We start from the raw sequence: 48,465 nt of genomic DNA on the forward strand, positions 1-48,465 counted from the left end.
CCTGACCGCCCGGAGCCGGGCACGGTCGCCCCCAGCCCACCAGCGGAACCACGAAGCCGGGCACGATCGCCCCAGCCCACAAGCGGAACCCCGAAGCCGGTCACCCTCGCCCCCAGCCCCCGACAAGCGAGAGCCAAACCAAGAGCCCGAGGCACCAGGACGAGGGGCTACGTGGCCTGGATCGTCCCGGTGAGGAGCAGGCACAGAACGAGGGTGCCGAGCGCCACCCGGTACAGCACGAAGAGGTACAGGGTGTGGTGGGCGACGTAGCGCAGCAGCCAGGCGATGGCCGCGTAGCCGATGGCGAAGGCGATCACCGTGGCGACCACCATCTGGGCCACGCTGGGTGCCGCGGTGCCCGGTTCGGCGGGCTCGAAGACGTCGCCGAGGCTGAACACGCCGGACAGCACCACGGCGGGGATGGCGAGGAGGAACGAGTACCGGGCCGCCGTCTCCCGGGTGAGGTTGAGCAGCAGGCCGAAGGTGAGCGTGCCGCCGGACCGGGAAACTCCTGGGATGAGCGCCATCGCCTGGGCGAAGCCCATGACGATGCCATCGCGCATCCTGAAGTTCTCCAGCGTGCGGGTCTGCCGCCCCCAGTACTCGGCGAAGGCCAGCACCAGCGCGAAGAAGATCAGCGTGAAGGAGATCAGGTACAGGTTCCGGGCCGTGTCGCGGATCGCGTCCTTGAACAGCAGGCCGAAGACGCCGATCGGGATGGTGCCGACGATGACGTACCAGCCCATCCGGTAGTCAAGGCTGGACCGGACCGAGCGGTCCCAGATGCCGACCACCCAGGTACGGACGATGCGCCAGATGTCCTTGAAGAAGTAGATGAGCACCGCCGCCTCGGTGCCCAACTGGGTCACCGCGGTGAACGACGCGCCGGCGTCCCGGCCGAAGAAGATCGCGGAGGTGATCCGCAGGTGCCCGGAGGACGAGACGGGCAGGAATTCCGTGAGCCCCTGGACGATGCCCAGGACGATGGCCTCGACCCAGGTCACTCGCCGACTCCGGACAGCTCGAGAGCCTCGGCGACGGTGCGCAGGGTCTGCACGCCACTCTCCCGGTCAGCGACGAAGAGGGTCACCGACAGGGTGGTGACGCCGGCCTCCGCGTACTCCTGCATCCGCTCGGCGATGCGCTCCTTCGGACCGAGCAGCGAGGTGCGGTCGATGAACTCGGTCGGCACCGCGGCGGCCGCGTCGCGCTGCCGCTTGGCGAGGTAGAGGTCCTGCACCTCGCGGGCCGCGTCGCCGTAGCCCATCCGGATGGCGAGCTGGTTGTAGAAGTTCTGCTCCCGGCTGCCCATGCCGCCGACGTAGAGGGCGGCGTACCAGCGGACCAGCTCGGCGCAGGAGGCGACGTCGTCGCCGACCACCACCGGGACGGACGGCACCACATCGAAGCCGGTCAGCTCCTCGCCGATCCTGGCCCGGCCGGCACGGACCGCGGCGAGCTGCTCCTCGGCGAACTCGGGCGCGTAGAAGATGGCGAGCCAGCCGTCCGCGATCTCGCCGGCCAGCTCCAGGTTCTTCGGGCCGACGGCGGCCAGGTAGATCGGTATGTGCTCGCGGGGTGGGTGGAAACCCAACCGGAGTGCCTTGCCCGGGCCGTCCGGCAGCGGCAGCGTGTAGTGCTCGCCGTCGTATGCGACCTCCTTGCGGGCGATCGCCAGCTTGACGATGTCCACGTACTCCCGGGTGCGGGCCAGGGGCTTGGCGAAGCGGACGCCGTGCCAGCCCTCGGAGACCTGCGGGCCGGAGACGCCCAGGCCGAGCCGGAACCGGCCGCCGGAGAGCGTGTCGATGGTGGCGGCGGTCATCGCGGTCATCGCCGGGGTACGGGCGGGGATCTGCATCACCGCGCTGCCCACGTCGATCCGCTCGGTCTGGCCGGCGATCCACGCCAGCATGCTCGGCGAGTCGGAGCCGTAGGCCTCCGCCGCCCACACCACCGAGTAGCCGAGCCGGTCGGCCTCCTGAGCCAGGGCCAGATGATCGGCCGGCGTGCTCCACGCCGTCTGGTATCCGAGGCTGAGCCCGAGTCGCACTGGTCCTCCCACCGTCCGCACCACAGGTCGCATCAGGTTACGCAATGCCGGTGACCGAGCCGGTCACCGGCTCACCCCCGACCGCGTCACAGCTCGCCGGGCTGGGTGGAGCAGGAACTTGACTCCGGGCGAGGATATCCGTGACGCGAGGTTCGAAATAAGGTTCACCCATGCAACAGCGACCGCTCGGCCGAAGCGGGCTGGCGGTTTCGCGGCTCGCGCTCGGCACCATGACCTGGGGACGGGACACCGACGCCGACGACGCGGCCGCCCAGCTGAAGAGCTACCTCGACGCGGGCGGCAACCTCGTGGACACCGCCGACGTGTACGCCGACGGCGACGCCGAGTCGGTGATCGGCTCGCTGCTCGGTGGCCTGGTCGCCCGGGACGAGCTGCTCATCGCCACCAAGGCGGGGCTGCGGCCGGGCAGCGGCCGCCGGCGGGACAACTCCCGCGGGCACCTGCTGCGGACCCTGGAGGCGTCGCTGCGCCGGCTCGGCACCGACCACGTCGACCTGTGGCAGGTGCACGGATACGACCCGGACACCCCGCTGGAGGAGACCCTCGCCGCCCTGGACCATGCCATGTCCAGCGGCAAGGCCCGGTACGTGGGGGTGTCGAACTTCTCCGGCTGGCAGACCGCCCGGGCCGCCGCCTGGCAGGCCGCCTGGCCGGGGCGCGCCCCGGTGGTCGCCGCGCAGGTGGAGTACTCGCTGCTGGAGCGGGGCGTGGAACGCGAGGTGCTGCCCGCCTGCGCGGCGCTGGGGCTGGGCGTGCTGCCCTGGTCGCCGCTGGGCCGCGGGGTGCTCACGGGCAAGTACCGGCACGGCCGTCCGGCCGACTCCCGGGCCGCGTCGCCGCACTTCGAGCGCTTCGTCGCCACCTACCTGGAGCCGCGCTGCTCCAGCATCGTGGAGGCGGTCGCCACCGCGGCCGGGGGGCTGGGCGTGTCGCCGCTGGAGGTGGCGCTGGCCTGGATCCGGGACCGGCCGGGGGTCACCGCGCCGATCCTCGGCGCCCGCACCGTGGGGCAGCTCCTCGGCGCGCTGCAGGTGGAGCGGATGACCCTGCCGGAGGAGATCGTCACCGCGCTCGACGACGTCTCGGCGGTGCCGGTGGGCTACCCGGAACGGGACGGCTGAGGCCCGTCGCGCGGATAACCGGACGGATGGACGGCGATCCGGGTCACCGTCCGGGGGTGGCGGTGTACCACCGGGCTGGGCAGCATAGAGGGCATGGACTACGAATACGCGCCGCTGCGGTTACCTGCGAATGTCGACCGGTTGACCGCCGCGGCGCAGCTGGCGATCCAGGCGGAGTTCTCCGGATGGGAGCTGGCCCGGGTGCGGCTGTACCGGGACGGGACGCGGCAGGTGATGCTGCGCCGCCGCCGGGTCAACCAGCCGCAGCCGGGCCTGTCGTACTGAGGACGGCCGGATCGGGCCGACGCGGTACGCCCCCGGGGCCCGGACCGGACGGCCGGGCCCCGGGGCGGCGTGGCCTAGTGGGCGTGGTCGTGTTCCTCGTCGAGCTCGAGGAACGGGTGCTCGTCGAGGCGGCCCACGAGACGGTCGTCGGCGGCCGGCTGGAACGGGCCGAGCGCGTCGTCGTCGTCGAACGACTCCAGGTCGACCGGGCTGCTGACCTCGCTGACCATGACCAGGCCGTCGAGCGGCTCCAGCTCGGGGACGTCCAGCGCGCTGAGCGAGCCGTCACCGCTCTGCAGCAGCTCCAGCACGGCCTCGCCGACCCCCTCGACCGGGGCCGGCTCGTCCTCCTCGGGGGTGCCCTCGCGGCGGGCCGCCTCGGCCGCCCGGATCAGGGCGGACACGCTCGGCACCCGGTAGTCCCGGCGCTGCCGGACCGAGATGACGCGCGGGTGCGGGTCGGTGGCCTCGACCCCCTCGACGCCGCCGAAGCGCTCGTCGGCCTCGTTCGGGTCGATCGACTCCACGTCCCACGGGGTCACCTCGCCGAACGCGTCGAGCAACTGCTCGTCGTAGGCGAACGAGGCATTGTTCAAGGCGACGTACGCCTGCCAGACGTTGTCGTCGTCGATCCGGCCGTGGGCGGCGCGGACGGCGGCCAGGTGGGCACGCGCCGCGTCGATCACCCGCTCCAGGGCGGCGTCCAGCTCACCGTGCTGGTCGGTCATGTGTGGCAGTCCCTTCGGATGGGGGGAGATTCCGCGCCGACGGTGACGTGACGGACACGGCTAGCAGCTGCGGAGAAACCGGTCGAGAACCCGCACGCCGAACTGTAGCCCGTCCACCGGAACCCGCTCGTCGATGCCATGGAACAGCCCGGAGAAATTGAGGTCGGCGGGCAGCCGCAGCGGCGCGAAGCCGAAGCAGCGGATGCCGAGCTGCGAGAACGCCTTGGCGTCGGTGCCCCCGGAGAGCATGTACGGCACCGGGCGGGCGCCCGGGTCCTCGGCGCGCAGCGCGGCGGACATGGCGTCGACCAGGTCGCCGTCGAAGGTGGTCTCCAGGGCCGGCTGGCGCTGGATGTACTCGATGGCGATGTCCGGGCCGATCAGCTCGCGCAGCTGCCGCTCCAGCAGCTCCGACTGGCCGGGCAGGCTGCGGCAGTCGATGGTGGCGGTGGCCCGGCCGGGGATGACGTTGTCCTTGTAGCCGGCGGCCAGCCGGGTCGGGTTGGCCGTGTTGCGGATGGTGGCGCCGATGAGGTTGGCGATCGGGCCGAGCTTGGCGATCGCGGTCTCCGGGTCCTCCGGGTCGATCTCGATGCCGAGCACGTCGGAGACCTCTTCGAGGAACGCCCGCACGGTGTCGGTGACGACCACAGGGAAGCGGTGCCGGCCGACCCGGGCGACCGCCTCGGCGAGCGCGGTGACCGCGTTGTCGTCGTGCACCATCGAGCCGTGGCCGGGGCGGCCCTTGACGTGCAGGCGCAGCCAGTCGATGCCCTTCTCGGCGGTCTCGATGAGGTAGAGCCGGCGCTGCTCGTCGACCGAGTAGGAGAAGCCGCCGACCTCGCCGATCGCCTCCGTGCAGCCGTCGAAGAGGTGGCGGTGCCGCTGGGCGAGGAAGTGGGCGCCGTAGTCGCTGCCGGCCTCCTCGTCGGCGGTGAAGGCGAGCACGATGTCCCGCGACGGGCGCACCCCGGCGCGCTGCCAGCCGCGGACCACGGCGAGCACCATGGCGTCGAAGTCCTTCATGTCGATCGCGCCGCGGCCCCACAGGTAGCCGTCGCGGAGCTCGCCGGAGAACGGATGCACCGACCACTCGTCGGGGTCGGCGGGCACCACGTCGAGGTGGCCGTGCACCAGCAGCGCGTCCCGGCCCGGGTCGGTGCCGGCAATCCGGGCGACCAGGTTGGCCCGGCCCGGCGCGGACTCGTGGAGCTCCGCGTCGACGCCGACCTCGGCGAGCTTCTCGGCGACGTACTCCGCGGCGCGGCGTTCCCCGACGCTGGTGTCGTTGTCGCCGGTGTTGGTGGTGTCGATGCGCAGCAGGTCGCGGCAGAGGTCCACGACCTCGTCGGAGGGGTCGGGTCGGGCGGAGGCGGGGTCGCTCGTCATCGCTTCTTCATACCAGCCGGTCCCGACGCCCGGTCCGCCCCGCCCGGCGGGCGGTTTCACGGATCGCGGGTACGGGTACCGCCGGTGGCGTTCCCGCACCGCTGACCCGGGCCGGCGGCGCCGCCGATCCCCCGCCGGCCATCAGTCGAGGAGGGCATCATGACCGTCCCCCTGCCGCCGCTGCCGCCAGCCGCGGACGACGTGTACCGGCCGGGTGGCCGGAACCTGATCGACCTCGTGGCTCGGGAGCACGCCGCGCTGCTCGGCCTGGCCGGGCAGGTCACCGACCCGGACCTGCCGGCCGAGCGTCGGCGCGAGGTGCTCGACGTGCTCACCGCTGTGGTGTCCCGGCACCTGTCCGCCGAGGAGCAGTACCTCTTCCCCGCCGCCCGGGCCGCGGTGCCGGCCGGCGCCGAACTGGTGGACCGGGAGATCGAGGCGGACGCCGGGCTGCTCACCGCCCTGCGGGAACTGTCCGGGCCGGACGACCCGGCGCTGGCCGAGGTGGCCGACCGGGTACGCCGGCACGTCGACCGGGTCGCCGCGCTGGTGGCGCCGCTGCGCGAGGTGGCCACCGACGCCGAGCTGATCCGGCTGGGCAACCGGTGGGAGATCGCCGAGGAGGCGGCGCCGACCCGGCCGCACCCGGGCACCCCGGCCACCCCGCCGTGGAACAAGCTCGTCGAGCCTGCGGTGGGGGTGGTGGACAAGGTCCGCGACGCGGTGACCGGCCGGCGTACCCAGCTGTCCGATCTAAAGCGGCCGGGGAAGCGCTGAGCCGACGCCGGCCGCCGCGTCGACGGACGGCCGACTGATCGGCGTACACCGATGGCGGACGGGCCCTTCCGCATCCCCGTTCGTGGTCCTACCGTCACCGTATGAATCTGGAGCTGCGACATCTGCGGGTGGTCTGCGCGATCGCGGAGACGGGAAGCGTCACCAAGGCCGCCTCGATGCTCGGCCTGGCCCAGCCGGCGCTGACCGCCCAGCTCCAGCGCATCGAGCGGGCCCTCGGCGGTCCGCTGTTCGACCGGGACCGCCGCGGCGCCCGCCCCACCGCACTGGGCGAACTGGTGCTGGACCGGGCCCGGATGCTGCTGCCGGCGATGAAGGGCCTGCAGGACGAGGCGGCCCGGCTGGCCGGGTCGGCCGACCCGCTGACCCGGTACCGGTTCGGCGGGGTGAACAGCCCGATCCTCGGCCGGCTGGTGCACCGGCTCGCCGCCGAGCGGCCCGACGTGCAGATCAGCACGTACGCGTCCTGGTCGGTGGACGAACTGGCCCAACTGGTCGCCGGCGGCCGGCTCGACTTCGCGCTGACCGGGGTGTGCGGGGATGCCGCCCCGTCCGCGGAGTTCGGGCTGAGCTGGCGGGAGGTCGCCGTCGACCCGATCTTCGTGCTGCTGCCGCAGACCCACCGGATGGCCGGCCGGGACGAGGTGCGCCTGGTCGACCTGCGGCACGAGCAGTGGGTCGCGGCGCCCGGGGAGGGCTGCTTCGGCGACTGCTTCGCCGCCGCCTGCGCCCGAGCCGGCTTCACCCCCCGCAAGCTGTACGAGGCGGACGTGCGCGGCTGCCTGGACCTGGTCGACGCCGGCGAGGCGGTGGGCCTCTGCCAGGCCACCTTCCGGCCCGTCGCCGGCCTGGTGACCCGCCGGCTGGCTGGTACGCCGCTGCGCTGGCGGCTGCTGCTGGGCTGGCACCCGGACGCGCCGACCGCCCGCGTCGCCGAGACGGTGCTCGAGACGGCCGTGGCGGCGTACACCGACGCGCTGGCCCCGCACCCGGACTACCTGGCCTGGTTGCTGGGTCGTCCCGACTTCGGCGCGCAGGTGGCGGCGGCCGGCGGGGTGCGAACCGCCTGAGCGCGGGTATCAGGGCGACATGACTGATCTGTACCCCGCCGCCGACCAGCGGGAGCTGCTGCGCCAGGCGGCCGCCGCGCACACCGCCGCCTCCACCGACCTGGAGGCGTTCCTGCGCCGGTTGCCGGAGGTGCCCGAACCGGCGGACATCACCGAGTACGCCAACCTGCTCAGCCGGGAGGAACGGGCCCGCGCGGAGCGGCAGGCCGCCGCCGACATGGCCGGCCTGGAGCTACCCAGCATGGAAACGTCCGACTAACGCACGGCACGGCACCCGGGACTCCCCCGGGTGCCGTCGGCCGGTCCGGTCAGCGTTCGACCAGGACGTCGTGCCCGAGGTCGAGCAGCGAGTACCGCCACTCGTTGTCGACGTTGCCGCCGCTCGGCCGGGCGTCGATGAGGTCCTGGATGCGGTCGACCGCCTCCTGCATCACCTCGATGTCCTCCCGGGTGAGATCCACCTTGCGCTTGCTCAGCACCCGCAGGATGTGCCGGCCCGGCTCGGGCAGGTCCATGTTCGGGGCGGGGCCGAACGACTCCTCCCCCGAGCCCCGGGTCAGCAGCCACTGGCGCAACTGCTCGGAGGGGACGTTCACCAGGGCGTGGAAGTCGTCCCAGAGCACGTCGACCTCGGGATCCACGCGCTGTTCGCGTACCATCACGCCTCCTCTTCCGGTGGCGGCCCGGACGGCGTCCGGTCGCCCTCGTCGGTCTGCTTCTTCACACCCTCCGGCGGCACCTTGACCCGCGACGGGTTCGCCGTCGGCGGGCTCACGATCGGTTCGCGCCGCTCGGTTTCCTCCCGGCTTTCCTCCGGCTCGGTCATGTCGTCCCGTTTCCGGTTCATCGTGGGTGCGAGGTGCTGGCGGCGACGTAGTCGCGGTCCCCGCTGCCGATCTCGATGGACAGCTGCCCGTCCCGCGCGTCGACGATGGCCTTCTGGCCGGGCGAGACCTGGTGCTCCAGCAGCATCCGGGAGAGCCGGTTGTCTACCTCCCGCTGGATCACCCGGCGCAGCGGGCGGGCCCCGAACTCCGGCTGGTAGCCGTGCTCGGCCAGCCAGTCGATGCCGGCCGGGGTGAACTCGACCTGGATGTCCTGGGCGTGCAGCCGGCGCTTGGTCTCCTCCAGCATCAGCTCGGTGATCTGCCGCAGCTGCTCGGCCTCCAGCCGTTGGAAGATGATCACCTCGTCGATCCGGTTGAGGAACTCGGGTCGGAAGTTCTCCTGCAGCCGGCGCATCAGCCGCTCCCGCAGCTCGCTGGCCTCCTGCTCCCGGCCGGGCTCGCCGACGCCGAAGCCGACCGTGCGCTGGGTGCCGGTGATCATCTCCGACCCGAGGTTGCTGGTCATGATCAGGACGGTGTTCTTGAAGTTCACCGTGCGGCCCTGGCTGTCGGTCAGCCGGCCGTCGTCGAGCACCTGGAGCAGGATGTTGAACACGTCCGGGTGCGCCTTCTCGATCTCGTCGAGCAGCACCACCGCGTACGGGCGGCGGCGCACCGCCTCGGTGAGCTGGCCGGCCTCCTCGTAGCCGACGTAGCCGGGCGGGGCGCCGACCAGGCGGCTGACCGTGTGCCGCTCCTGGAACTCGCTCATGTCCACCCGGACCATCCGGTCCGCCTCGCCGAAGAGCGCCTCGGCCAGGGCCCGGGCGAGTTCGGTCTTGCCGACGCCGGTCGGGCCGAGGAAGAGGAAGCTGCCCATCGGCCGGTCCGGATCCGCCAGCCCGGTACGCGAGCGGCGCACCGCCTCGGCCACCGCGCTGACCGCGTCGTCCTGCCCGACGACCTTCTCGTGCAGGTACCCCTCGAGCCGCAGCAGCCGGTCGCGTTCCTCCTCGGTGAGCTGGTTGATCGGGATGCCGGTGGCTCGGGAGACCACCTCGGCGATCTCGGTCGGCCCGACCGTCGGCACGTTCGGGCTCTCGCCCTCCCCGCGCGCGCGGCGGACCTGGTCCTCCAGTTCGGACACCCGGTCGCGCAGGTCGGAGGCGCGCTCGTACTGCTCGTCGGCGACCGCCTGCTCCTTGTTGCGGCGCACCTCGTCGAGCTGCCGCTCCAGCTCGCGCACGTCCTCGGCGGGGGTGCGGGTACGCAGCCGCACCCGCGCGCCGGCCTGGTCGATCAGGTCGATCGCCTTGTCCGGCAGGTAGCGGTCGGTGATGTAGCGGTCGGAGAGCTCGGCGGCGGCGACCAGCGCCTCGTCGGTGAAGCGGACCTGGTGGTGCGCCTCGTAGCGGTCGCGCAGACCGCGCAGGATGGTGACGGTGTCCTCGACGCTCGGCTCGGGCACGAAGACCGGCTGGAACCGGCGGGCCAGCGCGGCGTCCTTCTCGATGCTGCGCCGGAACTCGTCCAGCGTGGTCGCGCCGATCACCCGCAGCTCGCCGCGGGCGAGGGCGGGCTTGAGCATGTTCGAGGCGTCCATGCCGCCCTCGCTGCCGGCGCCACCCGCGCCGACCAGGGTGTGGATCTCGTCCAGGAAGATGATCAACTCGTCCTTGTGGGCCCGGATCTCGTCGATCACCTTCTTCAGCCGTTCCTCGAAGTCGCCTCGGTAACGGGTGCCGGCCACCAGGCCGGCGAGGTCGAGCTGGATGACCCGCTTGCCGATCAGGGTCTGCGGCACGTCGCCGTCGCAGATCCGCTCGGCCAGCCCCTCCACGATCGCGGTCTTGCCGACGCCGGCCTCGCCGATCAGCACCGGGTTGTTCTTGGTTCGCCGGGAGAGGATCTCGACGGCCTGCTCGATCTCGTCGGCCCGGCCGATGACCGGGTCGATCTGGTCGTTGCGGGCCAGCTCGGTGAGGTCCTGCCCGTACTGGTCGAGGGTGGGGGTGCCGCGGTCCGGGCGGGGGGTGCCGCCCCGTTCCGCGCTGGCCGCCTGGAGCGACTCCGGCTGGATCCGGCCCGCGGCCAGCATCCGGCCGGCCGGGGACTCCGGGTTCAACGGCAGGGCCATCAGGATGTGTTCGGGGCCGATGTAGTTGGCACCCATCGCCCGGGAGAGCTGGTGGGCGTCGAGCAACGCCCGCTTGGCCGCCGGGGTGAGCGACAGGTTCGGCGGCACCTCGCCGCGCGGCGCCCCGTCACCGCGCCCGCCGAGTGCGTTGACCAGGGCGTCCGGGTCGGCGCCGGCGCGGCGTACCAGATCGCGCAGCGGCTCCCGCTGCAGCGCCGCCCAGAGCAGATGGTCGGTGTCCAGGTCGTTGCTGTGCTTCTGCGCCGCGCGCCGGGCCGCGTCGGCCAGCATTTCCCGCGCGTCGGCGGTCATTAGCCGGGTGATGTCGACCCGGTGCGCCGGCCGGCGTCCCCCCTCGCCGCGACCGAAGTACCGGGCCAGGAACTCGTCCCACGGGTCGGAGCCGAAGTCACCGGGTCCCATCATCTCTGTCCTCCGCTCCTCAGACGCGGCGCGCCCCGCCGGGCGACTGGCGCGGCACGGTCGGCGGTGGCTACCCGGCGGTCGGCGCGACAAACGCCTGCGGATGGCAGGCTGGGGGCATGGCGGACAGGGCGCTGCTGATCGTGGACGGCGCGAACGTGGTGGGCTCGCGGCCGGACGGCTGGTGGCGGGACCGGGCCGGGGCGGCGGCGCGGCTGCGCGACGCGCTCGCGCCGCTGGCCGACCGGGGCGTACCACCGGAGCTGCCGCCACCGGTGGACGTGGTGCTGGTGGTGGAGGGCGCGGCGCGGGACGTGCCGGCCGCGCCTGGGGTGGCCGTGGTCGCCGCACCCGGGTCCGGCGACGACACCATGGTCGAGCTGGTCGCCGCGGCGCCGGACCGACGCCGGGTTGTGGTCACCGCCGACCGGGAGCTGCGGGCCCGGGTGGGTGCGCTGGGCGCCGAGGTGCACGGGCCACGCTGGCTACCTCGGGACGTCCAGCGCCGCGGGCCCGTGCGATGACCGGGGTACGCCCGGCGGGGTGACTCGTGCACGGGACCAGTCGGTTCGCCGGCGGGACCGGGGCCGTCCGGGCGAAAAGGCTTCCGCGCACGTCAGGGGATTGATCGGACAGCCGGGCAGGAACACCGCGAGGGCGGATGTTCGCCCAGCCGGCGGGATGGGTTGTAATGGAGATCTCCCTTGCCCCCAGGAGGTCCCCCGTGGCGAGCGTCGCCGAGCTGAAGGCAGCCATCGATGTCGCCCTCCAGCAGATAGGTGACGGGCAGACAGCCGTGCAGGCGGCCGGCGAGAAGCTGGCCGAGGCGCAGCAGACCCTGGCCGGCGCCCTGGAGGGCAGCGGCCACGAGACAGTGGAGGCGGCCCAGGCGTCACTGACCCAGGCCAGCCAGGAGCTGGAGGAGTGCCTCGCCGCCACCCTCGTCGCGGTCGAGCAGGCGCAGCTCTACGTCGCCACCCTCTAGGGGCGGGACGTGTCCATCATCGAAGACGTCGGCGGGCAGGTGCGTGCCGCCGCCGAGGACCTGCCGCTGGCCCAGCTCGCCGTGGCGCTGGCGAAGTTCGGCCAGGCCACCGAGCGGCTGCGCTGGGTGCGGCAGGAATCGGCGAACCCGCTGGGGGTGCCGGAGCTGTCCGCCGCGACCGAGCACGCCGAGACCGCCGGGTATGCGCTGCGGGTGGCCCAGGAGCAGCTGTCCACGTACCTGGCCGCGATCGGGCTGGCCGCCGACGGCGCGCCCGCCCCGACCGGCGAGCAGCGCCGGCCGAAGCACGACGCGCCCCGGGGTGAGGCGCCGCCGGCGGCCCCGGACGCAGCGGCCGAGCAGGGCGAGCAGCCGGCGATGCGGCGCTGGTGGTCGCTGCGGGTGGCGGAGCTGACTGGCGGCGGGGAAGGCGCCTCGGACGAACCGGACGCACGGGTCGGCGACTCCCGCGAGCTGCTGCGCCGGGTGGTGACCGGGGTCCGCTCCGGCGACCGGGCCCGGCTGCACGCGGAGCTGCGCCGGGCACACGCCGACGTCGGGCTGGGGCTGGCCGCGATCGCCCCGCCACTGCTGCGCGACCTGGCCGGGGAGCTGCTCGGCCACCCGCCCCGCGCCGACGACCTGGCCCGGCTGCGCCGGGAGCTGGACGGGCGGGTCCGCGACCTGCTGCCCGGGCTGCCGCCGCCGGTGCTGGACACCCTGCTGACCCGGGTCTGCCGGATGCCCCCGCCCCGCCGATCCGGCGAGCAGGACCAACCGCACGCCGCGGATTCGGCGGTCACCGCCGGGGTGGTCACCGGGGTGCTGCTGGACCGGCTCGGCCGCGACCTGCCCAACGACGCCGACGAGCGGGAACCCGGACGGGGTACGCATGGCTGACGTCCGCGCCCAGGTGGTGTCGCGGGTCCGGGGGCTGCTCTCCGAGGCACTCGGGGCCACCCGGCACCGGCTGGCCGCCGCCGACGCCGACCTGGCCGCCCGCCGGGACCGGCTGGTCCGCATGCGGCGCGCCGCGGCGGACGTACCGGAGCGGGTGGGCGCCGCCCGCGACCGCCGGCTCGCCGAGATAGACGCCCGGCACACCGCGCGGATCGCCGAGCTGGCCCGGCGGGCCGCCGCCGCGGCCGAACGGGAGGCGCCGGGCGCGGCGTCCGCGGCGTGGGACCGGTGGCGACCCACCCCCACCGGCCGCGCGGAGATCCCCGGAGCGGTACGCGTCGGCGCGGTGCGCATCCCCGGCACGGAGCCGCTGCCGGCGCTGGTGCCGCTGCTGGACGCCGGTCACGTACACCTCGCCGGCAGCGACCGGGAGGGCACCGCCGCGGTGGTGCCAGCCCTGCTGCTGCGCTCGCTGGGCCGCGCCGACCCGGGCAGCGTCCGGCTCGTCGGGTACGACCCGGAGCACCTGGGCGGCGGGCTCGCCGGGTTCGCCCCACTCGGCACCGCCGGCCTGCTCACCTTCGTCGGCCCCGGCGGGCTGGGCCGGCTGCTGGACGACCTGGTGGAGCAGATCCGCCGGATCAACGAGACCGTGCTGGCCGGGGAGTACGCGTCGCTGCGCGAGCTGGCCGCGACCACCGGCCGCCGGCCGGAGCCGTGGCGGGTGGCGGTGCTGCTCGGCGGCGACGAGCTGTCCCGGCACGAGCGCGGCCAGCTCGACCGGGTGGTGCGGACCGGAGCGGCCTGCGGGGTGCACCTGGTGGTCCGCGGCATCGAGCTGCCCGACGACCCCACGGTCACCCGGGTCGTGGTGGAGCCGGACGAGGCCCGGATCGGCGGGCTGTCGGTGACGCTCGACCCCCCGCCCCCGCCCGGGCTGGTCACCGAGACGTGCCGGGAGACGGCCTCCCGGGTCAACGCCGGGCCGCCGCCGGCGCCCTTCACCGACCTGCTGCCCCCGCCCGAGGACTACTGGCGGGCGGACTCGGCGCACGGCCTGACCGCGCCGATCGGCGAGGGCCCGCACGGTCGGCCGGTGCAGCTCACCCTCGGCGACTACCCGCCGCACGCGCTGATCGGCGGCCCCTCCGGCACCGGGAAGACCAACCTGATCTTCGCCTGGATCGGCGCGCTCGCCGCCCGCTACTCCCCCGCCGAGCTGGAGTTCTATCTGCTCGACTTCAAGGAGGGGGTGTCCTTCGCGCGGTTCGCCCAGGGCCGGCGGGACCCGAGCTGGCTGCCGCACATGCGGCTGGTCGGGATCAACGTGAACACCGACCGGGAGTTCGGCCTGGCGCTGCTGCGCTTCCTCGCCGAGGAGCTGCGCCGCCGGGCGGACGCGGCGAAGAAACACGAGGTCACCAAGCTGGCCGAGCTGCGCGCCGTCGACCCGACCGGGCACTGGCCCCGGATCGTCGCCGTGGTGGACGAGTTCCAGGCGCTGCTGGCCGGCCGCGACGTGGTCGCGCGGGAAGCCGCCGACCTGCTGGAGGACCTGGCCCGGCGCGGGCGGTCGCAGGGCATCCACCTGGTGCTCGCCTCGCAGGACGTCCGGGGCATCGAGGCGCTGTGGGGGCGACCCGCCCTGGTCGCCCAGTTCACCCTGCGGATCGCGCTGCCGAAGGCGCTGCGCATCCTGGCCGAGCGCAACGACGCGGCGCAGTCGCTGCCCCGGCACCACGCGGTGGTGAACGCCGAGTCGGGGCTGGCCGAGGGGAACCAGGTGGCCCGTATCCCGTCGGCCGGCGACTGGGAGACGTGGAGCGAACTGCAGCACCGGCTGTGGCGGATGCGCCCGCAGGACGCCTCCCCGGCCCGGCTCTTCGACGGCGACGCGATCCCGAAGCTGGCCGAGGCGCCGGACTTCCGGGCGCTGACCGCCCCGGAGCAGGGGGTGCCGCGCAGCCCGGTCGCGCTGCTCGGGGAGATCATCGACGTGCAGGCCCGCTCGGCGGCGCTGCGGCTGCCCCGAGCGCCCGGGCGCAACCTGGCCGTGCTCGGCACCCGGGTGGACGAGGCGTGCGCGGTGCTGGACGCCGCCGCCCGCTCGCTGGCCCGGCAGCACCGCCCCGGCACGGCCCGATTCTCCATCGCCTGCCTCGACCCGGACGCCGACCCGGCCGCCCGCGCCCTCTACGAGGACCTCGCCGACGACGCCGCCTGGTACGACGAGGAGACCGTCCCCGAGCTGATGGCCGAGGTGGGCGACTCGCTCGGCGCCCCCGGCACCCCGAACAGCCCGCACTATCTGCTGCTCTACGCGGTCGACGCCGCCGCCGGACAGCTCGCCGGCAAGGCTGGCCGGCGGACCGGGCTGGAGCAGCTGCGCCGGATCCTGCACGACGGCCCGGAACGGCGTACGCACGTGCTGGCCTGGTGGCGCGGGGTGGCCCGGATGCGGGCCGACCTGGGCGGGCCGGCGGCGCGTACCGACCAGATTGGGGCCTGGGTGGCGCTCGACGTGCAGGGCGCGGAGCTGGGCTCTTCGCTCTACCCGGGCACCGGCGGGCCGGACTGGTACCCGCGCCCGTGGCGAGGGCTCTACTTCGACCGGGCGGCGCATCGCACCGGCCAGGTGATCATCCCTTATGGTCCACCCCGATGAACGAACCGGTCGCCAGTGAGACGTACGCCGCCCAGATCCGTCGGCTCGCCGAGCTGACCGCCCGGGTGGCCGCCCAGCGCGCCGAGGCGCACACCTGGTATGCGCAGCAGTGCGCCACCGCCGACCGGGCGGTGGCGGAGGCCACCGAGCAGGTCCGCCGGGCCGAGGCGGAGGTGGCGCAGGCGCGGGAGCTGGTGGAGCGGGTCGACGCCGAGGCCGCCCACCTGTGGGGGCAGCTGCGCGCCCGGATCGGCAGCGGCGGGCGGCGACTGGGCGAGCTGCCCGGGCCCGCCCGGGACGCGACCGGCGATCCGGTGCCGCTGCTGCACGGGGTACGCGAGGTGCTGGACCGGACCCGTCAGCCGGGCGAGCTGCCCGGCTCGGCCAACCCGCTGCTGGTGGGCTGCGGGGTCGGCGGCGCGCTGGTCGCGTACGCGCTGGGGATGGGCGCGCGGGCGCTGGGCGACGGCTCCCGCGGGGATCTGGCGGTCGGCCTGCCGGTGCTGGCACTGGTGGTCACGCTGCTGGGGCCGCTGGTGGGGCTGGCCCCGGCCCGGCTGCTGGCCGACCGCCGGCACGCCGTGCTGACCCCGCGTGCCATCACCCTGGTGGCCGCCACCGGCCTGGTCACCACCATCCTCCTGCTCGCCCTCGCCCCCCGCTGACCCCAGGCAGGCATGGCCGGGCATCGCCTCGACGATCATGAGGTTGGCGGCCAGCGGGACGGCGTGTCGCGCCGCTAACCTCATGATCAACGCGCAACCCGGGCGAGGCGCCCGAAGACCGGTCGGGTTAGGCGGGGGTCAGGACGGCTTCCTTGAGGAGGCGGCGGGTCAGGACGAGGCGGTCGGCGTCGTCGAGGCCGGGCAGGTCGCCGACCCGGGTGACCTCGCCGGTGAGCAGGGCGCGCAGCGCCGGCTCGCAGCTACCGGGCAGGGTGATGGCGCGGTCGAACAGGCGCAGCGCGATCCGGCCGTCCCCGCTCGGGTCGAGCCGCCAGCGCAGGCCATCCCGGACCGCGACGCGGCTGTCCGGGTCCAACGCGGTCAGCGCGGCGGCCTGGGCCAGGGGCCGGATCGGCGCCGGGCGGGCGGCCGGCCAGGCCCGGGCCCGCAGCCGGTCGGCCACCGCGGCCGGGTCGGCCCGCAGCAGCCAGTCGCGCAGCGCCTCCACGGTCTCGGTCAGCTCGGGCTCCAGCGCGTCCGGGTCGGCCACGTCGACGCCGAAGGGCAGCCCGGCGCGCAGCCGGGGATCGTCGGCGGCGAGCGCCAGCAGCTCCTCGACCAGGGCGTACCGGGTCAGCGCCCGGATGCCCACGGTCAGGTGCAGCGAGCTGCGCTCCTGCGCCTGGGCGCTGTGCAACCAGCCCCGGGGCAGGTAGAGCGCGTCGCCGGGGGCCAGCACCACGTCCAGGGCGGCCGGTCCCTCGGCGGTCGCGGCCACCTCGTCGGCCCGCCCGCCCCAGGGCTGCCGCTCGAGCGGGTCGGGCAGCACGGGCGGGTGGATCCGCCAGTGCTTGCGGCCGTCGACCTGCAGCACGAAGACGTCGTGCGTGTCGTAGTGGGTGGCGAAGCCCTGACTGCCGGCGGGGGTCAGGTAGGCGTTCACCTGCACCGGCTGGGCCAGCGCGGTGCCCAGCTCGCGGGTGAAGTCGCCCAGCGCCGGCCAGGTCCGGTGCAGGCCCTGAAGGACCAGGGTCGCGCCGTCGGCGTACAGCTGGAGGACCTGCTCGTCGAGGACCTGGTCGCCGATCTCGGCGCCCGCGCCGCCGCCGCCGGTGTAGCGCGCCGCCGGCACCAGCTCGCCGTCCTTGGCGATCCGCAGGAACGGGGTACGCAGGCCGCGCCGGCTGAGCAGTTCGTCGGCGTCGGCCGGGCTGAACAGGTCGGTGAAGCCGCGCGGGTTGGGCAGCTCGGCGGCCCGGGACAGCAGCGGGCTGCGTCCCCAGTGGTCGGCGGCGAACTTGGCCAGCTCGACCGTGATGCATCGGGCGAGGGACTCGGCGGCGGAAGGCGGAACCGCCGGGCGGCCGTCGCCGCCCGGCGACGGTTCCAGGTCGTGGCGCGGTGTCAGACGCGCCGAGCTGGATCTGTCGGACGCGTCGAGGTGCGTCATGGCGATCGGTCAGGCGCTGCCGTCGGCGCCACCGTCGCGCTGGCCGGGGGTCGCGCCACCGTCGGCTGGACCCTCCGCGCCGCCGTCCGCGCCGCCGTCCTGCTTGCCCGGGGTCGCCCCACCGTCGGCCGGACCCTCGGCGCCCTGGTCGGCGCCGCGGTCGGCCCCGCGCTCCGCGCCGCGGTCCGCACCGCCGTCCGCGCCACCGTCCCGCTGGCCCGGGGTCGCGCCACCGTCGGCCGGGCCCTCGGCCCCGCCGCCACCGGTGGTCTGCATGTCGTCGTCGTTGAGTGCCATGGGTGCTCCCTCGGGTGTGCCGCCCCGCCGTCGTTCGGGGGGTTCGTCGTGGAGCGGGTGGTACCCCACGCGCGATCTCCTCTAACCACACCGTAGACGCCGGGGCCCGGCGACACGGACGGTTCGCCGGGCCCCGCCGGGCGTCACCCGGGCCCGGAGGCCCACGCGCGGACGGCGGGCCGGCCCGGTCGGTGCCAGGATGGCGGAGGGAATGCCGAAGAGGAGGTGGCCGTGGCACAGCCGGAGCCGTTGACGCCGCTGGCCGAGGACTGGCAGCGGGCGCTCGCCGTGGTGGCCCACCCCGACGACCTGGAGTTCGGCGCGGCGGCCGCGGTGGCCCGCTGGACCGGGCAGGGCAAGCAGGTCGGCTACTGCCTGCTCACCAGCGGCGAGGCCGGCATCGACGGGATGCCCCCGGACCGCGCCCGGGTGCTCCGGGAAGAGGAGCAGCGCGCGTCGGCGGCGGTGGTCGGGGTGGAGACGGTGGAGTTCCTGGGCCTGCCGGACGGGCTGCTGGAATATGGCGTCCCGCTGCGTCGGGAGATCGCCGCGGTGGTCCGCCGGCACCGCCCCGACATCGTGATCACCAACAACTTCCGGGAGACCTGGGACGGGGCGTACGCGCTGAACCAGGCCGACCACATCGCCTGCGGCCGGGCGGTGCTGGACGGGGTCCGGGACGCCGGCAACCGGTGGATCTTCCCGGAGCAGCTGGTGGACGGCGTCGAGCCGTGGGCCCGCGTACGCGAGGTGTGGGCGGCGGCCTCGCCGCGGGCGCGGCACGGGGTGGACGTGACGGCCACCTTCGACCGGGGCGTGGCCTCGCTGCGGGCACACGGGGCCTACCTGAGCGGACTGGACGACGGTGGCTTCGACGCGGAGGAGTTCCTCGAGGGGTTGGCCCGCCCGGCCGGCACCCGCCTGGGCGTCCGATACGGCGCCGCCTTCGAGGTCTTCCGCCTCGACCTCGCCTAGGCCGCGGCGATGATCCTGGTCGGCACCTCCGGTTGGCAGTACCGGGACTGGCGGGAACGCTTCTACCCGGCGAAGCTGCCGCAGCGGCTGTGGCTGGAGCACTTCGCGGCGCGGTTCGCCACCGTGGAGGTCAACAACGCCTTCTACCGGCTGCCCGAGCGGGACACCTTCGTCGCCTGGCGGGACCGGACGCCGGACGACTTCTGTGTGTCGGTGAAGATGAGCCGCTACCTCACCCACATCAGGCGGCTGCGGGAGCCGGCCGAACCGGTGGCCCGCTTCCTCGGCCGGGCCACCGGGCTGGGTGACCGGCTCGGACCGGTGCTGGTGCAGCTCCCACCGAACCTGCGGGCCGACCCGGAGGCGCTGGACGCCACGCTGCGCCTCTTCCCGGCCGAGGTGCGGGTGGCGGTGGAGGTGCGGCACCCCTCCTGGTGGACGCACGACACGCGACAGGCGCTGGAGCGCCGCCGCGCCGCGCTGGTCTGGGCGGACCGGCTCGGTCGCCCGGTGACTCCGCTGTGGCGCACCGCCGACTTCGGCTACCTGCGGCTGCACGAGGGGCGGGCCCGGCCCTGGCCGCGTTACGGCCGGGACGCGCTCGCCTCCTGGGTACGCCGGTTGGCCGGGACGTTCGACGCCGCGGAACCGGCGTACGTCTACTTCAACAACGACCCTGGCGGTGCGGCGATCGTCGACGCGGTGGCCTTCGCCGGTCTGGTTGGGCGGGCCGGCCGGCCGGTGAGCCGCGTGCCGGCGCGGAGCGACCTCGCGGGCTGACGCGAACGGCCCGCTCCACCGGTGGTGGGGCGGGCCGGTCGGGGCCGTCGGTCAGGGAAAGTTCTGCACCAGGTCCTTGGGCATGTTGTCCTTCACGTCCTCCCACTGGCCCGGGGTGATGTGCCGGCTCAGTGCGTCGAGCACCACCTGGACCACGCGCTCGGTGCCGCCCTCGACGTCGTACGGGAATTGTTGCCGCACCTCGAACAGGAAGTCGTCCCGGTTCAGCTTCACCGGCACGTCCATCGGCTGCCAGCCGTCGAAGTAGATCCCCCGTACCAGCACCGGCAACTGCGCCGCGAACTCCACGCTCTCCTGCACCGGCATCCGGTCGCGCAGCAGGTGCAGCACGGTACGCAGCGCGCAGTAGGACTGGTTGCGTTGCGACTTCGGCCAGCCGTAGGCCTGCTCGATGTCCTTGAGGATCAGGTTGGTCTTCTGGATGGAGGACTCAATCGCGGTACTCAGCTGCTCAGCCATCTGCCCACCCCCGTAGGTCGGTTTCCCACCGTCGGTCGTCGGTGCGTCGCGGCGGCCCGCTGGGCCCCCGCCACTGCCGGGTCGGACTGAACCGACCGGGCCGCTCGCCGCGCCGGGGGCCGGCGGACTTCCCGACCACGTGCAGCACCCCGCCACGGCGTCGATCCGATACCACCCGCACCGTCATGGCCCACCTCCTGTCGGCCTCGCGGCCGCGTACGGACCGCACACACCGCCCAGACTGTCCGGGGAGAGGGTGAGCCGGCCTCACCCCGGTCGGGTGAAATCTGGGCCGTCAGTCGAGGCCGAGCAGGGCCTGCAACCGCTGGCCGTTGCGCTGGGCGTAGTCCCGGTAGCAGTTGTTCATGAGCACGTGGGTCCGCGCGGCCTCGCCGGCCAGCTCGCGCAGCCGGGGCGCCCAGTCGCGCAGCTCCCGGTCGGAGTAGTCGTAGCCGAACTTCTCGTGGATGTCCTTGCTGGTCCACCGCTCGCTGTGGCCGTGGAAGCGGACCACCGCGAGGTCCGCGGTGGCGGCCAGCACCGGCGGTATGGACGACCGGTGCCCCTGCGGCATGTCGACGCAGACGTACGGAAGCTGGTGCTTGCGCAGGAAGCCGAGGGTCTCCTCCCGGTTGTCACCGTCGAACCAGGAGGCGTGCCGGAACTCCACGGCCGGTCGTAGCGGGGCGCACCGCTTTGCCACCTCGAGGAGGTACTGCTTGTTGTCCCGCTTGATGGTGAACCAGGGCGGGAACTGGAACAGCACCACGCCGAGCCGGTCCGCCGCGACCAGCGGGTCGAGCGCGGACAGGAACCGGGTCCACACCTCCTCGTACGCCTGCGGCGGCAGGTTGTCCGGGTAGAGGTTCTTCTTCTCGGTGTCCGGGCGGAGGTCCTTGTAGAGCGCCGCGACCCGGGTCGGGTGCCCGGTGAGCAGGCTGAACGCCTTGATGTTGAAGGTGAAGCCGGGCGGGGTGCGGTCGACCCACAGCTGCGCTGTGCGCTCGGCGGGCGGCGAGTAGTAGGTGGCGTCCACCTCGACCAGCGGGAACTGCCGGGCGTAGTACGCCAGTCGCTTCTCCGGGGTGTCCGCGGTCTGTGGGTACCAGCCGGAGTCAAGCAGGGTCCGGTCGGTCCACGAGGCGGTGCCCACCTTGATCTCACCCATGGGGCGAGTCCACCGCGTCGGGGACCGACCGGCAACCCGGGTGGCGCTCAGGCCGCCCGCCGCTCCCGGGTCTGCTTGCAGGACACGCAGGAGGTGGCGGACGGGAAGATCTCCAGCCGCTCCACCGGGATCGGGGCCGAGCAGCCCTCGCAGAAGCCGTAGGTGCCCTCCTCGAGCCGGCTGAGGGCGTGCTCGAACTGGGCGCGCCGGTCCAGGATGCTGCGCAGCAGGGACTGTGCGGTGTCCCGCTCGGCGGTCTTGGTGCCGCTGTCGGCCTGGTCGTCGCCGGCCGTGTCGCCGACCTCGACCAGGCGCAGCACCTGGCTCTGCAGCACGGCCTGCTCGTACTCCGCAGTCAGCTCGTCGTACCGCGACTGCAGGGACTGCCGGATCTGGTCGACCTCCGCCTGCGAACGGCCCGTGGCTGTCGTGTCGTGGACGAGCATGGCTGCCTGCCTTTCCTCGGGGCCTCATACCGGTCCGGGGCGGCGAGCGCCCCGGACGGATCGATGGGTGCACGGGCGATCTCACCCGTGCTCTGTGAGCCGGGCGATTACCCGCCGCCTCCGAGGATCAAACCGGGGATTTCCGCAGTCTTCCATCGCATTCGTGCGCTGTTGCGCCGCCCGGTCCGTCCCTCGCCGTCCCGGATCCGGCGGGGCCGTCCCCATGCGGCGCGGCTGCCCGGCTCGGCACCGCCGGTCAGCCGGCCTCGACCAGGGCCGGGTGGCGCGGATCGTCGGCGCGGACCACCACGTCGGCGAAGGAGGCCGGGACGACCTCGTCGGCGTACCGGGCGAAGGCGGGCAGGGTCCAGCGCAGCTCGGGTTCGGTCCGCCGGTCCAGCGCGGCCGGCGAGAGCTCCACGTGCACGGTGACGTCGAAGGGCAGCCCGCCGCCGAGCAGCAGCGAACCGCTGACCAGCACCACCGCGCCGGCCGGCAGTTCGACGTACGCGGCCCGGCTGGCCCGGTCGGTGGCGGCGTCCCTGAGGGACGGGAGCACCCGGCCCGAGCCGTCGGGACCGGCCGGGTCGAGCACCTCGCGGCGCAGCCCCGCCTCGTCGAGCCAGCTCTCGTAGTACGCGTCGGGGTTGGTCCGGCCGTGTTCCAGGCGTAGCGAGGCGGGCCGGAGGAAGTCCGCGGCGAGCACGTGCAGCACCGGCCGCCCGGCCGCGCGCAGCGGGTCGACCAGCGCTGCGGCGAGCGCGTCCGGGTCGGCGGCCGGCGGGCCGTCGACGGCCACCCGCAGCCGGCCGGGTACGGCGGCGCCGGTGAGCCGGTCGGTCAGCTCGGTGACGAGACGCTCTGGCGTGATCGGGCGGATCCGCATCCGACCATCCTGCCGTCGGCCGGGGTTCGACCGGGCGGTCAGCCCCCGGTCTCCGTCGGGTCGAACGGTGCGGGGCTCCGCCCGGTCGCGTCAGCGGGTTGGTCGGGCGGGTCAGCCGGTGCGGTCGATGGTGACCCGGGCGTCGTCGGCGAGCCGGTAGCCGACGCCGTAGACGGTGGTGACCAGGGGGACGTCCACCCCGACCTTGCCGCGCAGCCGGCGGACGTGCACGTCGACGGTGCGGACGCCGGCGTGCTCGTACCCCCAGACCGCGTTGAGCAGTTGCAGCCGGGTGAACACCCGGCGGGGGTGGGCGACGAGGTGCAGCAGCAGGTCGAACTCGAGCCGGGTGAGCGGCAGCGGCTCGCCGTCGCGCAGCACCGACCGGGACGCGGCCAGGATGTGCAGGGTCGGGATGGCCGGCGCGAGCGGGCGGCTCGGCGACCGGCCGACCGGCACGGGGTCGACCCGGCGTTCCGCCGGCCCGCCGCCGCTGGTGATCACTGCGTCGCCGCGTTCCAGCAGCTCGCGGGCGGCTTCCAGTAGCCGCCGGGCGGCCGGGCTCAGCGGCTCCTCGCCGGTCAGCGGGATGTTGAGGGTGACCGTGAGCACCGGGGTGGTGGTGTTGGCGGGGCGACGCTGGCCGCCGGGGGGACGACCGGGGACCGCGGGTTGGGACGTATGCCATCCGGCGCGCGGCGAGGCGGGGCTGACCGACATGGTCCTCCTTGGCTGGTCCGGGTACTTCCCCACGGCCCGGGACACCGCTTCATCGATGCTTCCGGGCGCCTGTGCGCGGGTCAAGGGGCGGCTACGTTGCATGACTGTGACAATTGACGAACACATCGGAGCCGGATGCTCGCTCTGCGTACGAGGTCCGTTGATTACAGCAGAGCGACGAGATGACCTGTTACGGGGGGTCCCCACCCGGTTGCCCGGTTCACTCGGGCGGGTCGTGGTCGGCCGCAACGCCGAAAATGTGAGCGCGGCGCACCGGGCCGCCCGGTACGACGCGCCGTCGCCGCCCCACACCTCAGCAGTCGCGGTCCACCACGATCCGGGCCTCGTCGGCGAGCCGGTAGCCGACGCCGTACACGGTGGTCACCACCGGCGTGTCGGCGCCGAGCTTGGCCCGCAGCCGGCGTACGTGCACGTCCACGGTGCGGGCCACCGCGTGTTCGTATCCCCACACGTTGGTGAGCAGTTGGAGCCGGGTGAACACCCGCCGGGGATGCTCGGCGAGGAAGAGCAGCAGCTCGTACTCGATCCGGGTCAGCGGGATCTGCACGCCGCCCCGGCGGACCACCCGGGTGCCGGCCAGGATGCGTACCGGGTGGGGCTTCTCCGCCGGCTGCGGCGGGGCGGCCGGAGCGGGTGGCTCGGCGTCGCGCCGCAGGTCGTGCACGGCGCGAACGGCCTGGTGCTCGTCGTCCGGCACCACTCCCGCGCCGGACGCGGCGAGTTCGTCGAGCAGGTCGACCAGGCGGGCCAGGCCGGGTGTCAGCCCGGCGGCGCCCAGGTCGAGGGTGATGGTCACGGTTGGCGTCGTGCGGGGCCGCGGCGGCACGGCCCGGTCGGGGCGGCCGGAGCGGTGCGGGCGCGGGGAGATGGCGACGACGGACATGGAGCCTCCTGAGTGGCGGTCGCGCCCGCCACGCCGGGTGCGGCGTGGCGGTCAGCGGGGCGCCCGGCCGGTGGTGACCGGGGGCGCGGCGGACGAGGGTCGGAGCGGCGGGGTGGGGCCGAGGGTGGGCAGCCCGGCGATGCGCCAGGCGGCGAACCCGCCGACCACGTCGGTGGCCCGGTGCAGGCCGAGGTCCTGGAGCGCGGCGGCGGCCAGCGAGGACGTGTAGCCCTCCTGGCACAGGATCACCACCGGCACGTCGTAGTCGACGGCCTCGGGCAGCCGGGCCGGGCAGCGCGGGTCGAAGCGCCACTCGAGCACGTTGCGCTCCACGGCGAGGGCGCCGGGCACCGTGCCGTGCGCGGCTCGCTGGCCGGCCGGGCGGATGTCGACCAGCAGCGCCCCCGTCCGGTACGCGAGGTGGGCCTGCTCGGGATCGAGGCGGCGCAGCCGGCGACGGGCGGCGGCGAGGATCTCGTCGATACCCCGCGAGCCGGGTGGCGGGACCGGACAGCTCTCGGTACGGGTGGGGCGGTGGGGCATCGTCGGGTCCTTCCGGGCGGCGTGGGTCGGGGGCACGGGTGCGGCGGGCGGCGGCGTCACCAGGCCACCCCCGCCTCGGCCACCTCGGCGACCAGAAGTTGGCCGGCGACGAGGCAGTAGCGGGTCATCCGGCGCAGCGCGGGCCGGTAGACGTGCACGCTGACCGCCGGCCGGTCCCCGCGGTTGGTGACGAGGTGCACGTGGCGGGCTCCGAAGCGCCGGCCCGCGCCGGCGGCGAGCCGGTGTGGGCGGAGCCGGCCGCCGCTGACGGTCTCCTCGGTGAGGGTGCCGGCGACCACCAGGAAGGCGCCTTCGGAGCCGCCGTGGTCGTGCAGGTCGGTGCCCTGCCGCGGCAGCCAGCTCAGCGCCCACACCTCGTACGTGGCCTCGGCGGCCAGGCGCGCGTACCACCGCTCGGCCGGGTCGAAGCGCAGCGGCACCGGCCAGCGCGTCGAGTCGGCCCAACGGGCGGCGACGGCGAGCAGGTCGGGCGGATCGGTGCGGGTCATCGGCGGTTCGTCCTCACGGGTACGGAGCGGCGCGGACCACCTCACTATAGGAGGCAAACCCTATAGGTTTAGTAGGCAATACCGGATGCTGGGACGGCCCGCGAAGCTCCGGGCGGTCAGCGCCGGACCGGCGGGTCCACCCGGTAACCGGGCACCGACGGCCAGCGGACGGTGAGCACCACCGACTCCCGCTCGGCGTACCAGGAGTGGTCCACGCCCCGGCCCCAGACCACGTAGTCTCCCGGCTCGCGCAGCAGCACCGTCCGATCCCGCAGCTCGATCCGGAACGCCCCGCTGATCAGCACCACCAGGGCGGTGCGCCGCTCCCCCGTCGCCCACGCCGAGCGCGTCTCCCCGGCCGGGTGCACGCCCCACTTCACCTCGACCTCGGTGCTGTGCCGCACCTCCCCGAGCGGCTTGAAGTGGCCGAGCAGCCAGCCCGCGTCGGTTGCCCCGTCCACGGCCGCGTTGCCGACGTAAACCCGATCGTCCACCCGTACCCTCCCGTGCCGGCTCGGCAAGCTACCAGGCGCCGGCCCGGGCCCGGCAGCACCTCCGACCGCCTGGATCCTCGACCCGCCCGCACGCGAGCCACACCCCGTCCGAGCTGACCCGCCGGGCCCCCGGCGCGACGGCCGGTCGGGCAGGTATACAGGGGCGGTGGAGGATCCCCTGCCCGAGCAGATGCGCGCGGCGGCCGGCGCGTGGCTGGCGGCGCTCGACGAGCCGGCCCGACAGCGGGCCCGGCACGACTTCGCCGACGAGGCCGCGCGGCGCTGGCTGGAGTACCGGCCCCGGCCCCGGCCCGGGGTCAGCCTCGCCGACCTGGACGTCACCGCCCGCAAGGCCGCCCACCGGCTGCTCGCCACCGCGCTCAGCCCGCCCGCGTACGCCCAGGCCATGGCGGTCGTCGCCCTGGAGGAGGTGCTCGACCGGGCGGAGAGCTGGCGGCGCGGCCGGCACAGCGGCGACTACTGGGTGGCCGTCTTCGGCGATCCGACCCGCGACGACCGGTGGGGGTGGCGGTTCGAGGGGCACCACCTGTCGGTGACGATGACCGTGGTCGACGACCAGGTCTCCCCCGCCCCGCTCTTCCTCGGCGCGAACCCGGCCACCGTCCGGCACGCCGGCCGCCCGGTCTCCCGCCCGCTCGGACCCGAGGAGGACCTGGCCCGCGAACTGCTCGACGCGCTCGGGCCGGCCGGCCGCGCCGCCGCGATCATCGCCGACGAGGCGCCCGGCGACATCATCAGCGCCACCCGGCCCACCGCGCCGGACCGGCTCGACCCGCTCGGCGTGCCCCGGGACCGGCTCACCCCGACCGGGCGGGCGCTGCTCGACCAGCTCGTCGCCCTCTACCTGGACCGGCAGCCGCCCGAGCTGGCGGCCCGCGAGGCCGGTCGGCTCGACGGTGGGGAGCTGCACTTCGCCTGGGCCGGCCCCACCCGGCCGGGCCAGCGGCACTACTACCGGATCCAGGGCGACGACCTGCTGATCGAGTACGACAACACCACCGACGACGGCAACCACGCACACACCGTGCTGCGCCGCCCGGCCAGCGACTTCGGCGCCGACGTCCTGGCCGCCCACCACGCCACCGCGCACTAACCCACCCCTCCGCCTCGGTCGCCGGGCCGGCCGGGCGGTCAGGGGTGGCGGGCCTCGATGAGGAAGCGTTGGGCGTGGGCCACGAAGGGGCCCTCGGCGCGGATCCGGTCGTGCAGGCGGCGCAGCTCCGGACGGTAGCGGTCGACCGTGAAGCTGGGGACCGTCCAGATCACCTTGCGCAGGAAATACACCACCGCGGCGATGTCGTGGAAGACCGCCCGCAGGGTGGCCGTACGCAGGTCCACCACGGTCAGCCCGGCGGCCTCGGCGGCGGCGACCGCCTGCTCCGGGTGGCGCGCGGCCGGCGGCGGGAGCGGCCCGAGGATCGCCTCGCTCAGTTCCCGCTGGGTGCCGGCGCCGATCTGCTGGGAGAGGTAACTGCCGCCGGGGCGCAGCACCCGGGCGATCTCGTTCCACCAGGTGTCCACCGGATGCCGGCTGACCACCAGGTCGAAAGAGCCGGCCCGGAACGGCAGCGGCGGCCGCTCCGCCACCTGGACGACGGTGGCACCGACCCGGCGCAGCGTACGGCGGGCGACGGCGACGTTCGGCGGCCACGCCTCGGTGGCGACCAGCAGCGGGGGCGGGGCGGGCACCTCGGCCAGCACCTCTCCGCCGCCGGTGTCGATGTCCAGCGCGGCGTCGACGGTGGCCATCCGCGCGCCGACCAGACGGGCGTACCCCCACGGCGGGCGTTCCTCGCTGGCCCGCCCGGCCAGCCAGGCGAAGTCCCAGCCCTCGACCGGCACCGCCGCACCCTCGGCGATCAGCTCCTCGAAGTCACCATCCGCGCTCATTCCGCCGAGCCTGTCGTAGCTGCGCGGGACGCGGCAACGGGTTTACCGGACAGGACCGGCCGCCCGGGCCGGCGGGCGGATGATCTCCACGGTGGACGCTGGGAGCTCGGCGAGCGCGTCGAACCCGCCCCGCTCGCCGGCCCGGCCGCGATCGAACTGGCGCATCAGCCCGGCTCCCAGCCACACCCCGACCGACCCGACGGCCAGCGCCAGCAGCTCGGTGGCCAACTGTCCGCCGGTCGCGCCCCGCTGCGGCGCGTGGGCCCGGATCAGGCAGGTGACCAGGAACAGCGCCGCCATCGCGGCGTTGACCAGGCTGACCGTGACGGCGGTGCGCCGGGTCCGGTCGGCGCGCACGTCCCACAGGTCGACCATCCCGGCGACCGCGGTGAGCGCGGCGGCGACCAGGGCGGCCACGGCGGTCCAGTAGCCGACCTCGCCGAGGAAGGCCGGGCCGCCGGCGACGTCAGCCAGATCGAAGACCGCGGCGCTGACGAAGAGTCCGAACGGGAACGTCACCAGCATCGGTTGGATGGGGTGCCCCTGCACCCGCAGTCGGCTCTCCATCGGTCCCTCCCCGGGTCGGCGCAGCTCACCAGTCCAGAGTGCTACCCCCGCGCCACCCGGACGAAACGAACACCGCTCAGCTCTCCCGGGGCCGGGACACCGTGGACACCAGCCGCTCGGCGACCTCGCGCAGCGGGATGTCCAACGAGGCGGCGGCGCTGCGCAGCACCGCCAGCGCCTCCGGCGCCGGGCAGCCGCGCTGCGTCATGATCACCCCGACGGCCTGCCCGATCACGCCCTCCTCCAGCAGCGCCGCGTCGAGCTGGCCGGCCCGGGCGGCCTGCCGCTCCCGGTCCCGCACGGCGGCGAGGAGCAGCCCGGCGTGCTCGGCCAGGAGCATCGCGGTGAGCTGGTGCCGGGGGGTGAGCGCGTCGGCCGGCTCGGCGTACAGGTTGATCGCGCCGATCACCTGCTCGTCCACGTCGACCGGCGCGGAGATCACCCCGCGTACGCCCAGCCCGCGGGCCCGCCCGGTCCAGGCGGGCCAGCGCGACTCCCGGTCGAGGTCCGCCGCGGTGATCATTTCGCGCCACCGGATGGCGGCCAGGGCCGGCGTGTCGGGGCCGTGCCGCAGGTCGTCCAGCTCGGCCCGGGCGGCGTCGGAGGCGGCCACCCCGGCCGGCTCGCCGGCACGCAGCGCGGTGAAGCCGCAGCTGTCCACCCCGGGTACGGCGTCCCGGGCGAGGCGGACCAGCCGGGCCAACGCCTCGTCGAAGTCGGCGACGGCGATCAGGCCGGCGGTCAGTTCGCGCAGCAGGGCGGCGGTCTCCAGCACGTTGAGTGGGTCGGTCACGGGTTCCCGCGTGTCGAGGTTCACCGGGCCACGGCCCCCGCCACCTCCGACCACGCGGTGTCCCCGTTCGGCGCCATTGCCTGTCCCATCCGCTCTCTCCCTGACTCGAAGCCCCGGCCTACTACCCTGACAAACCAGGTTCGAAACAGCGCAAAGGGGTCCCTTCCGGCGCGCCATGCGCCGGGGCGGGACCCCTTCGTCGACGGTCAGCGGGATCCGGAGATGAGCCGCCGCCCCACCGAGGCGATCAGCCGGTCCAGCTCCGAGCCGAACGGGTTGTCGTGCACCAGGTACGTCCAGGTGGCGCTCGGCCGGACCAGCTTCGCGGCGTCCGGCTCCCAGCCCTCGTCGAACTCGGTCTCCTCGAAGGTCGCGATGGTCCGCGCCTCGATCTCCGGGACGAGCGCGTTGAACGCCGGGACGGCGCTGCGGTGGAACTCGTCCAGCGGGTCGAGGCGGCCCAGCGCCCGCAGGTGCACACCCTCGCGGACCTCGGAGAGCTCGGCCAGGTGCTCGGCCCAGAGCCGGTCCAGGTGGTAGAGGGCGATCTTCCGGGCCACCTCGGCGAGCAGGTCCTCGTCCATCTCGCCGGCCTTCTCCGGCACCCGCTCCAGCAGCATGAGCGCGGCGATGTCGCTGGTCAGCAGCCGCTCCCGCCGCTCGGCGAGGGCCTTGCGCTGCTGCTCGATCACCACGCTGTAGCGCCAGGTGTTGCGGTGGATCTCGTGGTTGACGCCCTCCGCGACCCGCTGGGCGTGCTCCACCGCGTAGTCGACCTGCGGGTCGGTGACCAGGCCGTCGGCGTTCATCCGGGGCGACGCCGGGACGGTGTCGCCGGCGTGCCGGACGACGAGGTCGTCCTCCAGGCTGACGAAGAAGACCGACCCGCCCGGGTCGCCCTGCCGGCCGGCCCGGCCGCGGAGCTGGTCGTCGACCCGGCGGCTGTCGTGCCGGCCGCTGCCGATCACGTACAGGCCGCCGAGGTCGGCCACCCGCTCCCGGTCGGCCTGGTCGCTGCCGCCGAGGCGGATGTCGACGCCGCGGCCGGCCATCTGGGTGGAGACGGTCACCGCGCCGTGCGCGCCGGCCTCGGCGATGATCGCCGCCTCCTCGTCGTCGTTCTTGGCGTTGAGGACCACGCAGGACACGCCGGCCGCGTGCAGCCCGGCCGCCAAGCCCTCGGACTCCTTGACGTCCAGGGTGCCGACCAGCACCGGGCGGCCCGCCTCGTGGCAGCGCTTGATCTCGTCGATCAGCGCCTCCTCCTTCTCGGCCCGGGTGGCGTAGATCCGGTCCGGCTCGTCCTCCCGGATGCACGGGGTGTTCGGCGGGATCACCGCCACCTCGAGGCCGAAGAACTCGCGGAGCTGGTCGCCGACGAGCACCGCGGTCGCGGTCATCCCGCAGACCTTCGGGTAGAGCGCGATGAACGCCTGCACGGCGATGGTGCCCAGCACCTCACCCTCGGCGGTCGCGTCCAGGCCCTCCTTCGCCTCGACCGCGGCCTGCAGCCCGTCCGGCCAGCGGCGGCGCTGGGCCACCCGGCCGCGCATCTCGTCGATCAGCTCGACCGAGCCGTCCCGGACGATGTAGTCGACGTCGCGGTGCAGCAGGGCGTGCGCGTGCAGCGCCACGTTGACCGCGGAGAGCTGCCCGACGTGCTCCTCGTCGTACAGGTCGATGCCGCCGAGCTTGGCCTCGACGGTGGCCAGGCCGTCGGAGGTGAAGGCGACGCTGCGGCCGTCCTCGGCGATCGTGTAGTGCTTGCCCTTGCGCAGGCCGCGGACCAGCCCGGCGGCCGCGTGCACCGGGTCCTGCTCGCCGGCGACCGCGCCGGCGAGCACCATCGGTACCCGGGCCTCGTCGATGAGGATGGAGTCGGCCTCGTCGACGATGGCGGTCTTCAGCGCCGGCTGCACCCGGTCGTCGAGGTCGGTGACGAGCTGGTCGCGGAGGAAGTCGAAGCCGGCCTCGCTGACCGAGACGTAGGTGACGTCGCAGGCGTACGCGGCGCGCCGCTCGTCGGGGGTGGAGGCCTCGTTGACCCAGCCGACGGTGAGCCCGAGCAGCCGGTAGACCGGCGCCATCCAGTCGGCGTCGCGGCGGGCCAGGTAGTCGTTGACGGTGAGCACGTGGACCGGGCCGTTGCCCAGCCGGACGTGGCCGTACGCGGCGATGGTCGCGGTGAGCGTCTTGCCCTCACCGGTGGCCATCTCGGCCACCTTGCCGGAGAGCAGCGCCATCGCGCCGAGCAGCTGGACGTCGTAGGGCCGCTGGTCGAGGCCGCGGCGGGCCGCCTCCCGGCCGATCGCGCAGATCTCCTCGTACCCCTCGGCCTGCCCGGCGGCCTCGGTCAGCTCGGCGTCGGAGAGCTTCTCCAGCTCCGCCTCGCGGGCCTCGACGGCCGGCAGCAGCTTCTCCAGCGGGGCCAGGTCGACCGTCGTCCCCGGGCGCTGGAGGAACCGCCGGAACCTGGTCTTCAACCGTTGCGACACACCCATGAGCGGCAACGGTACGCGAACCGGAGCCGATTGTGACCCCCGCCCGGCGCCGGGTCTGTCCGGTGTCCGGTTTCCTGACCGTTTCGGCAGCTCAGAGCGGTTCCGACCGAGGGCCGTCGGGAGGGTCGCCGGCGGCCGGCCGGCCCACGGGTCAGCCGGCAAACACCACCTGGAGTTCCTGCCGGCGGCGCTCGGCAAGGTCGATCAGCAGCGCCGGCGCCTCGTCGAGCGGCACCACCGCCGTCACGACGTGCTTGCGGATCAGGTCGCCGTACTGGCGCAGCAGCTCGACGGTCTCCGCGGAGAGCCGTTCCCGGTCCCAGGTGGGGGCGAGCCCGCGGGGCACCCGCCCGATCTGGGCGCAGCGCAGCGACAGCCCGTTGTGGTGGAACTCCTCGCCGAGCCGGACCTCGTCCGCGCCGGACTGGTAGAACGCGAGGTCGATGACGGTGCCCTGGGGGCGCAGCAGGCGCAGCGCGAGGTGCAGCGCCCAGGCCTGGCCCCGGCACTGGAACACCACGTCGGCGCCCCGGTCGCCGGCGGCGTGGTGCCACCGGGTCTTGAGCACCACCGCCGGGTCGTCCGCGGCCGGGTCCAGGGTCTCCAGGCCGAGCGCCTCGGCCACCTCCCGCCGGGCCGGGGTGGGGTCGAGGACCACCACGGACGCGGCGCCGTGCCGCCGGGCGAACAGGGCGGTGAGCAGGGCGACGACCCCGCTGCCGACCACCGCCACCCGGCGGCCGCGTACGCCGTCGCCGAGCGAGCGCACGTCGGTGCCGCACAGGTCGGCGGCGGCGTGCAGCAGCCCGTTGGCGCAGATCGGGCCCATGTGCGCGACGTAGACGCCGAGCAGCGGGTCGACGTCGTCGGGGAGCGGGACGAAGCGTTCGGCGAGCGGGTCGGCGATGTACCCGGTGCGGTGGCCGTAGGTCATCGCGCCCACGGTGCCCACCGGGACGGCCGGGGTGCGGCTCTCCACCACCCGGCCGACCTGCATGTAGCCGAGCCGGGTCACCGGGTACGGAGTGCTCGCCGCGCCGGGCTGGAACAGCCCGAGATCACTGTTCCAGGTGACGTTGAGGTAGGGGTTGGTGCCCTTGACGTAGCTCAGCTCGGTGCCAGCGGAGACCCCGCTGCACACCGTCGCCACCCGGAAGGTGCCCTCGCGCAGCTCACCCGCCTCCTGCTCGACCAGCTCCACCGCGCCCGGTCCGTTGACCACGACCACCCGGTCACGCATCGACGGTCACCCCGGTCGGTTCGGCCGGCACCGCGTCGGCGACCGGGGTGGTGAGCCGGGCGGCCGGCCCGGTGGGCAGCGCCACGCTGCGCCCGGTCCGCGCCGACTCCGCCACCGCGAGGGCGAGCCGCTGGGTGCGCAGCGCCTCAGCGTACGGGACGCGGATGTCGTCGCCGATGCCCCGCACCGCGTCGACGAAGGCCCGGTCGACGGCCACCCGGGCACCGTCCGGGTCGGCGGGCAGGTGCCGCTCCCCCTCACCGTCGCAGATCAGCAGGCCGTCCTCGGCCAGCGACATCGCCAGCCCGTCGGCGAGGATCTCCACGCCGGCCCGGTGCTTCCAGCCGAGCACGCAGGCCGCGGCGAGGGTGCCGACCGCGCCGGAGGTGAAGCGCACGGTCGCCGTGGTGACCGAGTCGATGTCGGCGCCCTCCACCGGCGGCGGGGTCCCGTCGCCGTACGCGGTCACCTCCGACGCCTCGCCGACCAGCACCCGGACCAGGTCGAGCACATGTGCGGCCTGCTCGACGACCGGGCCGCCGGAACGGTCGCACCGGGCCCACCAGGCCACCGGCGGGACCTTGTCCAGCCAGGCCGCGTTGACCATCCGCGCCGGGCGGTCGGCGAGCAGCTGCCGGGCCTCCGCCACGACGTGCAGGTAGCGCCAGTGGTGGCCCACCGCGGTGAGCAGTCCCCGCCGCTCGACCAGCGCGGCGATCCGTTCCGCGGTCTCCAGGTCCACCGCCACCGGCTTCTCCACAAACATCGGCACGCCGGCGTCGATGACCGCCTCCTCCACCGGGCCGTGCGCGAACGGCGGTACGCAGACGTACACGGCGTCCGGGCCGGCGGCGAGCAGTTCCGCCACGTCGGCGAAGGGTCGTCCGCCGTACGTCCCGGCGAGGGCCGCCGCCGCGTCCCGGGCGACATCGGTCACCCCGACCAGTTCCACGTCCTCGAAGCCCGTCAGCACGCGGGCATGGCGTTGCGCCACCCCACCGGCCCCGACCAGTCCCACCCGGCACGTACGCATCCGTCGACCCTCCCGCCGCGACTCACGAAGCTGCCGACTGCTCTCCCCTGGTCGGCGCGCAACCAAACGTTCACCGGCGAGGAACCAGCCGGAGAGTGGGGGGTGATCACGCTGTTCGGCATGATCCGGTTAGCGCGGGGTGGGTAATGGGAAAAGCAAACCCGCGTTTCCGCCACAACCTGGGGGTGCCAGTGCGGGATACACAAGCAGTCGTTTCACCTGTGGTGGAGGCCTGGGCCACGTACCGCACCACATCGGCGGACGACTGGCCGGCGCAGCGGTTGCTGCGGGCGAAGGGTGACGGCCGGGTCAGCGTGGTGCTGCCGGCGCGCAACGAGGAGGCCACGGTCGGCGCCATCGTGTCGACGATCCGCGAGCACCTGATGGACCGGATCCCGCTGGTGGACGAGCTGATCGTGGTGGATTCCCGGTCGACCGACCGGACCGCCCAGGTGGCGCGGGCGGCCGGCGCCGAGGTGGTCAGCCAGGATGCGATGACCCGCGGGCTGCCGCGGCTGTCCGGCAAGGGCGACGCGCTCTGGGCGGGACTGGCGGCGGCCGAGGGGGACGTGGTCGCGTTCGTCGACGCCGATCTGCGCGAGTTCCGGCCACACTTCGTCACCGGGCTGATCGGCCCGCTGCTGACCGACCCGTCGGTCGATTTCGTCAAGGGCTTCTACCACCGGCCCCTGGTACGGGCCAGCGGCGTGGAGCCGGACGGCGGCGGGCGGGTCACCGAGTTGGCGGCCCGCCCGCTGCTGAATCTCTTCTGGCCCGAGCTGGCCGGGTTCGTGCAGCCGCTGGCGGGCGAGTACGCCGGCCGCCGGGTGGTGCTGGAGCAGGTGCCGTTCGTCTCCGGGTACGGCGTGGAGACGGCCATGCTCATCGACCTGTTGGAGCTGGTCGGGCTGGACGCGCTGGCCCAGGTGGACCTCGGCCAGCGCAAGCACCGCCACCAGGACGCCGCCGCGCTGGGCCGGATGTCCGCCCAGATCATGCTCACCGTCTGGTCACGGTTGCAGCGGCGGGGCTGGGCGAGCCCGGAGGCCGTTCCGAGCACCCTGCTGACCCAGTTCCGGCGGGGCGGCTCGGAGGCGCTGCCCAACCTGGACCGGGAGATCGTGGTCAGCGACATCTCGATCGAGGAGCGCCCACCGCTGGCCCAGTTGCGGCACCGGGTGCCCCGGCGACGGGTCGCGGCGTGAGCGGGCGGAGCGGGCGCGTCCGGCTCAGCGGCCGGGCGGGTCGCGCCGCCGACGGAAGGAAGTGCCCACGATGAGTCTCACGGTCCTGATGAACGCGGGTCCCTGGTTGTCCGTGCCGCCGCCCGGCTACGGCGGGATCGAGAACATCGTCGCCACCCTGGTGCCGGAGCTGCGCAAACTCGGCGTACGGGTGGTGCTCGCCTCGGTGGAGACCAGCACGCTGCCCGTCGACGAGAAGATCTCGGTCTTCCCGGACGGGCAGTTCCACGCCCTGCAACGGCCCTACAACCAGGTCTGCGGGATCTCCCAGGCGCATCTCAACGGGGTGGTGCGCGCGCTGCACACCCGCGACGACATCGACCTGGTGCACGACCACGTGGAGGCGGTCGGGCTGGCCACCCTGGCGGCGATGGGACCGGACGCCCCGCCGGTGCTGCACACCCTGCACTGGGACCTGGCCAAGCACCCCGAGCTGTACGGCAACCTCGACGGCGGCGACCGGGTCCGGGTGAACGGGGTCTCCGCGGCGCAGCTGGCCCGCGCGCCCCGCGCCCTGCAGGACCACTCGGTCGGGCACGTGCACCTGTCCACGCCGCTGGCGGTCGACGCGGACCGACGCCCGCCGGCGGAGAAGGGCGACCACGTGATCGTGCTGGGCCGGGTCAACCCGGGCAAGGGGCAGGACCTGGCCGCCCGGCTGGCCCAGCAGGTCGGCTTCCCGCTGGTGCTCGCCGGCCCGGTCGGGCCGTACCACCGGCCGCAGGACCTGGCCGCGGCGGGTGACGAGGCCCGGCAGAACCCGGACGTGCGCTTCTTCTACGACCAGGTCGCCCCGTACCTGGACGGTGATCTGGTGCGCTGGGTGGGCACGGTCGCCGGCCAGGAGCGGGACGACCTGCTCGCCGGCGCGCGGGCCGCGCTCTTCCCGCTGCGCTGGGAGGAGCCCGGTGGCACCGCCGTGGTCGAGTCGCTCGCGCTGGGCACCCCGGTGGTGGCCGTCGCCCGCGGTTGCCTGCCGGAGCTCGTCGAGCACGGCCGCACCGGGCTGCTCACCACGGACGAGGAGGAGCTGGGCGACCTGGTCATGGCCGCCGGGCTGCTCGAGGCGGACGAGTGCCGGCGTGAGGCGGCCGCCCGGTTCACCCCGGCGGTGATGGCCGAGCGGTACGTGGGCCTCTACGAGCGGGTCCGCCAGCCGGCCGCCCCGACCCTCCAGCTCGCCTGAGGGAGGTCACCCGCGTTTGTCGCCCCGGCCCCCGGGGAAGCCGTCCGGAGTCAGCTCAGGAGGCCGGCATGACGAATTCGATGGCCCACTCGCGGGCACGACGGAACCCGGCCGACGGCCGCGCCCCAGTGAGCCGGGCCGCCGCGGCCATCGGGGTGATCTTCCTGATCGTCGGGGTGCTCGGCTTCATCCCGGGGATCACCACCAACTTCGGCGATCTCTACTTCGCCGGACACGAGTCGACGGCGAAGCTGTTCGGGGTTTTCCAGGTCTCGGTCCTGCACAACATCGTGCACGTGGCCTTCGGGGTGGCCGGCCTGGCGTTGGCCGCGACGGTCTCCGCGGCCCGGGCCTTCCTGGTCGGCGGCGGGGCGATCTACCTGGTGCTCTGGCTCTACGGACTGATCGTCTACCACAGCACCGGCGCCGCGAACTTCATCCCGGTCAACGGCGCGGACAACTGGCTGCACCTCGGGCTCGGCATCGGGATGATCGCCCTCGGGCTGGCCACCACCCGTGTCGCCGCTCGGCGCTGACCGGGGCGGGATGGGCGTCTGGTCCGGTTTCACCCGCCGTACTCGCGGGTAGTTCGGAGGTCCGCGACGACCCGGAAACGAGGGCCTGATGTCGACCCGGATCAGCTGCGAGGTGCGCGACGAATCGCCGGCCACGGTCGTACGGCTCGCCGGCGAGCTCGACGTGGACACGATGCGGTCGGTGCACACGGTGCTGGAGCGGTGCCTGGCCGCCCAGCCCGACGCGCTCGTGGTGGACCTGGGACGGCTGGACGTCGCGGACCCGCTGGCGCTCTCCGTCTTCGCCGCGGCTGCCCGGCGGGCCGCTGACTGGCCCGCCGTGCCGCTGGTGCTGTGCGCTCCCCCGCCGGCCGCGGCGAGCTGGCTCAACGAGACGACTGTGGGCCGGGAGCTCCCGGTACGCCCGGACTGCGCCGAGGCCGCGGCGCTGGCCGGCGCGGTGGCGGCCCCCGGCTGCGGGAACGGCTGGAGCCGGTCGCCGGGGCGTGCCGGCGGGCCCGGGAGCTGGTCACCGACGGCTGCCGCCGGTGGAACATCCCGGAACTGGCCGGTCCGGCGGCGCTGGTGCTCACCGAACTGGTCGGCAACGTGGTCCGGCACGCGGGCACCCCGATGCAGGTGACGCTGACCCTGCGCAGGCCGTACCTGCGGGTGGCCGTGCTGGACGGCAGCCCGGCCGACGCGCGGCCCGTGGCCGCCCCCGATTCGCGAGCCGAGGGCGGGCGCGGACTGATGCTGGTCCGCGAGCTGAGCCAGCGTTGGGGCAGCGCCCCGGCCGGCACCGGCAAGGTGGTCTGGGCCATGCTGCCCGCGAATTGACCTAAATTATCGCTCTCGCCTGGTTTTATGGGTATCGGGCGGGTATGCCTGCCCGTCCGTTCTGTCATCGACGGGGTGAGAGCGATGCCCAAGCGGGTAGTCACGGAACCGGCCAGGGACCGAGGGCCCGCGATCCTCGCGCCGGCCCACTTCGGGGGGTATCCCGGGCCCGTCCGGGAGGTGGTCAAGGGCAACTCGCTCTGGCGGCTGCTGCGCACCACCGACGCCAAGGTTATCGGGCTGCTGTACCTGGCGACGTCGTTCATCTTCTTCCTGATCGGCGGGGTGCTGGCGCTGCTGTTGCGCGCCGAACTGGCCCGACCGGGGCTGCAGTTCCTCTCGCCCGAGCAGTACAACCAGTCGTTCACCATGCACGGCACGATCATGCTGCTGCTCTTCGCCACCCCGCTGGTGTTCGCGTTCGGCAACTACATCGTCCCGCTCCAGATCGGCGCGCCGGACGTGTCGTTCCCCCGGCTGAACGCGCTCGCGTACTGGCTGTACCTGTTCGGCGGCTCGATCGTGGTCGGCTCCTTCGCCACGCCCGGCGGCGCCGCCGACTTCGGCTGGTTCGCGTACACGCCGCTGAGCGAGGCCCAGCACAGCCCCGGAGTCGGGGGCAACATGTGGATCGTCGGCCTGGTCATCTCCGGGCTCGGCACCATCCTCGGCGCGGTCAACATGATCACCACCATCGTGACCCTGCGCGCCCCGGGCATGACCATGTTCCGGATGCCGATCTTCACCTGGAACCTGCTGCTCACCAGCGTGCTGGTGATCCTGGTGTTCCCGCTGCTGGCCGCCGCGCTCCTCGCGCTCGGCTCGGACCGGCTCCTGCACTCGCACGTGTACGACCCGACCACCGGCGGGCCGATGCTCTGGCAGCACCTGTTCTGGTTCTTCGGGCACCCCGAGGTCTACATCGTGGCGCTGCCGTTCTTCGGCATCATCACCGAGATCATTCCGGTCTTCGCCCGCAAGCCGATCTTCGGCTACACCGGTCTGGTCCTCGCCACCATCGCGATCACCGTGCTGTCGATGAGCGTGTGGGCACACCACATGTTCGGCACCGGGCAGGTGCTGCTGCCGTTCTTCAGCGTGCTCAGCTATCTCATCGCGGTGCCGACCGGGGTGAAGTTCTTCAACTGGATCGGCACCATGTGGAAGGGACAGCTCACCTTCGAGACGCCGATGCTGTTCGCCGTCGGCTTCCTGGTCACCTTCCTCTTCGGCGGGTTGACCGGGGTGCTGCTGGCCAGCCCGCCGGTGGACTTTCACCTGACGGACTCCTACTTCGTGGTGGCGCACTTCCACTACGTGCTCTTCGGCACCATCGTCTTCGCCGCCTTCGGCGGGGTCTACTTCTGGTTCCCGAAGATGACCGGTCGGCTGCTCGACGAGACGCTCGGCAAGGCCCACTTCTGGACCATGTTCGTCGGCTTCCACACCACCTTCCTGGTCCAGCACTGGCTGGGCAACGAGGGCATGCCCCGGCGCTACGCCGACTACCTGCCCAGCGACGGCTTCACCACCCTGAACACCATCTCCAGCATCGGGTCGTTTGTCCTCGGCGCCTCCACGCTGTTCTTCATCTACAACGTCTGGAAGTCCTGGCGGTACGGCGCGCAGGTCACCGTCGACGACCCCTGGGGCTACGGCAACTCGCTGGAGTGGGCCACCACCTGCCCGCCCCCGCTGCGCAACTTCGACCGGATGCCCCGGATCCGTTCCGAGCGGCCCGCCTTCGACCTCAAGTACGGCCGCCTGGTCGCCAGCCTCGGCAGCGACCTGCCGCAGCGCACCACCAAGCCGCCGCAGCACCTCGCCGAGGAGTTGCACCGCGAGCGACACGTCCCCGAGGCGCCGGCCGCCGAGGGCGCGCACGGCGCCCGGGAGGCGGTCGCCTACCATCCCGCGCCGCAGTCAGGCGCCCGGCCGGTCGACGTGCCGGAGCCGGAGGAGATCCTCCGGCCCAGCTTCGAGGAGACCGACGAGCCTGAGGAAACCATCCTGGGCGCGGAGCGGACACCGGTGGAGAACGAGGAGTGGCGCCACCCGCGCGGGCGTGGGGACACCTCGGAGTACTGATCCGGAGTCACGCGAGAGGGCCGGCGCTACGGGGCGCCGGCCCTTCTCGGGCGCACGGGGTCAGTCGGCGGCCGGCAGGCCGGCCGCGGCGAGTGACCGGCGTACCGCGGGCTGGACCCGGGTCAGCCGCAGCGGCACCCCGGTCCGGGCCGCCGCGTCCCGGCCGGCCATCAGAGCGGCGATGCCGCCGGCGTCGAAGCCGCCCGCACCGACCAGGTCGACCACCACCTCCCGGGGCTGCCCGGTCACCGCCTCCAACATCGCCTTGCGGAGCTGGTCCGCGCCGTCCCGGTCGACCTCGCCGCCGACCTCGACGACCACCCGGTCCCCGTTCTGCCTGACCGAGATCTTCGCCTTCGCCGGCTCGGACTCGTTCGCGCCGTTCTGCCACGGGGGCGGGGCGTCGGCGAGCATCGCCTGTCGCAGCCAGGTCAGCGCCCGGGAGAGCAGCCGGGAGACGTGCATCTGGGAGATGCCGAACCGGGCCGCGATCTCCGCCTGGGTCTGGTTGCCGTAGAAGCGCATGGCGAGGATCCGCCGCTCCCGCCAGGGCAGCCGGTGCAGCAGGCCGCTGACGGTGACCCGGTCGTCGACCGATTCCAGCGCGTTGTCCGACTCGCCGACCAGATCGCCGAACTCGGCGGAACTCTCCCCGCCGACCGGCGCGTTGAGCGAGGCGGGGCTGTAGCCGGCGGCCGACTCCAGCGCGGCGAGGATCTCCTCCTCGGGCGTCTCCAGCCGTTGGGCCAGTTCGGCCACGGTCGGAGCCCGGGACAGCTCGCTGGTCAGCGCCGCGGTCGCCTGCCCCACTTCCAGGATCAGGTCGCGCAGCCGGCGGGGCACGTGCACGCCCCAGGTGCGGTCCCGGAAGTGCCGTTTGATCTCCCCGACGATGGTGATGGCCGCGTACGCGGTGAAGGAACCCCGTTCCGGGTCGTACCGGTCGACGGCGTTGACCAGGCCGAGGCGGGCCACCTGCTCCAGGTCCTCCAGCGGTTCCCCGCGGCCCCGGTAACGGCGGGCCAGCCGGCCGGCGAACGGCAGCGCGAACCGGACGAGATCGTCCCGCGCCTCCTGCCGCCGCTCCGGCGGGAGCCCCTCGATCCGGGCCGCGTACGCCAGGGCCGCCGCGTCGAGGTCCTCCAGGCCCCGCTCGGTGGGTGGTGGTGTGGTGGGTGTGGTGGTCTGTCCGAACATCCGCGCCTCCCTCAGGAAGGTCCCCCGCCCGGATTGGGAAGACCGGTCGTGCGCGTGGTCGGGCCACGCACCGGGCCGGAAATGGGTTAGGTGACGGAACGCCAGGAGCGGCGGCAGCTCGCCGCACGGCGTCGTGGGCCGTCTCGCAGCGAGCGGTGTTCCCGCTCCGTGGTTACTCAATCACGGACCGCGGGATCGTGAGGATGTTTCGCCGGGGTTCGGTCAGGAGACGAGCAGTCCCTGGTGGGCGCCCGCGTCCCGGAGCGCCGCGAGGGCCTCGGCCATCCGCAGCGGCGGCGGGGTCGGCAGGTCGTACGGCTGGTTGCGCAACACCTCGGTGGCCCGCCGGGTCGGCACGGAGGTGACCGGGTAGCCGCGGGCCGAAGCCCGGTCCAGCGCCCGGCGCCGGCGCCCGAAGCCGGCCACGGCGAGCCACTGCGGCAGGCCGGCCAGGGCGGGCGACCGCACTCCGGGCGGCTCCGGCAGCACGTCCACCGAGCTGAACGGCTCGCTGCCGGCGAGCCACCACTCCGCCCCCTGCACCCGGCGCCGGGTCGCGTTCTCGCACCAGTACGGCACCAGCCCGGCCCGCACCACCTGCCACGGGTCGAGCAGCCGGCCGCACTCGACCACGAGCCGGTCGCCGGTCTTGCCGGCCCGGCGCAGCCAGCGCCGGTACAGGTCCGCGGTGGCGGCGCTCAGCGCGTCCGGCTGCGGGACGAGCACCCGGTGCAGCGGATGCCCGTGCCGGCCGGTCCACTCCCGGGCGTTGTGCTCGAAACCGGACTCCACACCGTTCTCCGCGTACGCCGCCGGGCAGGAGACGTCCGGCGGCGCCCAGTGCGCGCTGTCCCCGCCGGCGGAGCGGAGCACCTGGCGCAGCGCGTGCGCGTCCGGGTGGAAGTCGACCGGATCGAGGCCGCTGGCCGGGGAGCCGACCTGGAAGCTGTGCCCGGCCCCCTCGTCGAGCACCGGCCAGGTACGCGCGTCGTGCAGCAGCAGCACCGGCGCGGCGGGCTCCAGCCGGTCGGCCAGGAACCGGGCGTACGCCCCGGGCAGGGCGCGCCAGCGCACCGCGAGGACGACCGTGGCGCCGGCCGACGCGCCCCGGCTGGCCGGGCAGTGCACCTGGCGGACGTGCACGTCCCGATTCGTGGCGAGCAGCCGGCCGGCGAGGGCGGCGCCGTGGTCGAGCGCGGCCCCGGGCCGGTCCACCGCCCCGCGGGTCCAGTGCACGGTCAACTCGAAGCCGGCGGGCAGCCAGGGCACGCCGAGGGCCACCGCGAGATGCACCGCGGCGCCGTGCGGGGAGCCGAGCACCACGCCCGGCCAGCGGCCGGCCGGGTACTGGTCGACGATCCAGCCGGCCACCCGCTCCGCGTCCACCCCGGCGACCTGCGCCGGGGCCAGCGCGACCCGGCCTGCGGCGCGGGCGGCGGCGGCCCGGCGCACCGGCTCGGGGGCGCCGGCGAAGCGGGAGAACGGAGTGGGGTGGCCGAGGTCGGCGCAGTCGTCGCCGCGCAGCGCCCGGGCCGTCGCGGCCACCAGCACCCGCGCGGTGCTGCCCGCCGCCACGATCCGGTCGCCGCTCAGGCCGCTGCCGTCGGTCGTCGACCCCACGGGCCCCTTCCGCACCGGCCCCACCTTGCCTCGTTCGCTCACCACGCGGCCCGGCTTCCCGTCCCGATGGGGTCTAAACGGGGCATCCCCCCACGGGCCGGACCAATCCTCGGGTGTCCGGCGGCACCGCGCTTGCCGCGCACCGGCCCCAGGCGCGTCGAGTCCGCCCAAGATCCGCACAGGAACGGGGAAGTTGCTGCCTCGCGGCGCGCGAAGGCAGCAACTTCCCCGATGTTGTGGCGGCGTCCCGTAGGGTCAGGCGTTGCCCCGGCCGGGCGTGCTCGCGTCGACGTATCGGAGCACCGCCCCCACCCCGTCGGTGAGTTCGGGCGCCTCCTCTGGCGCGAGCACCGTCAGGTCGGCGTCGGTGCCGACCAGCGCGCGCAGCAGCGCGGCGTCGGCGCGGACCCGCTGCGGATCGGCCACCGACATGGCCGCCAACTGCTGTGGATCGGTGGCGATCTCGGTCGGCTCGGGGCCCACCCACAGCTCACCGGTGGCGGACGGGTCGTCCACGATCAGCATGGTGTCGACCTGGTTGCGTTGCAGGGCGGAAACCACCGCGGCCAGCCCGGCCCCGACGTCCTCCTGGGTGCCGAACCTGTCCAGCGCGGCGCTGATCCGCTGGTCGGCGACCTCGGCGATGGTCTGCACGGTGACGTCGTCCATGAGCATGGGGTCGGCACCCCGGGCGCGGGAGCCGGCGTCGGTGCGGACCAGCACGTCCTGCCAGCGCTCTGGGAGCTGGGCGGCGATCATCCCGGTGGCCCGGACATCGCCGGCCACCACCACCACGTCCGCGCCCACCCGGTCGGCCAGGTCGGCGGTGGCCGCGGCGGCGTCGCCCGCGTTGTGGTGCCAGGCTTCCATGGCGGCGCGCTGGTAGCGGGACTGGGACCAACCGCCGGGACTGACCTGGCGTAGCTGGTAGCTCTCCCGCCCGACGACGTGCGACTTCCGCGGCACCCCGCCCGCGCTGACCGCGATCGCGTCCGCCCCGATCCGGTCGGCCAGCACCCGCACCCAGGCGATCTGCTCGCCGCGCTGGGCGACCAGCGGCATGGTGTGCGGCAGGGCGGACCAGCTGGCCAGGTCCCGCAGCGGCGGCGCGGAGAGGTATTCCGTGAGCACCACCCGGCCGCGGGTGGCGAAGATGGCCACGCCGTAGTCGCCGGGCATCGGATCGTGCCGGCGGACCACCTCCTCGACCGCGTCGACGGTCACCTGGTCGGCGCCCTGCTCCAGCAGGCTCCCCTTCAGGGAGCGCCAGCGCAGGTCGACCGCGGGACGGGAGTCGTGGGTGTCCCGGGAGGCGTCCAGGTACACCGAACACCACGGCCCAGGGCGGTCGTAGAGCGGGCGCAGGAAGGACAGCTGCATGCTCGACCCCTTTCCAGCTCGGCCGCACGCATACCCGCACCACCGGGGATGTCACCTGGCCGGGCCGGCGCCCGTGACCGGCTTTCATTCACGTCTTTCAACCTACGAGGTCGATACCATGAGTGAACTGAACCGGACACTCGGTGGTGACCATGGACACTGACCTCCACATCCGGCGCGCCGTCCACCCGACGGAGCGGATCGTCAACGGCCGGCTGGTCCGGCTCATGGAGGGCTATGCGCGCGAGGTGCGGGTGGGGCAGCCCGTGCTCCTCGCGGTGCTGACCGCGGCAAGTGTGGTGGGGCTGCCGGTGCGGATGGCGCGGGCGCTGCTCAGCGCCGGCGGCGGCGGTGCCCGGCGCCGGTTCAAGGAGCTGAAGAAGGGGCCGGAGTTCCTGGTCACCCCGGTCCGGCTGCGCGACGCCGCGAACCGGCTGCTGGAGGTGGAGCTGCACGGTCACCTGCCGCAGAGCGCGCTGCACCCCGGCGACCACCTGCAGCTCACCCTGCGGCCGCAGCGCGACGACGACCTGCCGCCGCGGATCGAGCGGATCGTCAACCTGACCACCGGGCAGCTGCTGACCCCGCGTACCGCCACGGTCTGGTCCCACCTCGGCCCGCCGCTGCTGCTCCAGGCGGCACTCGGCGCGCTGCTGGCGCTGGGCGTCACCGCCTGCTCGGTGCTCACCTGAGGTTCCGCCCCCGCCCCTGCCGGGGCGGCGGTCAGCCCACCGGGGTGAGCGGACGGTCGACCGGCGCGGGCGCGCCCAGCAGGCCGCGCCGGCGGGCCCACCGCTCGAACAGCACGGTGGCGAACGGGGGCACCGCGCAGGCCAGGGCGACGGCGGTGTGCCACAGCGACCAGCGGCGCTGCCGGGCCACCACGAGGACGAGGAGCCCGTACACCACGAAGAGCGCGCCGTGGATCGGGCCGAACACCTGCACGCCGAGCTCGTTGCGCGGCGGGCCGTACTTGACCGCCATGCCGGCCAGCAGCCCCGCCCAGGAGCACGCCTCGGCGATCGCCGCCGCCACGAGCAGCCTGGTCGTCTTCTCGTGCATCCGCAGTCCCCCGATCCGTCGGCGCCATGCTAACCGGCCGAAGCGTCGGGACCGGGCGGTCACGGACACGACGCGACGGGGATCACCGGGGCCATGCGTGGGTAGTAAGGAGTCCTTCGGGTCTTTCCCGATCCCGCCGTGGCGTGCGAGGTTAGGGGGACCAACGGTGACAGGGTGGTGACCATGGGCGAGGACGTCGGCGTACGCACCTTCAGCCGCGAGGATCGGGCCCGCTACCGGGAGAAGGTACGGCGCTGCCTGGACGTCTTCGCCGAGATGCTGCGCGAGTCCCGCTTCGACGTGGAGCGGCCGATGACCGGGCTGGAGATCGAGCTCAACCTGGTCGACGACGACTCGCAGCCGACGATGCGCAACGCGGACGTGCTCGACGCGGTCGCCGACCCGGCCTTCCAGACCGAGCTGGGCCAGTTCAACGTGGAGATCAACGTGCCGCCGCGCCGGCTCGGCGGCACCGGCACCGCACAGTTCGAGGAGAACGTCCGGGCCAGCCTCAACGCGGCCGAGGAGAAGGCCCGCACGGTCGGGGCGCACATGGTGATGATCGGCATCCTGCCGACCCTGCGCCCGGAACACCTGACCGCCGCCACCCTCTCGACAAATCCCCGCTACACGCTGCTCAACGAGCAGATCTTCGCCGCCCGCGGCGAGGACCTGCGGATCTCGATCAGCGGGGTGGAGCGGCTGGTGGTCACCGCGGACACCATCACCCCGGAGGCCGCCTGCACCAGCACCCAGTTCCACCTCCAGGTCAGCCCGGCCCAGTTCGCCGACCACTGGAACGCCGCCCAGGCGATCGCCGGCGTCCAGGTCGCCCTCGGCGCCAACTCGCCGCTGCTCTTCGGCCGGGAGTTGTGGCGGGAGACCCGGGTCCCGCTGTTCCAACAGGCCACCGACACCCGCGCGGAAGAGATCAAGGCCCAGGGGGTACGCCCGCGGGTCTGGTTCGGCGAACGCTGGATCACCAGCGTTTTCGACCTGTTCGAGGAGAACGTCCGCTACTTCCCGGCGCTGCTGCCGGTCTGCGACCCGGAGGACCCGGCCGAGGCCCTGGCCAGCGGCGACGTGCCCGGCCTGGCCGAGCTGCGGTTGCACAACGGCACCATCTACCGCTGGAACCGCCCGGTCTACGACGTGCTCAAGGGGCGCCCGCACCTGCGAGTGGAGAACCGGGTGCTGCCCGCCGGCCCGACCGTGCTGGACACCATCGCCAACGGCGCGTTCTACTTCGGCCTGGTCCGGGCGCTCGCCGAGTCGGACCGGCCGTTGTGGTCGCAGATGTCGTTCAGCGCCGCCGAGGAGAACTTCGCCACCTGCGCCCGGCACGGCATCGACGCCCAGGTGTACTGGCCCGGGCTCGGCTACCTGCCGGTCACCGAGCTGGTGCTGCGCCGGTTGCTGCCGCTGGCCCACCACGGGCTGGACCGGTGGGGGCTCGACCCGGGCGAGCGGGACCGGCTGCTCGGCATCATCGAGCAGCGCTGCCTGACCGGCCGCAACGGCGCCACCTGGCAGGTGGAGACGCTGCACCGGCTGGAGTCCACCGACCACCTGGACCGGCCGGAGGCGCTGCGCGAGGTGGTCCGCCACTACGTGGACCTGATGCACAGCAACCGGCCCGTCCACGAGTGGCCGATTCCCTGAGCCGCACTGTCAGAGGGCGACGATCGCCGCCGACTCCGGCGGCAGCTCGATCCCGTCCCGCATCACGGTGACCCCGCTCTCCGTGGCGAGGAGCACCCGGCGCACCACACCCGGCAGGTTGATCCGCTGCGGCTTGCCGGCCAGGTTCGCCACCACCAGGCACTCGCCCCGGCGCATCAGCAGGAACTGGTCGCCGTGCCGCACCTCGACCCGGTTCAGCCGCGGGTCGGACAGGTCGGGTCGGCTCTTGCGCAACGCGATCAGCCGCCGGTGGAAGTCGTACATCTCCCGGTGCTCGGGCTTGTCCAGCTCGGCCCAGTCCAGCCGGGACCGGACGAAGGCCTGCGGATCGGGCACCTCCCCCGCCGGCCAGCCGTGCGCGGCGAACTCCCGCCGCCGGTCGGCCGCCACCGCGGCGGCCAGTGCCGGCTCGGGATGGCTGGTGAAGAACTGCCACGGGCTGGTGGCCGCCCACTCCTCCCCCATGAACAGCATCGGGGTGAACGGCGCGGTCATCAACAGGGTGGCGCCGACGCGCAGCAGACCGGCGGAGAGCGTCTGGGAGATCCGGTCACCGGTGGCCCGGTTGCCGATCTGGTCGTGGTTCTGCAGATACGCCACGAACCGGTGGCCGGGCGTGCGCTGCCGGTCCACCGGCCGCCCGTGACTGCGGTTGCGGAAGCTGGACCAGGTGCCGGCGTGGAAGAACGCCCCGGTCAGCACGTCGGTCAGGCACTCCAGCGAGCCGAAGTCGCCGTAGCAGCCCTGCCGCTCGCCGGTGAGCAGGCTGTGCAGGGCGTGGTGGGCGTCGTCGTTCCACTGGGCGTGCAGGCCGTAGCCGCCGGCCTCCCGCGGGGTGATCAGCTTCGGGTCGTTGCGGTCGGACTCGGCGATCAGCGACAGCGGGCGGCCCAGGTGGGTGGAGAGTGACTCGACCTCGACCGCCAGCTCCTCCAGGAGGTGGGTGCCCCGCGAGTCCGGCATGGCGTGCACGGCGTCCAACCGCAGCCCGTCGACGTGGTAGTCGCGCAGCCACATCAGCACGCTGTCGACGATGTAGCGGCGTACCCCGTCGGAGTGCGGCCCGTCCAGGTTGACCGTGCGGCCCCACGGGTTGCGCTGCTCGGCGAGGTACGGCGCGAACATCGGCGCGTAGGCCCCGGAGGGCCCGAAATGGTTGTAGACGACGTCGAGGATCACCCCCAGCCCCCTGGCGTGCGCGGCGTCGACCAGCCGCTTGAGCCCGTCCGGCCCGCCGTACGGCTGGTGCGGGGCATACCAGCAGACCCCGTCGTAGCCCCAGCTGTGCTCGCCGCTGAAGGCGTTGACCGGCAGCAGCTCGACCAGGTCGACGCCGAGGTCGACCAGGTGGTCGAGGTGGCCGATGGCGGCGTCGAAGGTGCCCTCCGGGGTGAAGGTGCCGACGTGCAGCTCGTACAGGACGCTGCCGGGCAGCTGCCGGCCGGTCCAGCTCTGGTCGGTCCAGCGGAATGCCGCGTGGTCGTAGCGGCGGCTCGGACCGTGCACGCCCGCCGGCTGCCAGGCCGACCGGGGGTCGGGCAGAGCCCGCTCGTCGTCGTCGAGCAGGAACGCGTAGTCGGTGCCTGGTCCGGCGCCGGGCACCTCGACCCGCCACCAGCCGTCCGGCCCGGGACGCATGTCGCGGTCGGCGACGCCGGGCAGGCGCAGCCGAACCCGGGCGGCTTCGGGCGCCCACACCGTGAACTCGGTCATGCGGCGGCCTCCACAGAGTCAATGGGAGCGAGGAGGGCGACGGGGTAGGTGCTCAACAGATCATGAAGGAGCAGCTCAAACCCACTGTAGACCCGATCGGGTGAACATGTCCGCAACACGTTGACATCCTCCCGGCCCTGAAAGACTCCGTTGGGAAATCCGTGAAGTGGGGTGTA

The 48,465-nt window shown here is 73.9% G+C and carries 50 protein-coding genes; 21 read left to right on the forward strand and 29 right to left on the reverse strand.

Going from position 1 to position 48,465, the window contains the following annotated elements:
* Positions 1-167: 167 nt before the first annotated feature.
* Both A6A27_RS30740 and A6A27_RS30745 read right to left on the reverse strand, forming a co-directional pair.
* Complete coding sequence (locus A6A27_RS30740; protein ID WP_073838145.1) at positions 168-1,004, reverse strand: undecaprenyl-diphosphate phosphatase; 837 nt, start codon at positions 1,002-1,004, stop codon at positions 168-170.
* Entirely contained in the window at positions 1,001-2,053 is a 1,053-nt protein-coding gene (locus tag A6A27_RS30745) for an LLM class F420-dependent oxidoreductase (RefSeq protein ID WP_073838146.1), read from the reverse strand. The genes A6A27_RS30740 and A6A27_RS30745 overlap by 4 nt, the downstream gene beginning before the upstream one ends.
* A 170-nt stretch (positions 2,054-2,223) precedes the next feature.
* Between A6A27_RS30745 and A6A27_RS30750 the strand changes: the two genes are divergently transcribed.
* Positions 2,224-3,195: an aldo/keto reductase gene (locus A6A27_RS30750; RefSeq protein WP_073838147.1), complete on the forward strand. Its 972-nt coding sequence runs from the start codon at positions 2,224-2,226 to the stop codon at positions 3,193-3,195.
* A 93-nt stretch (positions 3,196-3,288) separates the two neighbouring features.
* A complete protein-coding gene (locus tag A6A27_RS30755; RefSeq protein WP_073838148.1) occupies positions 3,289-3,480 on the forward strand; it encodes a DUF5703 family protein in 192 nt (63 codons plus the stop codon).
* Positions 3,481-3,554: 74 nt separating this feature from the next.
* Here A6A27_RS30755 and A6A27_RS30760 read toward each other — a convergent pair whose 3' ends face one another.
* The gene (locus A6A27_RS30760; RefSeq protein WP_073838149.1) at positions 3,555-4,208 is read right to left on the reverse strand and encodes a hypothetical protein; all 654 of its coding nucleotides are present in this window, start codon (positions 4,206-4,208) and stop codon (positions 3,555-3,557) included.
* Between the two features lie 60 nt (positions 4,209-4,268).
* On the reverse strand, positions 4,269-5,597 hold the full coding sequence (locus A6A27_RS30765) for a M20/M25/M40 family metallo-hydrolase (RefSeq protein WP_073838150.1): 1,329 nt from the start codon (positions 5,595-5,597) through the stop codon (positions 4,269-4,271).
* Positions 5,598-5,756: 159 nt separating this feature from the next.
* On the opposite strand from A6A27_RS30765, the gene A6A27_RS30770 reads away from it, so the two are divergent.
* From A6A27_RS30770 to A6A27_RS30780, 3 genes are all read left to right on the forward strand, one after another.
* Positions 5,757-6,374 carry a hemerythrin domain-containing protein gene (locus A6A27_RS30770; RefSeq protein ID WP_073838151.1) on the forward strand — a complete coding sequence of 206 codons (618 nt, stop codon included), beginning with the start codon at positions 5,757-5,759 and terminating at the stop codon, positions 6,372-6,374.
* A 101-nt stretch (positions 6,375-6,475) separates the two neighbouring features.
* Positions 6,476-7,462: a LysR family transcriptional regulator gene (locus tag A6A27_RS30775; RefSeq protein WP_073838152.1), complete on the forward strand. Its 987-nt coding sequence runs from the start codon at positions 6,476-6,478 to the stop codon at positions 7,460-7,462.
* A gap of 19 nt (positions 7,463-7,481) precedes the next feature.
* Positions 7,482-7,721, forward strand: a complete 240-nt coding sequence (locus tag A6A27_RS30780; protein ID WP_073838153.1) for a hypothetical protein — start codon at positions 7,482-7,484, stop codon at positions 7,719-7,721.
* Positions 7,722-7,770: 49 nt separating this feature from the next.
* Here A6A27_RS30780 and A6A27_RS30785 read toward each other — a convergent pair whose 3' ends face one another.
* From A6A27_RS30785 to A6A27_RS30790, 3 genes are read right to left on the reverse strand one after another with little or no spacing between them, the layout of a single operon-like run.
* Positions 7,771-8,121, reverse strand: a complete 351-nt coding sequence (locus A6A27_RS30785) for a DUF3140 domain-containing protein (protein ID WP_073838154.1) — start codon at positions 8,119-8,121, stop codon at positions 7,771-7,773.
* Complete coding sequence (locus A6A27_RS44560; RefSeq protein WP_158074094.1) at positions 8,121-8,288, reverse strand: hypothetical protein; 168 nt, start codon at positions 8,286-8,288, stop codon at positions 8,121-8,123. Before A6A27_RS44560 ends, A6A27_RS30785 begins: the two co-directional genes overlap by 1 nt.
* A gap of 17 nt (positions 8,289-8,305) precedes the next feature.
* Positions 8,306-10,852, reverse strand: a complete 2,547-nt coding sequence (locus A6A27_RS30790; RefSeq protein ID WP_073838155.1) for an ATP-dependent Clp protease ATP-binding subunit — start codon at positions 10,850-10,852, stop codon at positions 8,306-8,308.
* Positions 10,853-10,968: 116 nt separating this feature from the next.
* Between A6A27_RS30790 and A6A27_RS30795 the strand changes: the two genes are divergently transcribed.
* The 5 genes from A6A27_RS30795 (at position 10,969) to A6A27_RS30815 (ending at position 16,064) form a co-directional block, all read left to right on the forward strand.
* Positions 10,969-11,373: a hypothetical protein gene (locus A6A27_RS30795; RefSeq protein ID WP_073838156.1), complete on the forward strand. Its 405-nt coding sequence runs from the start codon at positions 10,969-10,971 to the stop codon at positions 11,371-11,373.
* 200 nt (positions 11,374-11,573) lie between these two features.
* Entirely contained in the window at positions 11,574-11,834 is a 261-nt protein-coding gene (locus tag A6A27_RS30800) for a hypothetical protein (RefSeq protein ID WP_030504016.1), read from the forward strand.
* Between the two features lie 9 nt (positions 11,835-11,843).
* Positions 11,844-12,734 carry a hypothetical protein gene (locus A6A27_RS30805; protein WP_073838157.1) on the forward strand — a complete coding sequence of 297 codons (891 nt, stop codon included), beginning with the start codon at positions 11,844-11,846 and terminating at the stop codon, positions 12,732-12,734.
* Positions 12,727-15,399, forward strand: coding sequence for an FtsK/SpoIIIE domain-containing protein (locus tag A6A27_RS30810; protein WP_073838158.1), 2,673 nt, complete (start codon positions 12,727-12,729; stop codon positions 15,397-15,399). The genes A6A27_RS30805 and A6A27_RS30810 overlap by 8 nt, the downstream gene beginning before the upstream one ends.
* The gene (locus A6A27_RS30815; protein ID WP_073838159.1) at positions 15,396-16,064 is read left to right on the forward strand and encodes a hypothetical protein; all 669 of its coding nucleotides are present in this window, start codon (positions 15,396-15,398) and stop codon (positions 16,062-16,064) included. The genes A6A27_RS30810 and A6A27_RS30815 overlap by 4 nt, the downstream gene beginning before the upstream one ends.
* 127 nt (positions 16,065-16,191) lie before the next feature.
* On the opposite strand, the gene A6A27_RS30820 is transcribed toward A6A27_RS30815, so the two are convergent.
* Together A6A27_RS30820 and A6A27_RS30825 are read right to left on the reverse strand one after the other, a co-directional pair.
* Entirely contained in the window at positions 16,192-17,514 is a 1,323-nt protein-coding gene (locus A6A27_RS30820; RefSeq protein WP_083673002.1) for a JmjC domain-containing protein, read from the reverse strand.
* A 9-nt stretch (positions 17,515-17,523) separates the two neighbouring features.
* On the reverse strand, positions 17,524-17,811 hold the full coding sequence (locus A6A27_RS30825; RefSeq protein ID WP_073838160.1) for a hypothetical protein: 288 nt from the start codon (positions 17,809-17,811) through the stop codon (positions 17,524-17,526).
* 231 nt (positions 17,812-18,042) lie between these two features.
* Here A6A27_RS30825 and A6A27_RS30830 point away from each other — a divergent pair, with 231 nt between their 5' ends.
* Complete coding sequence (locus A6A27_RS30830; protein WP_073838187.1) at positions 18,043-18,786, forward strand: PIG-L deacetylase family protein; 744 nt, start codon at positions 18,043-18,045, stop codon at positions 18,784-18,786.
* A 9-nt stretch (positions 18,787-18,795) separates the two neighbouring features.
* Positions 18,796-19,566 carry a DUF72 domain-containing protein gene (locus A6A27_RS30835; RefSeq protein WP_073838161.1) on the forward strand — a complete coding sequence of 257 codons (771 nt, stop codon included), beginning with the start codon at positions 18,796-18,798 and terminating at the stop codon, positions 19,564-19,566.
* A gap of 51 nt (positions 19,567-19,617) precedes the next feature.
* On the opposite strand, the gene A6A27_RS30840 is transcribed toward A6A27_RS30835, so the two are convergent.
* From A6A27_RS30840 to A6A27_RS30885, 9 genes are all read right to left on the reverse strand, one after another.
* Positions 19,618-20,046: a DUF2267 domain-containing protein gene (locus A6A27_RS30840; RefSeq protein WP_073838162.1), complete on the reverse strand. Its 429-nt coding sequence runs from the start codon at positions 20,044-20,046 to the stop codon at positions 19,618-19,620.
* A gap of 295 nt (positions 20,047-20,341) precedes the next feature.
* The gene (locus tag A6A27_RS30850; protein WP_073838164.1) at positions 20,342-21,214 is read right to left on the reverse strand and encodes a DUF72 domain-containing protein; all 873 of its coding nucleotides are present in this window, start codon (positions 21,212-21,214) and stop codon (positions 20,342-20,344) included.
* Positions 21,215-21,261: 47 nt separating this feature from the next.
* Positions 21,262-21,660, reverse strand: a complete 399-nt coding sequence (locus A6A27_RS30855) for a TraR/DksA family transcriptional regulator (RefSeq protein ID WP_073838165.1) — start codon at positions 21,658-21,660, stop codon at positions 21,262-21,264.
* Between the two features lie 256 nt (positions 21,661-21,916).
* Positions 21,917-22,546, reverse strand: coding sequence for a uridine kinase (locus tag A6A27_RS30860; protein WP_073838166.1), 630 nt, complete (start codon positions 22,544-22,546; stop codon positions 21,917-21,919).
* Positions 22,547-22,657: 111 nt separating this feature from the next.
* Positions 22,658-23,266, reverse strand: a complete 609-nt coding sequence (locus tag A6A27_RS30865) for a winged helix-turn-helix domain-containing protein (protein WP_073838167.1) — start codon at positions 23,264-23,266, stop codon at positions 22,658-22,660.
* Between the two features lie 313 nt (positions 23,267-23,579).
* Positions 23,580-24,170 (reverse strand): winged helix-turn-helix domain-containing protein, encoded by a 591-nt coding sequence (locus A6A27_RS30870; RefSeq protein ID WP_073838168.1) that lies wholly within the window; start codon positions 24,168-24,170, stop codon positions 23,580-23,582.
* 51 nt (positions 24,171-24,221) lie between these two features.
* Positions 24,222-24,713 (reverse strand): rhodanese-like domain-containing protein, encoded by a 492-nt coding sequence (locus tag A6A27_RS30875; protein ID WP_073838169.1) that lies wholly within the window; start codon positions 24,711-24,713, stop codon positions 24,222-24,224.
* 56 nt (positions 24,714-24,769) lie between these two features.
* Entirely contained in the window at positions 24,770-25,222 is a 453-nt protein-coding gene (locus tag A6A27_RS30880; protein WP_073838170.1) for a cysteine dioxygenase, read from the reverse strand.
* A gap of 116 nt (positions 25,223-25,338) precedes the next feature.
* A complete protein-coding gene (locus A6A27_RS30885; RefSeq protein WP_073838171.1) occupies positions 25,339-25,716 on the reverse strand; it encodes a signal peptidase I in 378 nt (125 codons plus the stop codon).
* A gap of 166 nt (positions 25,717-25,882) precedes the next feature.
* On the opposite strand from A6A27_RS30885, the gene A6A27_RS30890 reads away from it, so the two are divergent.
* Positions 25,883-26,830 (forward strand): DUF3500 domain-containing protein, encoded by a 948-nt coding sequence (locus A6A27_RS30890; RefSeq protein WP_073838172.1) that lies wholly within the window; start codon positions 25,883-25,885, stop codon positions 26,828-26,830.
* A 38-nt stretch (positions 26,831-26,868) separates the two neighbouring features.
* On the opposite strand, the gene A6A27_RS30895 is transcribed toward A6A27_RS30890, so the two are convergent.
* The 6 genes from A6A27_RS30895 to A6A27_RS30920 form a co-directional block, all read right to left on the reverse strand.
* Entirely contained in the window at positions 26,869-27,627 is a 759-nt protein-coding gene (locus tag A6A27_RS30895; protein WP_073838173.1) for a class I SAM-dependent methyltransferase, read from the reverse strand.
* A 42-nt stretch (positions 27,628-27,669) separates the two neighbouring features.
* Positions 27,670-28,194: a DUF2231 domain-containing protein gene (locus tag A6A27_RS30900; protein WP_073838174.1), complete on the reverse strand. Its 525-nt coding sequence runs from the start codon at positions 28,192-28,194 to the stop codon at positions 27,670-27,672.
* A gap of 76 nt (positions 28,195-28,270) precedes the next feature.
* Complete coding sequence (locus tag A6A27_RS30905; protein ID WP_073838175.1) at positions 28,271-29,011, reverse strand: GAF and ANTAR domain-containing protein; 741 nt, start codon at positions 29,009-29,011, stop codon at positions 28,271-28,273.
* Between the two features lie 182 nt (positions 29,012-29,193).
* Positions 29,194-31,488 (reverse strand): accessory Sec system translocase SecA2, encoded by a 2,295-nt coding sequence (secA2, locus tag A6A27_RS30910; RefSeq protein WP_073838176.1) that lies wholly within the window; start codon positions 31,486-31,488, stop codon positions 29,194-29,196.
* A 151-nt stretch (positions 31,489-31,639) separates the two neighbouring features.
* Positions 31,640-32,728, reverse strand: coding sequence for a zinc-dependent alcohol dehydrogenase (locus A6A27_RS30915; RefSeq protein WP_073838177.1), 1,089 nt, complete (start codon positions 32,726-32,728; stop codon positions 31,640-31,642).
* Positions 32,721-33,761 (reverse strand): Gfo/Idh/MocA family protein, encoded by a 1,041-nt coding sequence (locus A6A27_RS30920; protein ID WP_073838178.1) that lies wholly within the window; start codon positions 33,759-33,761, stop codon positions 32,721-32,723. The genes A6A27_RS30915 and A6A27_RS30920 overlap by 8 nt, the downstream gene beginning before the upstream one ends.
* 191 nt (positions 33,762-33,952) lie before the next feature.
* On the opposite strand from A6A27_RS30920, the gene A6A27_RS30925 reads away from it, so the two are divergent.
* The 6 genes from A6A27_RS30925 to ctaD all read left to right on the forward strand — a co-directional run bounded on the left by A6A27_RS30925 (position 33,953) and on the right by ctaD (position 39,634).
* Positions 33,953-34,966 (forward strand): glucosyl-3-phosphoglycerate synthase, encoded by a 1,014-nt coding sequence (locus A6A27_RS30925; protein ID WP_073838179.1) that lies wholly within the window; start codon positions 33,953-33,955, stop codon positions 34,964-34,966.
* A 70-nt stretch (positions 34,967-35,036) separates the two neighbouring features.
* Positions 35,037-36,191 carry a glycosyltransferase gene (locus A6A27_RS30930; protein ID WP_073838180.1) on the forward strand — a complete coding sequence of 385 codons (1,155 nt, stop codon included), beginning with the start codon at positions 35,037-35,039 and terminating at the stop codon, positions 36,189-36,191.
* A gap of 68 nt (positions 36,192-36,259) precedes the next feature.
* Positions 36,260-36,727, forward strand: coding sequence for a DUF4383 domain-containing protein (locus tag A6A27_RS30935; protein WP_143194260.1), 468 nt, complete (start codon positions 36,260-36,262; stop codon positions 36,725-36,727).
* Between the two features lie 88 nt (positions 36,728-36,815).
* Positions 36,816-37,349: an STAS domain-containing protein gene (locus A6A27_RS30940; RefSeq protein WP_241825530.1), complete on the forward strand. Its 534-nt coding sequence runs from the start codon at positions 36,816-36,818 to the stop codon at positions 37,347-37,349.
* Positions 37,271-37,546, forward strand: a complete 276-nt coding sequence (locus A6A27_RS46390; RefSeq protein WP_241825531.1) for an ATP-binding protein — start codon at positions 37,271-37,273, stop codon at positions 37,544-37,546. The genes A6A27_RS30940 and A6A27_RS46390 overlap by 79 nt, the downstream gene beginning before the upstream one ends.
* 84 nt (positions 37,547-37,630) lie before the next feature.
* Complete coding sequence (ctaD, locus tag A6A27_RS30945) at positions 37,631-39,634, forward strand: aa3-type cytochrome oxidase subunit I (RefSeq protein ID WP_073838181.1); 2,004 nt, start codon at positions 37,631-37,633, stop codon at positions 39,632-39,634.
* A gap of 60 nt (positions 39,635-39,694) precedes the next feature.
* Here ctaD and A6A27_RS30950 read toward each other — a convergent pair whose 3' ends face one another.
* From A6A27_RS30950 to A6A27_RS30960, 3 genes are all read right to left on the reverse strand, one after another.
* Positions 39,695-40,831 (reverse strand): SigB/SigF/SigG family RNA polymerase sigma factor, encoded by a 1,137-nt coding sequence (locus A6A27_RS30950; RefSeq protein ID WP_073838182.1) that lies wholly within the window; start codon positions 40,829-40,831, stop codon positions 39,695-39,697.
* A 222-nt stretch (positions 40,832-41,053) separates the two neighbouring features.
* Entirely contained in the window at positions 41,054-42,466 is a 1,413-nt protein-coding gene (locus A6A27_RS30955) for a hypothetical protein (protein ID WP_241825529.1), read from the reverse strand.
* A gap of 240 nt (positions 42,467-42,706) precedes the next feature.
* Positions 42,707-43,831 (reverse strand): baeRF2 domain-containing protein, encoded by a 1,125-nt coding sequence (locus tag A6A27_RS30960; RefSeq protein WP_073838183.1) that lies wholly within the window; start codon positions 43,829-43,831, stop codon positions 42,707-42,709.
* A 143-nt stretch (positions 43,832-43,974) separates the two neighbouring features.
* Between A6A27_RS30960 and A6A27_RS30965 the strand changes: the two genes are divergently transcribed.
* On the forward strand, positions 43,975-44,523 hold the full coding sequence (locus A6A27_RS30965; RefSeq protein ID WP_198940519.1) for a hypothetical protein: 549 nt from the start codon (positions 43,975-43,977) through the stop codon (positions 44,521-44,523).
* Between the two features lie 31 nt (positions 44,524-44,554).
* On the opposite strand, the gene A6A27_RS30970 is transcribed toward A6A27_RS30965, so the two are convergent.
* On the reverse strand, positions 44,555-44,893 hold the full coding sequence (locus A6A27_RS30970; RefSeq protein WP_073838184.1) for a DUF3817 domain-containing protein: 339 nt from the start codon (positions 44,891-44,893) through the stop codon (positions 44,555-44,557).
* Positions 44,894-45,076: 183 nt separating this feature from the next.
* Between A6A27_RS30970 and A6A27_RS30975 the strand changes: the two genes are divergently transcribed.
* The gene (locus tag A6A27_RS30975; protein ID WP_073838191.1) at positions 45,077-46,555 is read left to right on the forward strand and encodes a glutamate--cysteine ligase; all 1,479 of its coding nucleotides are present in this window, start codon (positions 45,077-45,079) and stop codon (positions 46,553-46,555) included.
* Between the two features lie 9 nt (positions 46,556-46,564).
* Here A6A27_RS30975 and treZ read toward each other — a convergent pair whose 3' ends face one another.
* Positions 46,565-48,289, reverse strand: a complete 1,725-nt coding sequence (gene treZ / locus A6A27_RS30980; RefSeq protein WP_073838185.1) for a malto-oligosyltrehalose trehalohydrolase — start codon at positions 48,287-48,289, stop codon at positions 46,565-46,567.
* Between the last annotated feature and the right edge of the window lie 176 nt (positions 48,290-48,465).

This window comes from Micromonospora sp. CB01531, assembly GCF_001905095.1.
Taxonomy (GTDB): Bacteria; Actinomycetota; Actinomycetes; order Mycobacteriales; family Micromonosporaceae; genus Micromonospora.

Excerpts from the sequence above, each read along its gene's own strand:
- A6A27_RS30750 (WP_073838147.1), top strand. The coding sequence starts at position 2,224 with ATGCAACAGCGACCGCTCGGCCGAAGCGGGCTGGCGGTTTCGCGGCTC.
- A6A27_RS30755 (WP_073838148.1), top strand. The coding sequence starts at position 3,289 with ATGGACTACGAATACGCGCCGCTGCGGTTACCTGCGAATGTCGACCGG.
- A6A27_RS30760 (WP_073838149.1), bottom strand. The coding sequence starts at position 4,208 with ATGACCGACCAGCACGGTGAGCTGGACGCCGCCCTGGAGCGGGTGATC.
- A6A27_RS30765 (WP_073838150.1), bottom strand. The coding sequence starts at position 5,597 with ATGACGAGCGACCCCGCCTCCGCCCGACCCGACCCCTCCGACGAGGTC.
- A6A27_RS30770 (WP_073838151.1), top strand. The coding sequence starts at position 5,757 with ATGACCGTCCCCCTGCCGCCGCTGCCGCCAGCCGCGGACGACGTGTAC.
- A6A27_RS30775 (WP_073838152.1), top strand. The coding sequence starts at position 6,476 with ATGAATCTGGAGCTGCGACATCTGCGGGTGGTCTGCGCGATCGCGGAG.
- A6A27_RS30780 (WP_073838153.1), top strand. The coding sequence starts at position 7,482 with ATGACTGATCTGTACCCCGCCGCCGACCAGCGGGAGCTGCTGCGCCAG.
- A6A27_RS30785 (WP_073838154.1), bottom strand. The coding sequence starts at position 8,121 with ATGGTACGCGAACAGCGCGTGGATCCCGAGGTCGACGTGCTCTGGGAC.
- A6A27_RS44560 (WP_158074094.1), bottom strand. The coding sequence starts at position 8,288 with ATGACCGAGCCGGAGGAAAGCCGGGAGGAAACCGAGCGGCGCGAACCG.
- A6A27_RS30790 (WP_073838155.1), bottom strand. The coding sequence starts at position 10,852 with ATGATGGGACCCGGTGACTTCGGCTCCGACCCGTGGGACGAGTTCCTG.
- A6A27_RS30795 (WP_073838156.1), top strand. The coding sequence starts at position 10,969 with ATGGCGGACAGGGCGCTGCTGATCGTGGACGGCGCGAACGTGGTGGGC.
- A6A27_RS30810 (WP_073838158.1), top strand. The coding sequence starts at position 12,727 with ATGGCTGACGTCCGCGCCCAGGTGGTGTCGCGGGTCCGGGGGCTGCTC.
- A6A27_RS30815 (WP_073838159.1), top strand. The coding sequence starts at position 15,396 with ATGAACGAACCGGTCGCCAGTGAGACGTACGCCGCCCAGATCCGTCGG.
- A6A27_RS30820 (WP_083673002.1), bottom strand. The coding sequence starts at position 17,514 with ATGACGCACCTCGACGCGTCCGACAGATCCAGCTCGGCGCGTCTGACA.
- A6A27_RS30825 (WP_073838160.1), bottom strand. The coding sequence starts at position 17,811 with ATGGCACTCAACGACGACGACATGCAGACCACCGGTGGCGGCGGGGCC.
- A6A27_RS30835 (WP_073838161.1), top strand. The coding sequence starts at position 18,796 with ATGATCCTGGTCGGCACCTCCGGTTGGCAGTACCGGGACTGGCGGGAA.
- A6A27_RS30840 (WP_073838162.1), bottom strand. The coding sequence starts at position 20,046 with ATGGCTGAGCAGCTGAGTACCGCGATTGAGTCCTCCATCCAGAAGACC.
- A6A27_RS30850 (WP_073838164.1), bottom strand. The coding sequence starts at position 21,214 with ATGGGTGAGATCAAGGTGGGCACCGCCTCGTGGACCGACCGGACCCTG.
- A6A27_RS30855 (WP_073838165.1), bottom strand. The coding sequence starts at position 21,660 with ATGCTCGTCCACGACACGACAGCCACGGGCCGTTCGCAGGCGGAGGTC.
- A6A27_RS30860 (WP_073838166.1), bottom strand. The coding sequence starts at position 22,546 with ATGCGGATCCGCCCGATCACGCCAGAGCGTCTCGTCACCGAGCTGACC.
- A6A27_RS30865 (WP_073838167.1), bottom strand. The coding sequence starts at position 23,266 with ATGTCGGTCAGCCCCGCCTCGCCGCGCGCCGGATGGCATACGTCCCAA.
- A6A27_RS30870 (WP_073838168.1), bottom strand. The coding sequence starts at position 24,170 with ATGTCCGTCGTCGCCATCTCCCCGCGCCCGCACCGCTCCGGCCGCCCC.
- A6A27_RS30875 (WP_073838169.1), bottom strand. The coding sequence starts at position 24,713 with ATGCCCCACCGCCCCACCCGTACCGAGAGCTGTCCGGTCCCGCCACCC.
- A6A27_RS30880 (WP_073838170.1), bottom strand. The coding sequence starts at position 25,222 with ATGACCCGCACCGATCCGCCCGACCTGCTCGCCGTCGCCGCCCGTTGG.
- A6A27_RS30895 (WP_073838173.1), bottom strand. The coding sequence starts at position 27,627 with ATGAGCGCGGATGGTGACTTCGAGGAGCTGATCGCCGAGGGTGCGGCG.
- A6A27_RS30900 (WP_073838174.1), bottom strand. The coding sequence starts at position 28,194 with ATGGAGAGCCGACTGCGGGTGCAGGGGCACCCCATCCAACCGATGCTG.
- secA2 (WP_073838176.1), bottom strand. The coding sequence starts at position 31,488 with ATGGGTGTGTCGCAACGGTTGAAGACCAGGTTCCGGCGGTTCCTCCAG.
- A6A27_RS30915 (WP_073838177.1), bottom strand. The coding sequence starts at position 32,728 with ATGCGTGACCGGGTGGTCGTGGTCAACGGACCGGGCGCGGTGGAGCTG.
- A6A27_RS30920 (WP_073838178.1), bottom strand. The coding sequence starts at position 33,761 with ATGCGTACGTGCCGGGTGGGACTGGTCGGGGCCGGTGGGGTGGCGCAA.
- A6A27_RS30930 (WP_073838180.1), top strand. The coding sequence starts at position 35,037 with ATGAGTCTCACGGTCCTGATGAACGCGGGTCCCTGGTTGTCCGTGCCG.
- A6A27_RS30935 (WP_143194260.1), top strand. The coding sequence starts at position 36,260 with ATGACGAATTCGATGGCCCACTCGCGGGCACGACGGAACCCGGCCGAC.
- A6A27_RS30940 (WP_241825530.1), top strand. The coding sequence starts at position 36,816 with ATGTCGACCCGGATCAGCTGCGAGGTGCGCGACGAATCGCCGGCCACG.
- ctaD (WP_073838181.1), top strand. The coding sequence starts at position 37,631 with ATGCCCAAGCGGGTAGTCACGGAACCGGCCAGGGACCGAGGGCCCGCG.
- A6A27_RS30950 (WP_073838182.1), bottom strand. The coding sequence starts at position 40,831 with ATGTTCGGACAGACCACCACACCCACCACACCACCACCCACCGAGCGG.
- A6A27_RS30960 (WP_073838183.1), bottom strand. The coding sequence starts at position 43,831 with ATGCAGCTGTCCTTCCTGCGCCCGCTCTACGACCGCCCTGGGCCGTGG.
- A6A27_RS30970 (WP_073838184.1), bottom strand. The coding sequence starts at position 44,893 with ATGCACGAGAAGACGACCAGGCTGCTCGTGGCGGCGGCGATCGCCGAG.
- A6A27_RS30975 (WP_073838191.1), top strand. The coding sequence starts at position 45,077 with ATGGGCGAGGACGTCGGCGTACGCACCTTCAGCCGCGAGGATCGGGCC.
- treZ (WP_073838185.1), bottom strand. The coding sequence starts at position 48,289 with ATGACCGAGTTCACGGTGTGGGCGCCCGAAGCCGCCCGGGTTCGGCTG.